The sequence below is a fragment of the Staphylococcus sp. aM genome, assembly GCF_052975125.1.
Map to the genome: position 1 here is coordinate 1 of NZ_CP121449.1, position 57,671 is coordinate 57,671.

General features: G+C 33.0%; 45 protein-coding genes and 9 pseudogenes (1 of these 54 running past the window's edge). 34 read left to right on the forward strand and 20 right to left on the reverse strand.

Features of this window, described 5'->3' with window-relative positions; genetic code table 11:
• Positions 1-224 precede the first annotated feature (224 nt).
• On the reverse strand, positions 225-560 hold the full coding sequence (locus tag P7F85_RS12505; protein WP_002467526.1) for a type II toxin-antitoxin system PemK/MazF family toxin: 336 nt from the start codon (positions 558-560) through the stop codon (positions 225-227).
• Complete coding sequence (locus tag P7F85_RS12510) at positions 557-805, reverse strand: AbrB/MazE/SpoVT family DNA-binding domain-containing protein (RefSeq protein ID WP_171001934.1); 249 nt, start codon at positions 803-805, stop codon at positions 557-559. The genes P7F85_RS12505 and P7F85_RS12510 overlap by 4 nt, the downstream gene beginning before the upstream one ends.
• Before the next feature lie 852 nt (positions 806-1,657).
• On the opposite strand from P7F85_RS12510, the gene P7F85_RS12515 reads away from it, so the two are divergent.
• The 4 genes and pseudogenes from P7F85_RS12515 (at position 1,658) to P7F85_RS12530 (ending at position 6,896) form a co-directional block, all read left to right on the forward strand.
• A complete protein-coding gene (locus tag P7F85_RS12515) occupies positions 1,658-1,834 on the forward strand; it encodes a cold-shock protein (protein ID WP_002467525.1) in 177 nt (58 codons plus the stop codon).
• Between the two features lie 273 nt (positions 1,835-2,107).
• Complete coding sequence (locus P7F85_RS12520) at positions 2,108-5,428, forward strand: fibrinogen-binding adhesin SdrG C-terminal domain-containing protein (protein WP_447158583.1); 3,321 nt, start codon at positions 2,108-2,110, stop codon at positions 5,426-5,428.
• Between the two features lie 406 nt (positions 5,429-5,834).
• Positions 5,835-6,473: pseudogene (locus tag P7F85_RS12525) on the forward strand (RepB family plasmid replication initiator protein); the annotation flags it as partial.
• A 327-nt stretch (positions 6,474-6,800) separates the two neighbouring features.
• The gene (locus P7F85_RS12530; RefSeq protein ID WP_107529390.1) at positions 6,801-6,896 is read left to right on the forward strand and encodes a type I toxin-antitoxin system Fst family toxin; all 96 of its coding nucleotides are present in this window, start codon (positions 6,801-6,803) and stop codon (positions 6,894-6,896) included.
• A gap of 225 nt (positions 6,897-7,121) precedes the next feature.
• Here the strand turns inward: P7F85_RS12530 and P7F85_RS12535 are convergent, their stop codons facing one another.
• The 6 genes from P7F85_RS12535 to P7F85_RS12560 all read right to left on the reverse strand — a co-directional run bounded on the left by P7F85_RS12535 (position 7,122) and on the right by P7F85_RS12560 (position 10,369).
• Positions 7,122-8,111 (reverse strand): NADP-dependent oxidoreductase, encoded by a 990-nt coding sequence (locus tag P7F85_RS12535; protein WP_398576854.1) that lies wholly within the window; start codon positions 8,109-8,111, stop codon positions 7,122-7,124.
• The gene (tnpA, locus tag P7F85_RS12540) at positions 8,062-8,478 is read right to left on the reverse strand and encodes an IS200/IS605 family transposase (protein WP_057525768.1); all 417 of its coding nucleotides are present in this window, start codon (positions 8,476-8,478) and stop codon (positions 8,062-8,064) included. Before tnpA ends, P7F85_RS12535 begins: the two co-directional genes overlap by 50 nt.
• A 216-nt stretch (positions 8,479-8,694) precedes the next feature.
• Positions 8,695-8,823 (reverse strand): hypothetical protein, encoded by a 129-nt coding sequence (locus P7F85_RS12545; protein WP_002449516.1) that lies wholly within the window; start codon positions 8,821-8,823, stop codon positions 8,695-8,697.
• A 13-nt stretch (positions 8,824-8,836) separates the two neighbouring features.
• Complete coding sequence (locus tag P7F85_RS12550) at positions 8,837-9,721, reverse strand: permease (protein WP_050969630.1); 885 nt, start codon at positions 9,719-9,721, stop codon at positions 8,837-8,839.
• Between the two features lie 87 nt (positions 9,722-9,808).
• On the reverse strand, positions 9,809-10,129 hold the full coding sequence (locus P7F85_RS12555) for an ArsR/SmtB family transcription factor (RefSeq protein WP_002449352.1): 321 nt from the start codon (positions 10,127-10,129) through the stop codon (positions 9,809-9,811).
• 45 nt (positions 10,130-10,174) lie between these two features.
• Positions 10,175-10,369: a hypothetical protein gene (locus P7F85_RS12560; protein ID WP_029056259.1), complete on the reverse strand. Its 195-nt coding sequence runs from the start codon at positions 10,367-10,369 to the stop codon at positions 10,175-10,177.
• A gap of 281 nt (positions 10,370-10,650) precedes the next feature.
• Between P7F85_RS12560 and arsD the strand changes: the two genes are divergently transcribed.
• From arsD to arsC, 6 genes are read left to right on the forward strand one after another with little or no spacing between them, the layout of a single operon-like run.
• The gene (arsD, locus tag P7F85_RS12565; protein ID WP_002489605.1) at positions 10,651-10,998 is read left to right on the forward strand and encodes an arsenite efflux transporter metallochaperone ArsD; all 348 of its coding nucleotides are present in this window, start codon (positions 10,651-10,653) and stop codon (positions 10,996-10,998) included.
• Entirely contained in the window at positions 10,985-12,706 is a 1,722-nt protein-coding gene (arsA, locus tag P7F85_RS12570) for an arsenical pump-driving ATPase (protein ID WP_029056260.1), read from the forward strand. Before arsD ends, arsA begins: the two co-directional genes overlap by 14 nt.
• Entirely contained in the window at positions 12,706-14,370 is a 1,665-nt protein-coding gene (locus P7F85_RS12575) for an FAD-dependent oxidoreductase (RefSeq protein ID WP_047211151.1), read from the forward strand. Before arsA ends, P7F85_RS12575 begins: the two co-directional genes overlap by 1 nt.
• Positions 14,367-14,681, forward strand: coding sequence for an ArsR/SmtB family transcription factor (locus tag P7F85_RS12580; protein ID WP_002441914.1), 315 nt, complete (start codon positions 14,367-14,369; stop codon positions 14,679-14,681). The genes P7F85_RS12575 and P7F85_RS12580 overlap by 4 nt, the downstream gene beginning before the upstream one ends.
• Positions 14,681-15,973: an arsenite efflux transporter membrane subunit ArsB gene (arsB, locus tag P7F85_RS12585; RefSeq protein ID WP_047211152.1), complete on the forward strand. Its 1,293-nt coding sequence runs from the start codon at positions 14,681-14,683 to the stop codon at positions 15,971-15,973. The genes P7F85_RS12580 and arsB overlap by 1 nt, the downstream gene beginning before the upstream one ends.
• A gap of 18 nt (positions 15,974-15,991) precedes the next feature.
• Positions 15,992-16,387 carry an arsenate reductase (thioredoxin) gene (gene arsC, locus P7F85_RS12590; protein ID WP_015387314.1) on the forward strand — a complete coding sequence of 132 codons (396 nt, stop codon included), beginning with the start codon at positions 15,992-15,994 and terminating at the stop codon, positions 16,385-16,387.
• Between the two features lie 61 nt (positions 16,388-16,448).
• Here arsC and P7F85_RS12595 read toward each other — a convergent pair whose 3' ends face one another.
• Together P7F85_RS12595 and cstR are read right to left on the reverse strand one after the other, a co-directional pair.
• The gene (locus P7F85_RS12595; protein ID WP_002473148.1) at positions 16,449-17,207 is read right to left on the reverse strand and encodes a sulfite exporter TauE/SafE family protein; all 759 of its coding nucleotides are present in this window, start codon (positions 17,205-17,207) and stop codon (positions 16,449-16,451) included.
• Positions 17,204-17,464: a persulfide-sensing transcriptional repressor CstR gene (gene cstR / locus P7F85_RS12600; protein WP_000456194.1), complete on the reverse strand. Its 261-nt coding sequence runs from the start codon at positions 17,462-17,464 to the stop codon at positions 17,204-17,206. Before cstR ends, P7F85_RS12595 begins: the two co-directional genes overlap by 4 nt.
• A gap of 138 nt (positions 17,465-17,602) precedes the next feature.
• Between cstR and P7F85_RS12605 the strand changes: the two genes are divergently transcribed.
• Both P7F85_RS12605 and cstB read left to right on the forward strand, forming a co-directional pair.
• The gene (locus P7F85_RS12605; RefSeq protein ID WP_447158584.1) at positions 17,603-18,670 is read left to right on the forward strand and encodes a DsrE/DsrF/DrsH-like family protein; all 1,068 of its coding nucleotides are present in this window, start codon (positions 17,603-17,605) and stop codon (positions 18,668-18,670) included.
• An 18-nt stretch (positions 18,671-18,688) separates the two neighbouring features.
• The gene (gene cstB, locus P7F85_RS12610; protein WP_015387316.1) at positions 18,689-20,017 is read left to right on the forward strand and encodes a persulfide dioxygenase-sulfurtransferase CstB; all 1,329 of its coding nucleotides are present in this window, start codon (positions 18,689-18,691) and stop codon (positions 20,015-20,017) included.
• Positions 20,018-20,270: 253 nt separating this feature from the next.
• Here the strand turns inward: cstB and P7F85_RS12615 are convergent.
• Positions 20,271-20,609, reverse strand: a pseudogene (locus tag P7F85_RS12615) (HAD hydrolase family protein); the annotation flags it as partial.
• A 217-nt stretch (positions 20,610-20,826) separates the two neighbouring features.
• Positions 20,827-21,843: a hemolysin family protein gene (locus P7F85_RS12620; protein WP_041786899.1), complete on the reverse strand. Its 1,017-nt coding sequence runs from the start codon at positions 21,841-21,843 to the stop codon at positions 20,827-20,829.
• A gap of 173 nt (positions 21,844-22,016) precedes the next feature.
• Between P7F85_RS12620 and P7F85_RS12625 the strand changes: the two are divergent.
• Positions 22,017-22,259 (forward strand): annotated as a pseudogene (locus P7F85_RS12625) (cassette chromosome recombinase CcrB); the annotation flags it as partial.
• A gap of 679 nt (positions 22,260-22,938) precedes the next feature.
• Positions 22,939-24,477, forward strand: coding sequence for a sodium/proline symporter PutP (gene putP, locus P7F85_RS12630; RefSeq protein ID WP_019236147.1), 1,539 nt, complete (start codon positions 22,939-22,941; stop codon positions 24,475-24,477).
• A gap of 270 nt (positions 24,478-24,747) precedes the next feature.
• Here the strand turns inward: putP and P7F85_RS12635 are convergent, their stop codons facing one another.
• Together P7F85_RS12635 and P7F85_RS12640 are read right to left on the reverse strand one after the other, a co-directional pair.
• Positions 24,748-24,906: an IS3 family transposase gene (locus P7F85_RS12635; protein WP_081047735.1), complete on the reverse strand. Its 159-nt coding sequence runs from the start codon at positions 24,904-24,906 to the stop codon at positions 24,748-24,750.
• Between the two features lie 57 nt (positions 24,907-24,963).
• Entirely contained in the window at positions 24,964-25,296 is a 333-nt protein-coding gene (locus tag P7F85_RS12640) for a DDE-type integrase/transposase/recombinase (RefSeq protein WP_057525830.1), read from the reverse strand.
• 15 nt (positions 25,297-25,311) lie between these two features.
• On the opposite strand from P7F85_RS12640, the pseudogene P7F85_RS12645 reads away from it, so the two are divergent.
• Together P7F85_RS12645 and P7F85_RS12650 are read left to right on the forward strand one after the other, a co-directional pair.
• A pseudogene (locus P7F85_RS12645) lies at positions 25,312-25,958 on the forward strand (IS6 family transposase).
• A gap of 474 nt (positions 25,959-26,432) precedes the next feature.
• A pseudogene (locus P7F85_RS12650) lies at positions 26,433-26,570 on the forward strand (KxYKxGKxW signal peptide domain-containing protein); the annotation flags it as partial.
• 191 nt (positions 26,571-26,761) lie between these two features.
• On the opposite strand, the gene P7F85_RS12655 reads toward P7F85_RS12650, so the two are convergent.
• Positions 26,762-27,337 carry a hypothetical protein gene (locus P7F85_RS12655; RefSeq protein ID WP_345889770.1) on the reverse strand — a complete coding sequence of 192 codons (576 nt, stop codon included), beginning with the start codon at positions 27,335-27,337 and terminating at the stop codon, positions 26,762-26,764.
• 307 nt (positions 27,338-27,644) lie between these two features.
• Between P7F85_RS12655 and P7F85_RS12660 the strand changes: the two are divergent.
• From P7F85_RS12660 to gtfB, 9 genes and pseudogenes are all read left to right on the forward strand, one after another.
• Positions 27,645-33,749 (forward strand): annotated as a pseudogene (locus tag P7F85_RS12660) (hypothetical protein); the annotation flags it as partial.
• Between the two features lie 36 nt (positions 33,750-33,785).
• Positions 33,786-33,917, forward strand: a pseudogene (locus P7F85_RS12665) (LPXTG cell wall anchor domain-containing protein); the annotation flags it as partial.
• 137 nt (positions 33,918-34,054) lie between these two features.
• The gene (secY2, locus tag P7F85_RS12670) at positions 34,055-35,248 is read left to right on the forward strand and encodes an accessory Sec system protein translocase subunit SecY2 (protein WP_270251701.1); all 1,194 of its coding nucleotides are present in this window, start codon (positions 34,055-34,057) and stop codon (positions 35,246-35,248) included.
• Between the two features lie 13 nt (positions 35,249-35,261).
• Positions 35,262-36,818, forward strand: coding sequence for an accessory Sec system protein Asp1 (asp1, locus tag P7F85_RS12675; RefSeq protein WP_046467513.1), 1,557 nt, complete (start codon positions 35,262-35,264; stop codon positions 36,816-36,818).
• A complete protein-coding gene (gene asp2 / locus P7F85_RS12680; RefSeq protein ID WP_046467512.1) occupies positions 36,811-38,355 on the forward strand; it encodes an accessory Sec system protein Asp2 in 1,545 nt (514 codons plus the stop codon). The genes asp1 and asp2 overlap by 8 nt, the downstream gene beginning before the upstream one ends.
• Position 38,356: 1 nt before the next feature.
• Positions 38,357-38,863: an accessory Sec system protein Asp3 gene (gene asp3 / locus P7F85_RS12685; protein WP_081047736.1), complete on the forward strand. Its 507-nt coding sequence runs from the start codon at positions 38,357-38,359 to the stop codon at positions 38,861-38,863.
• A 21-nt stretch (positions 38,864-38,884) separates the two neighbouring features.
• Positions 38,885-41,275: an accessory Sec system translocase SecA2 gene (gene secA2, locus P7F85_RS12690; protein ID WP_072291911.1), complete on the forward strand. Its 2,391-nt coding sequence runs from the start codon at positions 38,885-38,887 to the stop codon at positions 41,273-41,275.
• A gap of 17 nt (positions 41,276-41,292) precedes the next feature.
• Complete coding sequence (gene gtfA / locus P7F85_RS12695) at positions 41,293-42,804, forward strand: accessory Sec system glycosyltransferase GtfA (protein WP_058714177.1); 1,512 nt, start codon at positions 41,293-41,295, stop codon at positions 42,802-42,804.
• On the forward strand, positions 42,797-44,143 hold the full coding sequence (gene gtfB, locus P7F85_RS12700) for an accessory Sec system glycosylation chaperone GtfB (RefSeq protein ID WP_050969666.1): 1,347 nt from the start codon (positions 42,797-42,799) through the stop codon (positions 44,141-44,143). The genes gtfA and gtfB overlap by 8 nt, the downstream gene beginning before the upstream one ends.
• Before the next feature lie 166 nt (positions 44,144-44,309).
• On the opposite strand, the pseudogene P7F85_RS12705 reads toward gtfB, so the two are convergent.
• Positions 44,310-44,894, reverse strand: a pseudogene (locus P7F85_RS12705) (thiamine pyrophosphate-dependent enzyme); the annotation flags it as partial.
• Between the two features lie 48 nt (positions 44,895-44,942).
• Between P7F85_RS12705 and P7F85_RS12710 the strand changes: the two are divergent.
• Positions 44,943-45,326, forward strand: a complete 384-nt coding sequence (locus P7F85_RS12710) for an urea transporter (RefSeq protein WP_370657655.1) — start codon at positions 44,943-44,945, stop codon at positions 45,324-45,326.
• A gap of 50 nt (positions 45,327-45,376) precedes the next feature.
• Here P7F85_RS12710 and P7F85_RS12715 read toward each other — a convergent pair.
• Positions 45,377-45,553 (reverse strand): annotated as a pseudogene (locus P7F85_RS12715) (amino acid ABC transporter permease); the annotation flags it as partial.
• Positions 45,554-46,520: 967 nt separating this feature from the next.
• On the opposite strand from P7F85_RS12715, the gene alsS reads away from it, so the two are divergent.
• The 6 genes from alsS to P7F85_RS12745 all read left to right on the forward strand — a co-directional run bounded on the left by alsS (position 46,521) and on the right by P7F85_RS12745 (position 52,699).
• Positions 46,521-48,185: an acetolactate synthase AlsS gene (gene alsS, locus P7F85_RS12720; RefSeq protein ID WP_210225394.1), complete on the forward strand. Its 1,665-nt coding sequence runs from the start codon at positions 46,521-46,523 to the stop codon at positions 48,183-48,185.
• A gap of 32 nt (positions 48,186-48,217) precedes the next feature.
• Complete coding sequence (gene budA / locus P7F85_RS12725; protein WP_058660275.1) at positions 48,218-48,922, forward strand: acetolactate decarboxylase; 705 nt, start codon at positions 48,218-48,220, stop codon at positions 48,920-48,922.
• A gap of 34 nt (positions 48,923-48,956) precedes the next feature.
• Positions 48,957-50,561 (forward strand): L-lactate permease, encoded by a 1,605-nt coding sequence (locus tag P7F85_RS12730; RefSeq protein ID WP_002465841.1) that lies wholly within the window; start codon positions 48,957-48,959, stop codon positions 50,559-50,561.
• A gap of 132 nt (positions 50,562-50,693) precedes the next feature.
• Positions 50,694-52,193: an L-lactate dehydrogenase (quinone) gene (gene lqo / locus P7F85_RS12735; protein WP_002451369.1), complete on the forward strand. Its 1,500-nt coding sequence runs from the start codon at positions 50,694-50,696 to the stop codon at positions 52,191-52,193.
• Between the two features lie 24 nt (positions 52,194-52,217).
• Positions 52,218-52,328 carry an SE2200 family small protein gene (locus tag P7F85_RS12740; protein WP_100066977.1) on the forward strand — a complete coding sequence of 37 codons (111 nt, stop codon included), beginning with the start codon at positions 52,218-52,220 and terminating at the stop codon, positions 52,326-52,328.
• 278 nt (positions 52,329-52,606) lie between these two features.
• A complete protein-coding gene (locus P7F85_RS12745) occupies positions 52,607-52,699 on the forward strand; it encodes a type I toxin-antitoxin system Fst family toxin (protein ID WP_023016171.1) in 93 nt (30 codons plus the stop codon).
• A gap of 714 nt (positions 52,700-53,413) precedes the next feature.
• On the opposite strand, the gene P7F85_RS12750 is transcribed toward P7F85_RS12745, so the two are convergent.
• Complete coding sequence (locus P7F85_RS12750) at positions 53,414-54,757, reverse strand: dihydrolipoyl dehydrogenase family protein (RefSeq protein ID WP_270251691.1); 1,344 nt, start codon at positions 54,755-54,757, stop codon at positions 53,414-53,416.
• Positions 54,744-55,202: a MarR family winged helix-turn-helix transcriptional regulator gene (locus P7F85_RS12755; protein WP_046464520.1), complete on the reverse strand. Its 459-nt coding sequence runs from the start codon at positions 55,200-55,202 to the stop codon at positions 54,744-54,746. Before P7F85_RS12755 ends, P7F85_RS12750 begins: the two co-directional genes overlap by 14 nt.
• Before the next feature lie 521 nt (positions 55,203-55,723).
• Between P7F85_RS12755 and P7F85_RS12760 the strand changes: the two genes are divergently transcribed.
• Positions 55,724-56,002 (forward strand): alcohol dehydrogenase catalytic domain-containing protein, encoded by a 279-nt coding sequence (locus P7F85_RS12760; protein ID WP_227701689.1) that lies wholly within the window; start codon positions 55,724-55,726, stop codon positions 56,000-56,002.
• Between the two features lie 31 nt (positions 56,003-56,033).
• Here the strand turns inward: P7F85_RS12760 and P7F85_RS12765 are convergent, their stop codons facing one another.
• Complete coding sequence (locus P7F85_RS12765) at positions 56,034-56,912, reverse strand: aKG-HExxH-type peptide beta-hydroxylase (RefSeq protein WP_226956368.1); 879 nt, start codon at positions 56,910-56,912, stop codon at positions 56,034-56,036.
• Between the two features lie 268 nt (positions 56,913-57,180).
• Here P7F85_RS12765 and P7F85_RS12770 point away from each other — a divergent pair, with 268 nt between their 5' ends.
• On the forward strand, positions 57,181-57,671 hold the 5' end (the start) of the coding sequence (locus tag P7F85_RS12770) for an MFS transporter (RefSeq protein WP_002465840.1). The gene runs 706 nt beyond the window's last position; only the first 491 of its 1,197 coding nucleotides appear in the window; the start codon lies at positions 57,181-57,183; the stop codon falls past the right edge of the window.

A 57,671-nucleotide genomic window follows, 5' to 3' on the forward strand; every position in this document is an offset into this window, starting at 1 on the left:
CAAAATCAATCTTCCTATTTCTATCAAAGTTATCGAATAAAATTTAAAAAATGAAAAAGAATTTAAGATAAATAGCAAGTCCGTCAATTTTGACCACGATGATAATATAGCACAGGATCCCTTTAAAATACGCTAGAAATCCTTATTTAATTTAAATAGTTAAACAAAAATTACTTAAATAGAACCAATCCCTTTTACTATAAAATAAAACGGGTGTTTTGAATTTATAATGGCTTCAGATAGGTCTGTACAGCTTGTAAAACGTCATTTTTTAATCTATCTTGCAATTCATCTTTGTAGTTGTATTTACGCGCATTTAAGTCAAGAGAACGCATTTGAATAGTATCTATAACTCCAGTAATTAAACCTTTCTTAGTTTTAACTTCAATATCTGTTTCGAAGCGTTTTTCTCGATTTGTTATTGGCAATATCCAAACGAAATCAGTACCTTCAATACTCATTTGGTTGTTTATGACTAAACATGGTCGTATCTTTTGTTTTTCACGACCAAGTGTTGGGTCTAGGTCGATATAAAGTATATCAAATTGTTTTATATTCATATTTCACGACCAACGCTTTCACCAAAATCAATTTCTGATTCAGTGTATTTACCACCATTTTTGAAAAAGTTTGTAATTCTATCTTCAATCGATTCTTCTTTCTTTTTGATGAATAGTCCACCATTCATTTCTTGAACTTCGACTTTATCTCCCACTTCGAATTTAACGAGTTGAATCGTTTGTTTGCCCAGACTTATTGCTTTACTGTTTCCATTTTTAAAGACACGTTCAGATGTTTTATTGATGTCATTTAATGCTTTTGTCATTTGGTATCATCTCCTTATCTATAGCGTATCATTTGTACTTACTTATGTAAATACATTAGTAAATGCTTGGATATTGTGATTGTGAATCATTGAATAAAATTTAACAATATAATATTTATAAAAGTTAATGATGATTTTTGCGTTATTCCAATTGCTTTATTGACGTTGAGCTTCGGAACCCTTAACAATCCCTAAACTTGTCGAATTATCGGCTTAATAGCTCAAGATATGCCGACATTCGTCTTCAAGTTTAGTTAAGGGCCTTCTGAATCTCAATAAATATTCTCGGCATAAATGCTGTGCTATAATAAATATACGTCTTATCTTAGCGTTTCATAGTATTATCCTCGTTTATTATACTTATAATTATAGGGGAAGGCTTAGAGCTATCCTTTTGATAGCTCTTTATTTTTGACGTCAAAGATTATTCACAAAGCTTTTCAACCCCAAAAATTGTGATATAATACATATAGCATAATAACTCTTATCCAATTATTAGAAATTTGCTATTAAGACTTTAAAAACCACTCACTAATTTTAGTGAGTGGTTTTTTTGCTAAAATAGATTTCAAGCAAAGCTATCCTTATATAGTTTTATATTCAAAATTGTTTATTAGCTTTTAAAAAGCAAATGTGAGCCGTATATTAATTATCACTAAAATCAACAAAGGTTAAAAATAGTTCTGTACTTATGACATTATTAAGTGTATAGTTAATCTAACGTAATCAAAGATCGTGAATTAAATTGTAGTGTATTGATTTGAATATCCTCTTTTTTAGTTATGAATTTGTTACAAATATTATGTGCAAAAGCACGTGGAGGTATTCTATATGAATAACGGTACAGTAAAATGGTTTAACGCAGACAAAGGTTTTGGTTTCATCGAAAGAGGTAATGGGAATGACGTTTTCGTTCATTACTCTGGTATTGCCGGAGAAGGCTATAAATCTTTAGAAGAAGGCCAAAATGTTGATTTTGATATTATTGAAGGTCAACGTGGTGAATAAGCAACAAATGTTGCAGCAATATAGGTTAAAGTTCAAAGCATTTAATCCGTTGTGATTAAGTGCTTTTTTTTGATTAACAAACTATTTCTTATTGTAATAATATATTCATTTTTTAATTATACATATTAACAAATTAAATTTAATAAAAATAAATTTTAATAAAACCCCTGATGTTGTATTTTAAAAAGATATTAATTACAATAGAATAGATTGCTTACATATCAAAAGGGCTTGATATATTTGCGATTATATTAAAATAAGAGGAGTGATTTTTTGAAAAAATCAAAGAAAAGATTGGATTTTTTACCAAACAAATTGAACAAATACTCAATTAGAAGATTTTCGGTTGGTACGGCTTCTATTTTAGTTGGAGCAACTTTATTGTTTGGAATTAACAATGGGGCACATGCAGCAGAGCAAAATGAAACACAAAGTGTTTCTCAAGAAGCAACAAATGACGATTCAACAAGTGAAGCACCACAAGAAACACCAGCAAAAGAAGAAGCAACAAATGACGATTCAACAAGTGAAGCACCACAAGAAACACCAGCAAAAGAAGAAGCAACAAGTGACGATTCAACAAGTGAAGCACCACAAGAAACACCAGCAAAAGAAGAAGCAACAAATGACGATTCAGTAAGTGAAGCACCACAAGAAACACCAGCAAAAGAAGAAGCAACAAATGACGATTCAACAAGTGAAGCACCACAAGAAACACCAGCAAAAGAAGAAGCAACAAATGACGATTCAACAAGTGAAGCACCACAAGAAACACCAGCAAAAGAAGAAGCAACAAATGACGATTCAACAAGTGAAGCACCACAAGAAGCACCAGCAAAAGAAGAAGCAACAAATGACGATTCAACAAGTGAAGCACCACAAGAAACACCAGCAAAAGAAGAAACAACAAATGACGATTCAACAAGTGAAGCACCACAAGAAACACCAGCAAAAGAAGAAGCAACAAATGACGATTCAGCAAGTGAAGCACCTGATTATGTTGGAGTTAATTCTGATTCTTTAGAAAACTCAACTTTAGAAAATGGCGATGACGAATCATCTAATGACCAAGATAAAGATATTGCTTATGCAACACCTGCAGAAGCAACAGCACCACGTTCTATTGAACCTCGTTCTAGAGTTGCATTAAATGAAACTCAAGCACAAAAGCAGGGTAAAAATGTTAATGATTTAATTACAGTAACTAATCAGTCAATTACTGAAGGTGGGAGAGAAGATGGTATAATCAGTGCTCATGATGGTGAAAACATCACTTATACTACTGATTTTAAAATCGATAATGATGTAAAATCTGGAGATACCATGACTGTAAAATATGATCCTCGAACTGTTCCTTCTGATTTAACAGATGACCATACACCAGTTGATATTATGGATCCATCGGGAGAAGTTATTGCTACAGGATCATTTGATAATACTAATAAAACATCCACTTACACTTTTACAGATTACGTTGATAAGTATGAAAATGTAAATGCAAAATTAGTTATGAATTCTTTTATTGATAAAAAAGAAGTGCCAAATGAAGAAACAGTAGATTTAACATTTGCAACTGCTAATGAGCCAATAAATAAAACTTTTAATGTTAGTTACCAACGACCTATTGTTGAACGTGCGTCGAATATTCAATCTATTTTTTCACAGTTAGATTTAGACGACAACACTGTAGAACAAACAGTTTATGTGAATCCACTTAGTTTAAATGCTCAAAACGCTAAAGTTTTAATTAGAGGTGCGGGCGTGTATAATGATGGTGGATTTTTTAATGGTGAGGGTAGCACTATTATAGACAATAGCACTGATATTAAAGTATATAAGGCTAAACCAGACCAAAAATTACCGCAAAGTAATAGAATTTATGATTATAGTCAATATGAAGATGTAACAAATCAAGTGAATATTGATAAAAATTATTCTAATAATCAAGCTATGGTTGATTTTGGAAATATAAATTCACCTTATATCATCAAGGTGAAAAGTAAATATACACCTGGAGCAGAGGATAGTTTAGCAATACAACAAGGTGTTAGAATGACAACAACTAATGATGGTATTTTATCTTATGCTGGTTATACGAATAGTATTATTAGTACTAATGACCAAGGTGGAGGTAATGGAGAAGAGGCGCCTGAGCAAACATATAAAATAGGTGACTATGTATGGGAAGATGTTGACAAAGATGGTGTTCAAGGTACAGATGAAAAAGAAAAACCAATCAGTAACGTACTAGTAACATTAACTTATCCAGATGGCACTTCAAAATCAGTGAGAACAGACGAAAATGGACATTATGAATTTGATAATTTATATGATGGTGAAACATATCAAGTTTCATTTGAAACACCTGAAGGTTATACACCAACTAAAATTAATGTTGGAGATGGTTCGTTAGATTCAAATGGTGGATCAGTAACTGTAACTATTGACGGTCATGATGACATGACTTTAGATAGTGGTTTCTATAAAGATGATACAGATGCAGACGCCGACGCCGACGCTGATGCAGATGCTGATGCAGACGCCGACGCTGATGCTGATGCAGACGCCGACGCCGACGCAGATGCAGACGCCGACGCAGATGCAGATGCTGATGCAGACGCAGATGCCGACGCAGATGCCGACGCAGATGCTGATGCCGATGCCGACGCTGATGCCGATGCCGACGCCGATGCCGACGCTGACGCAGATGCCGACGCTGACGCTGACGCAGATGCCGACGCCGATGCCGACGCAGATGCAGACGCTGACGCAGATGCAGACGCCGATGCCGATGCCGATGCCGACGCCGATGCCGACGCAGATGCCGACGCCGACGCCGACGCTGACGCAGATGCCGACGCAGATGCAGACGCAGATGCAGACGCCGACGCAGATGCAGATGCAGATGCTGATGCTGATGCAGACGCAGATGCAGACGCCGACGCCGACGCAGATGCCGACGCCGACGCAGATGCCGACGCAGATGCCGACGCTGACGCTGACGCAGATGCCGACGCAGATGCCGACGCAGATGCCGACGCTGACGCAGATGCAGACGCCGATGCCGATGCCGATGCCGATGCCGACGCCGATGCCGACGCAGATGCCGACGCCGACGCAGATGCTGATGCTGATGCAGACGCAGATGCCGACGCAGATGCCGACGCAGATGCTGATGCCGATGCAGATGCCGACGCTGACGCCGATGCCGACGCCGACGCTGACGCCGATGCCGATGCCGACGCCGATGCAGACGCCGACGCTGACGCCGATGCCGATGCCGACGCCGATGCCGACGCCGATGCCGACGCCGACGCTGACGCAGATGCCGATGCCGACGCAGATGCAGATGCCGATGCCGACGCAGATGCTGATGCCGATGCCGACGCTGACGCAGATGCCGACGCAGATGCAGATGCCGATGCCGACGCTGACGCAGATGCCGACGCCGACGCAGATGCAGACGCTGATAATGAAAAGCTACCTGATACTGGTAATAATTCACACAACGGTACGTTATTTGGTTCATTATTTGCAGCACTTGGAGCGCTATTGTTAGGTAAACGTCGTAAAAATGATAATAAAGAGCAATAATTTATCTATTTTAAAATATTTGAAATAGTTAAGGCCAGGCCATTATGGTCCTGGCCTTTTTTGATAATATAGGGAAAATCATACTTTAAATGATATTTAATAAAAAAATTGAATTAGAATATAAATTTGAAGATGAAGTGACCATTTGTAGAGACATTTATAAGGTTAGCGATAGCAATAGTGAAAATGGAAAGAATTATATTTATAATCAATCACAAAAATATTGGGTTATTAATTTTAAAAAGGGAGAGTTTAATTTTTTAAAGAAGAAAACAAAATTTAGAAAAAGTAGTTAAGTTGATTGACTTATCGGTATGCTTTTAGACTTTATAAAAAAATAGTTATAATTAAAAAACACCCGTCCATACGGGTGTTTTTAATTGGTTCTGTTGCATATTTAATTTTAATGTTGGAATTGACAATTAAGTATGAAGATGATGAAATCATAGAGCGCTTTGTGTTGTTTAATCATTATAGAATTCATAAAAAGGAACAATATTTAGAGATTTCAACATCTCCTAATCTAAAGCATATACTTAATTCAATTACGAATAATTTTACAAAATTTGAACTAGAAGAAATGACGACGCTTAAATCAACGTATTCTAAAAACATGTTTAGAATACTTAAGCAGTTTAAACATACAGGTTATTTAAAAATAAAAATAAATGATTTTAGAGAGCGATTAGATATTCCAACATCGTATAGAATGACCGATATTAATAAGAATGTATTAAAACCTATTATTAACGAACTCAGTTATATTTTTAAAGCATTAAAGATACATAAAGTTAGAGCAAAAAAGGGACGAAAAATAGAGTATCTGGAATTTATATTCGAACCTGAAAATCGTATTTATAATAAAAAGTACGCTAAAAGTAAAAATACAGTCGATTCAAGACAATATATTAGTAGAGAAAAAACACCACAATGGTTAGAAGAACGTTCTTATGAAAAAACACCTATCTCAGAGGAACATGATCCTGAACTTGAGAAAGAGCGTGAAGCTTTCTTAAAGCAACTACAAATTGATTGGGATGAGTAACATTTATGATAGCTACTGTAGAGCTATACAATGTGTTAAAGGTGTGGCGCTTTTATGGGCTATCTATGATTAGTCAATGGTAAAAGTAAAAGAGGTAAATTGATTTTGCATCTTTTTGTCAAAGTTATCGAATAAATGTAAAAAAAATGAAAGAGAATTTAAGATAAATAGCAAGTCCGTCAATTTTGACCACGATGATAATATAGGTTTTATATAAATAAGATGGCTTATCGGAAGTTATCTGTAACTCATCCATTACAGATGGTATAATATAAAGGTCGCCTATCTCTCAGGCGTCAATTCAGACGCAGAGAGGAGGTGTATAAAGTGATACTTATTTTCGTTCACATCATAGCGCCAGTCATCAGTGGCTGTGCCATTGCGTTTTTTACTCATTGGCTAAGTAAATGCAATAAAAAATAGGTGACATATAGCCACACCAACAAAAATCCCCTCACTACTCGCAATAGTGAGGGGATTGGTGTATAAGTGAATACTTATTTTCGTTACCAAAATTATAACACTGGTAAGTAAAGAAATGCAAAATTTAAGAAATAATAGTGATTAAGAAGAGATGATATCTAAATACTCTTAATTAGTGATAATATATACAACTCATTTATAACAATTGGTGTTGCAATTTTTGCACTATTCTTCTTTGATTTTGACAACTTGTTTACCGAAATTATCACCTGTAAATAACTTTCTGAATGCAGAAGGTAAATTGTCAAAACCTTCATCTATCGTCACTTCAAATTTAATTTTACCTTCAGACACCCATTGTGCGAGTTGTTCGCTTGCTTCTTTAAAATGATCAGCGAATTGGGCTACTACAAAACCTTGCATTAATGCTTGATTTTTAATCAACGTTCCTTGGATACGTGGTCCAATATCGTCTTTTTCATTATTATATGCTGAAATTGCACCACATACCGGAACGCGCGCAAATCGATTTAAGTGTTTAAACACTTCATCAGAAATTGCGCCGCCTACATTTTCAAAATACACATCAATACCATCTGGTACAGCCGCTTCGAGTTGCTGCGTGAAATCATCTTGTTTATAGTCAATGGCCGCATCAAATCCTAATTCATCTGTTAAATATGCTGTTTTCTGCTTACCACCAGCAATACCGACAACTTTTGCGCCTTTAATCTTAGCAATTTGTCCTACGACAGAGCCTACTGCACCGGATGCAGCTGACACGACAACCGTCTCGCCAGATTTTGGTTGACCAATTTGAAGCAATCCTGTATAGGCCGTCATTCCCGGCATGCCTAAAACACTCAAATATAAATGTAATGGTACATCTTTTGATGGAACAGGGGTCACATCGTCTCCATTCACTGTATTTATCTTTTTCCATGGTAATATGCCTGTGACATAATCACCCACAGATAGACGTTCATCTTTCGATTGTGTGACTTTTCCAACAATATGACCTTGTAATGGCTCATTCACTTGGAAAGGTTGAACATAACTTTTTGTATCATTCATTCTGCCTCTCATGTAAGGATCTACAGATACATAAATGGATTCTACTTGAACCTCACCTGCATATGGTTCTCGAGTTTCTGTTGTTTCAAATCTAAATACATCGTCTTGAGGGATACCATTGATTACGAATGTAATTTTCAATGACTTTTTTATTTCTACCTATTGTATCTACATAAAAACCTTTACACCAAAACTTTCTATTTCCATATCTATATTTTAAATTAGCGTGTCTATCAAAAATCATTAAACTACTTTTACCTTTTAGATATCCAACAAATGAAGACACTCCTATTTTGGGTGGAATACTAACTAACATATGAATATGATCTTTACATGCTTCTGCTTCAATAATTTCTACACCTTTTCTTTCACATAATTGGCGTAGAATAATTCGAATATCTTTCTTTATCTTCCCATATATTACTTGTCTTCTATATTTTGGAGCGAAGACTATGTGATACTTACAATTCCATTTTGTATGTGCTAAACTGTTTGTGTCGGATGACATTAAAAAGCATCTCCTCGTGTTGATTATTTTGGTTGGCTGACCAATATTTATTCTAGCACGTAGAGTTGCTTTTTTTGTGACAACGGTAGAACCTTTTCTGAACCATACGCATAGCGTATGGTTTTCTTTTTACAATGAAAGAACGACAAATTCCATACTATTACATTGGAATTTGTCGTTCATTTATTAGAAGCATATATTTTACAGACTTCTAAATTAATTGTTACAACAACAATTATTATCCTGTTGCTCTTTTTCATTTTTCTCTTTTTTTTCTTCAATTTCTACTGAACAACAAGATTGTTCCTGAGGTTTTAATTTTTTTAATACGTCTTTGACTCCCATTATCTCACCTCCTTTAAATAACGATGTTCACCATCAAACCTGTAGAAATAGCTACAACTAAAATGGCGATAACGAATGAGATTACAAATTTTTTCTTGAATAGTTTCGATAATAATATAACTTCTGGAATACTTGCACCAGCACCACCAATGATCAAAGCAACAACTGTCCCAAGCGACATTCCTTTTGAAGCTAATGCTTCAGCTATAGGTAACATTGTTTCAGGTCTAATATACATAGGAATACCTATAATAGAAGCAATAAATACGGATATAATGCCACCTTCACTCGCATATTTAGTAATAAATGTTTCGGGTACAAATCCATATATGAACGCTCCAATAAATACACCAATAAATAGGTAAGGAAGCATTGGATATAAAAATGCCCACGCATCATTTAATGCTTGTTTAAAACGAGATCCATGTTTATTAGCAAAAAATCCATCTCCTTTAACGTTTACACCTTTGTAAGTTTTAACTAAATTCATTTTTGAAAATACTAGACCCGTTAAAATACTAAAAATCGCTAGTACAACAAAGTAAATAACAGCAACTTTCCAACCTAATAAGGCCCATAACATAAATATCATTAATGGATTCATTAATGGTGAAGATATTAAGAAACTCATTGCTGGACCAAAAGGTATTTTAGAATTTAATAGACCTGCAAGTATTGGAATTGTAGAACAAGAACAAAAGGGTGTCATCGCACCAAACACCATCCCCAATATATAACTAATTGCTTGATTAGGCTTGCTCAAAAATCTTTTGATTTTTTCTTCCGAAACTACTTGTTGAATTAAACTTACAATAAAGCTCACGATGATGAATAGTATTAATAATTCAAAAAACAACATCACAAATGTTTTTATAAATTCCATAATTGAATCTAACATGAGTATAATGCCTCCAAATTTAATTAATCAATATTTCTTGATGTATTAATCAAAAAAATTTGATTAATACTATATTAAAAAAGATACTTAAAGTATCTTACAACAAGTATCTTCATTTAAAACAACCTGTATTTGCTGCTCATTAATTTTATAATAATTCCATGTGCCATGCTTTTCAGCAATAAGAACATTTGCATCTACTAATTTTTTTAAATGATAAGAAAGTTTAGATTGTTTTATATCTAATAACTCTTCTAAATCACATACACATAATGATTTATTGAAGCTTTGGCTAATTTGATTTAGTATTTTTAATCTGATTTTATCAGCTAGCGCATTAAACATATTTTCATAAAAGTCAAATTGTTGATCTTCACTCATATCAGTCTTTGCTTTAATAACTTCCATAAAAGACCATCCTTTTTATAATATTTCATTGAGTTTATATTATCTTTATTTCAATTCTTGAATTGCTTGTTTATAGTTATTTTTTGTTGATTCGCCATACTGATTAATGTTCCCTTTAAAGAACTCCTTCTCCATATACATTGTAGCTTCTTTTAAATTGATTTCTCTTGATAGCATAACAAGATTTAAATAACTTACAAAATAACCAACAGTTAAAGTACTTGCATGGTTTACTCGCAATCAAGCACGCCTCCTTATTGTCAACGTAGTTTTATATCATTTAATACATCAATTTTTTTTGATATATTAAATATAAATCAATATCTATATTATCGCAAGAAGAAAACCTATAATTTTACATAAACTTAGGTATTGATCACAGAAATATTAAAATAATTTTTTTATAAATTGTATTATTAAGAATTAAATTTAGTAAAATTTTTAAAACTCAAGAAAAACATAGACATCCATCTATATAGATGTTAGTCTATAATCGTAAATTAATTAATGAGGTGAGTATAATGTTAAATATTGAAATATACGAAGAAGCTATGTGCTGTTCTACTGGCGTATGTGGTCCAGAACCGGATGAAACACTAATAAAAGCGAACCAAATCAATGAATATTTAAAGCAAAATCAAATAGAAGTTCAACGTTATAATATGAATAACAATCCGAATGAATTCATTAAAAATCAAGAAGTTATTCGTTTAATTCAAGAAAAAGGTGATGAAGTTTTACCCATCACTTTTATAGAAGGCAATATAACTAAAACGGGCGCTTATATTACCCAAGAAGAAGCCGATGAAATTATTACAGTTAATCAAATGAGAAATGGAGGATGCTGTGGTGGAAATGGATGCTGTTAAATACTTAAATAAATTGAATTTAGATAACATTGAGTTAACAAAATATTTGTTTTTTACTGGTAAAGGTGGCGTAGGCAAAACAACGATATCAAGTTTTATTGCTTTAAACTTAGCAGAGAATGGAAAGAAAGTAGCTTTAGTAAGTACTGATCCAGCTAGTAATTTACAAGATGTATTTCAAATGGAATTATCTAATAAATTAACTAAATATCAACCTATACCTAATCTCTCTATAGCCAATTTCGACCCGATTGTTGCTGCAGACGATTATAAAGCACAATCTATAGAACCTTATGAGGGTATTCTACCAGAAGATGTGCTTGCTGAAATGAAAGAACAGTTAAGTGGTTCATGTACAGTTGAAGTAGCAGCATTTAATGAATTTACAAATTTTTTATCCGATAAAACTTTAGAACAAGAATTTGATTTCATTATATTTGATACAGCTCCCACAGGTCACACTTTGAGAATGCTTGAATTACCTTCTGCATGGACAGATTATTTAAATACAACGAGTAATGACGCTTCTTGCTTAGGTCAATTATCAGGTTTAAATGAAAATAGAGTTAAATATAATTCAGCACTTGAAAAACTACGTAACCAAGATGATACGACCATGATGTTAGTTGCGAGACCTACTCACTCTTCTATATATGAAATTCAAAGAGCGCAACAAGAATTACAACAACTGTCAATTTCTAAATTCAAAGTAATCATTAACAACTATATAGAAGAAAGTCACGGTTTAATTTCGAGTCAGATGAAATCGGAACAAGATAAAAACATTAATCATTTTACTGAATGGTTAAATAACAATCATGCTTATTACGTTCCATATAAAAAGCAGAAAGAAGAAGGTATAGAAAATTTAACTAATCTATTAAATGATGATAACTTAATTGAAAATGATGACTTTATTGTTGAAGATCATCCGCAATTCAATAAATTAATCGATGAAATTGAAAATAGTAAAGTTCAATATTTATTTACAATGGGAAAAGGTGGCGTTGGTAAAACGACAGTAGCAACGCAATTAGCTACAGCATTATCTAATAAAGGATATCGTGTTCTTTTAGCAACTACTGACCCTACTAAAGAAATTAATGTTGAAACTACAAGTAATTTAAATACTGCTTATATTGATGAAGAACAAGCATTAGAAAAGTATAAAAAAGAAGTACTAGCCACAGTGAATGATGATACACCACAAGACGATATTGATTATATTATGGAAGATTTAAAATCACCTTGTACAGAAGAAATAGCATTTTTCAAAGCCTTTAGTGACATTATGGAGAATCAAGACGACATGGATTACGTCATTGTAGACACAGCTCCTACAGGCCATACCTTGCTGTTACTTGATTCTAGTGAAAATCATCATAGAGAATTAAAGAAAAAATCAACTCAAACTACCAGTAATGTTGAAACATTATTACCTAAAATTCAAAATAAAAATTTAACACAGATGATAATCGTAACACTAGCAGAAAAAACACCTTATTTAGAATCTAAACGTTTAGTAGAAGATTTAAATAGAGCTAATATAGGCCATAATTGGTGGGTTGTTAATCAATCGTTAGTTACGCTAAATCAACGTGATGACCTTTTTAGTAACAAAAAAGAAGATGAATCATTTTGGATAAACAAGATTAAAAATGAAAGTTTTGACAATTATTTTGTCATACCTTATGGGGGGTTATCATAATTAAAAAAATTGTAATCATCGGTTCAGTTGCTGCCGGTACAAGTGTCGCGGCTAAAGCAAGAAGAAATAGTGAAGATGTGGAAATTATCGTTTTTGATAAAGATAGTGATATTTCGTATTCAGTATGTGGTATCCCCTACTATATAGGCGGTAATGTATCTGATATTGATGAACTCACGCCAAGAAATGCTAAATGGTTTAAAGAGCGCTTTAATATAGATATTTATACAAAATATGAAGTGAATCAGATAAATGATACTGATCAAACAATAACTGTTACCAATTTAGTAAATGATGAAAAGATGATTCAAGAATATGACGAATTAGTATTAGCAACAGGCTCATCGCCTAAGGAACTTCCTCAATTAAATAGCGAAGAATATAACAATGTATTTAAAGTTAAGAATATTAATGATGCGAAAGCAATTTATAATTATATTGAGGACAATGATATTCAGAATATAACAATCATTGGTGGTGGATTTATTGGTCTAGAAATGTTAGAACAATTATCTAATTACAATACTTCAATTATTCAACGTAGTACTTTTATGCCTCATTTAGACTACGATATCAGTTTTATGATTCAAGAATATATTGAAGATAAAGCTAACGTATATACCAATAATGAAATAGATATTATTGATTATGATGAAAATCATACAATAAATAGAGTGAGCTTAAAAACTGGCGAATTAATTGATACAGATTTAATCATTATTGGAATTGGTGTCATACCAAATACTAAATTAGCTAAAGAAATTGGTATTAATATTGGAAAATCTGGAGCAATACAAACCAATAAGTATTTTGAAACAAATATTCCTCACATATATGCAATTGGTGATGTAGCAGAAAGTTATAATTTAATTACTGGTGACCCTATATATAGACCGTTAGGTTCTACAGCAAATAAAATGGGACGTATTTTAGGAGATCGATTAACTGGTGGAAATCTAGAACATAAAGGCATTTTAGGAACAGGCATTGTTCGTATATTTGATATGACAATTGCCCAAACAGGCTTAACTGAAAAAGAAGCTATTGATTTAGATATTGATATTGACGTATTACACAATGTGAAACCGAATCGTCCAGAATATATGCAAGGTCAAGAAATGGTAATTAAAGCTATATTTGATAAAAACAATTCTAAATTACTGGGTGCCCAAATTATTGGGTATGAAGGTGTAGATAAAAGAATAGATGTACTAGCTACTGCTATAACGTTTGGTGCCCATGCAGAAGATTTATTTCATTTAGATTTAGCATATGCGCCTCCTTTTTCTACAACTAAAGATCCTGTTATTTATACAGGGATGATTGGACACAATATTACTCGAGGACGCAAAATTATAACGCCTGAAGAAGTCATGAAACAAAATAATGACTTATTGATTTTAGATGTACGTTCTCCAAAGCAATTTGAAGTTAATCATGTTGATGGAGCGATTAACGTCCCATTGAAAATATTGAGAAGTTATGCAAAAACAGTAGATAAAAATCAAAAGATAGTGACTTACTGTAATAAAGGTACTACTGGGAATGCTGCACAAAACGTACTTATTAATTTAGGTTTTAAACAAGTGTTTAATTTGTCAGGTGGTAATAAAAATTATCAACGTTATAAAAGGTTTCAAGTAGAAAGGAAGAAGAAAAATTGAATTATAAAGAAATTTCACAATACTTAAAAGTGATTGCTGATAGTAGCCGTCTTGAAATATTAGACTTGTTATCTTGCGGTGAATTATGCGCTTGTGATTTATTAGAGCATTTTTCTTTTTCTCAACCCACATTAAGTCATCATATGAAAGTATTAAAAGACAATAATTTAATTACATCCAGAAAAGATGGTAATAAAATTTTATACAAATTGAATCATGACGTATTGGATAACGTTACATCACGACTCACTCTATTGAGTTCCAGTACTGTCCCATGTATATGTGAAACAGTAGAGAAAGGTGAGTGTTAATGATGACGATATTAGCAATCACAATATTTGTATTAACGTTAATTTTTGTTATATGGCAACCTAAAGGTCTAGATATTGGTATTACTGCATTAATTGGTGCTGTAGTTGCTATAATCACTGGCGTTGTAAGCTTTTCAGACGTACTAGAAGTTACTGGAATTGTTTGGAATGCGACTTTAACTTTTGTTGCAGTTATTCTTATTTCACTCATATTAGATGAAATTGGATTCTTTGAATGGTCTGCCATACATATGGTAAGAGCATCAAAGGGTAATGGCTTGAAAATGTTTATCTTTATCATGCTCTTAGGTTCAGTTGTAGCAGCCTTCTTCGCAAATGATGGTGCGGCTTTAATACTGACGCCTATTGTTTTAGCAATGGTACGTAGTTTAGGATTTGATAAAAAAACGATATTCCCATTTATTATTGCTAGTGGTTTTATTGCAGATACTACGTCTCTTCCATTAATTGTTAGTAATTTAGTTAATATTGTTTCTGCTGATTACTTTGATATTGGATTTGTTGAGTACTTCAGTAAAATGATTATACCTAATATATTCTCTTTAATCGCAAGTATTCTTGTCTTATGGCTTTATTTTAGAAAGTCTATCCCAAGAAAATTTGATGCAGTAAATATTAGAGAACCAAAAGAAGCGATTAAGGACAAAAAGCTTTTTAATATCTCGTGGATTGTACTCACTGTATTGCTAGTTGGTTATTTAATAAGTGAGTTTATAAATATTCCAGTATCAATTATTGCTGGTATCATTGCTTTAATATTTGTATTATTAGCACGTAAGTCTAAGGCTGTGCATACGAAACAAGTAATTAAAGGTGCGCCATGGAATATTGTTTTATTCTCTATTGGTATGTATCTTGTGGTATTTGGTCTAAAAAATGTGGGCATCACAACGCTTCTTGGTGATGTACTAACAAATATTTCAAATTACGGCTTATTTAGTAGTATCATGGGCATGGGCTTTATAGCTGCATTCCTTTCATCCATTATGAACAACATGCCAACTGTTTTAATAGATGCAATAGCGATTGGTCAATCTCAAACAACAAGCATACTCAAGGAAGGCATGATTTATGCGAATGTTATCGGATCTGATTTAGGACCTAAAATAACACCAATTGGTTCGTTAGCAACACTTCTCTGGTTACATGTGCTTACTCAAAAAGGTGTCAAAATTTCTTGGGGACAATACTTTAAAATCGGTATTATTATAACGATTCCGGTATTATTTATCACACTGTTAGGGTTATATCTAACACTTATTATTTTCTAAAAAAAGAGGAAACTATTTATGGATAAAAAAACAATTTATTTTATATGTACAGGTAATTCATGCCGTAGCCAAATGGCTGAAGGCTGGGGTAAAAAAATCTTAGGAGATGAATGGCAAGTATATTCTGGCGGTATTGAGGCACACGGTGTAAATCCAAAAGCAATAGAAGCTATGAAAGAAGTTGGAATTGATATATCAAATCATGCTTCTAATTTAATTGACAAAAATATACTAAACCAATCTGATTTAGTAGTAACTCTATGTAGCGATGCTGATCAAAACTGTCCTGTATTGCCGCCTAATGTAAAGAAGGAACATTGGGGATTTGACGATCCTGCTGGCAAACCTTGGTCAGAATTCCAACGTGTTAGAGATGAAATCAAAGCAGCCATTGACTCATTTAAGGCTAGATAAATTTTAAGCGTCTCAATATCATTGAGACGCTTTTTAATAGACTTTTTATTATAAAATAACTTCAAAATATCAACTTAATAATTGCAACGACGATTAAAATACATATTATTGTTTTTTGAATATAGTCAGGTATTTTCTGACCCATTTTCATACCTAGAGGCGTAAATAGTATACTACCTAAAATTAACGGTATTGCACTATTGATAGGAATATACCCCTGTAATAATTTAATCATAAATGCTCCAATAGAAGAAATGAATGCAATTACAATACTATTTGTAACCACCATGTTCATTGGTAATTTAAATATAACAAGTAGTACTGGAATAATAATAAATGCGCCACCAGCTCCTACAATACCAGATACCAAACCGATGATACCACCTATTGTAATTAAAAGTAGACGATTAAACTTAATATGACTAGTAGATGGTGTAACTTTTATAAACATTAGAATAAGAGCTAGTAATGCAATAATAATATAAACCGTATTAACAAACTGAACATTTATTAAATTCGCTAAGATTGCACCTAGCATACTACCTATTACCATTCCACTTCCCATATTAAGTATAAGCGTTCTAGAAAAATTTTTATTTTTATATGCGTTTAAAGATCCACTCAATGTACTAAAAAAAACCTGACTTGAAGTTAATCCTGAAGCAATATAAGCACTATAAGTAGGTAAACCAAATAATGGTGGTAATAATAAGAGAGCTGGGTAAATAACAATGGCTCCCCCTATACCGACTAATCCAGAAATAAATCCTCCTAAGATACCAATAACTAACATTACTATAATTGTTGTTATACTTATCATTTACTTTTTATCAATAATTCAACTGCTTCATTAATTAGTGCCTGAGAATCTTCACTATTTTCTTCAGACATTTTGACGCATTCTACTAAGTTTTCACTAATGATAATACCCATTAACCGTTGAATAGAACTTTTAGAGGCACTTAATTGACTAATGACGTCTTTACAATTTTTTTCTTCCTCCATCATTTTAATGACTCCATTAAGCTGTCCTTGTATGCGATGAATACGATTAATCATCTTTTTATTATATTCCAATATATTTCACTCCACATTCATTTTTAATAATTACATCATATTGATTAAATTTTAGTTTGTCAAATACCCCCATAGGTATTTGACAAACTATCTAATTCGTTATAATATACCCCCATAGGTATTTAAAAGGAGGTAATTATGTCACAATATAAAACGAAACACATTAATGATTTCACTAAAAAAGAATTACAAGAATTGGGTTCTAAGGGTCAATTAATTGACGTTCGACAGCCTGAAGAATTTGAATTAGGACACATTAAAAATGCTTTATTACATTCAGTTGAAAATATAGAGACTTTTAAACAAAGCAAAAATAAAACTTACTATATCTATTGTAAAAGTGGTAATAGAAGTAGAAAAGCCAGTCAATTTCTTGCACAACGTGGATACGATGTGGTGAATTTAGACGGAGGTTATACCGCATACGAACAACAACATCATAATGATAATTTATCTAAAGTAAAAGAAGATAGAGAAATTAAAGATAATCGTAAGATGTTCAATTATAGTAATCTACAATGTCCAGGACCTATTGTTAATATTAGTAAAGAAATCAAAAACATCGCTATTGGTGATCAAATAGAAGTTGTTGTGACTGATCACGGATTTTTAAATGATATTAAAAGTTGGGTCAAACAAACTGGACATACACTTGTTAGACTCAATGATTCTGGTAATGAAATTCGCGCTATTATTCAAAAAGAAGAAAATAAAAATATAGAAGTGACACACACGAAAAGTGGAACAACGATTGTTTTATTTAGCGGCGAGCTAGATAAAGCAGTTGCAGCAATGATTATTGCTAATGGTGCTAAAGCCGCAGGGAGAGATGTAACCATTTTTTGCACATTTTGGGGCTTAAATGCACTTAAAAAAATTCAAAGTCAACGTATTAAGAAAAAAGGTATTGCAAAACTTTTTGACTTCATGCTTCCAAATTCACCAATTAACATGCCTATTTCTAAAATGAATATGTTTGGTTTAGGCAATCTAATGATGCGTTATGTCATGAAAAAGAAAAATGTCGATACTTTACTTTCTCTTATTGATCAAGCAGTTGAGCAAGGTGTTAAACTTATCGCTTGTACAATGAGTATGGATGTGATGGGCATTACAAAAGAAGAATTACGCGATGATGTAGAATACGGTGGCGTAGGTGCATATATTGGATATACAGAACAAGCTAATCACAATTTATTTATATAATTAGAAAGGAATGATATTATGTTTTTTAAACAATTTTATGATAAACATTTATCTCAAGCATCTTATTTAATCGGTTGTCAAAAAACTGGAGAAGCCATGATTATTGATCCTATTCGTGACTTATCTTCATATATTCGAGTTGCTGATGAAGAAGGTTTAACCATTACTCATGCAGCTGAAACACATATACATGCAGATTTTGCTTCAGGAATTAGAGATGTTGCTATAAAGTTAAATGCTAATATCTATGTATCAGGTGAAAGTGATGACACATTAGGTTATAAAAATATGCCTAATCACACTCATTTTGTTCAACATAATGACGATATTTATGTAGGAAATATAAAATTAAAAGTGCTTCATACACCTGGTCACACGCCAGAAAGTATAAGTTTTTTACTTACTGACGAAGGTGCTGGAGCACAAGTTTCAATGGGACTATTCAGTGGTGATTTTATTTTTGTAGGAGATATCGGTAGACCTGATTTACTAGAAAAAGCGGTTAAAGTAGAAGGATCATCTGAAATAGGCGCTAAACAAATGTTTAAATCGATTAAAAGTATTAAAGACTTGCCAGACTACATTCAAATTTGGCCTGGCCATGGCGCTGGTAGTCCTTGTGGTAAATCTTTAGGTGCTATTCCAACATCTACGCTTGGCTATGAAAAACAAACGAACTGGGCTTTTTTTGAAAATAACGAAGCTACCTTTATCGATAAACTCATTTCTGATCAACCTGCACCACCACATCATTTTGCACAAATGAAAAAAATTAATCAATTCGGTATGAATTTATATCAACCTTATACGGTTTATCCAACTACAAATACAAACAGATTAACTTTTGATCTCCGCAGTAAGGAGGCTTATCATGGTGGACATATTGAAGGTACAATCAATATTCCATATGATAAAAATTTCATCAATCAAATTGGCTGGTATCTAAACTATGATCAAGAAATTAACTTGATTGGAGACTATCACCTTATTTCAAAAGCAACACACACCTTACAACTCATTGGATACGATGATGTTGCTGGATATCAATTACCTCAATCTAAGATTCAAACACGTTCCATTCATAGTGAAGACATTACAGGTAACGAATCACATATATTAGATGTACGTAATGATAATGAATGGAATAATGGCCACTTATCTCAAGCGGTTCATGTACCACACAGCAAACTTTTAGAAACAGATTTACCTTTCAATAAAAACGATGTTATTTATGTACACTGTCAGTCTGGCATTAGAAGTTCGATAGCTATTGGTATTTTAGAACATAAAGGTTATCACAACATTATTAATGTAAATGAAGGTTACAAAGATATACACCTTTCTTAATATTTATACTAATGAAGAAGGACTATAAGTAGTTAGATATAGCTTATAGTCCCTTTTTATATTATTGGATACATATCTATTTAAAAATCATTTATGTATCCTCGCTTTATATCATTTAATAAATATTTTACATAGTGCATACCTTTTTTGTTTATTGATGTGTTCAAAAAACATAACAGCAATTCTTATAAACCTCATATGTTCTGATACGTTCAAAATTCCTTTATGATGCGGTTTATCGTATAAAAGTTAATTACATATTGTTGCATTCACTATGATTATCGTCATTTATAAGTAATATATTCAATGTTTCTATTACGCCATCTCTATCATTATTAATTGAAATTAAATTTGCTTTACTTTTAAGTTCTGGATAAGCGTTGTCCATAGCAACTTTGTATCGTGCATGCTCAAATAAAGGAACATCATTTAAACCATCACTTAATACAATCGTTTGTTCACTACTTATATTTAATAAATTTTGTAAAAAACGAATCGTTTTTCCTTTATCAACGTCTTTAGCTACTGCTTCGATAGCAGCTTGAATATGTTTACGTAAATATTCAATACGATAGTCATAATGAATATGTCCATAACAATGAATCGTCTAGTCTTAAATGATTCGTTTAATCAATGATACTTGTTCGCCAACTACAGTAAAACGATTACTAATTTTCAATCTTCTCATTTCATGTAATCGTTATAGTTACAAATTGAGTCGGATGTCAAAGTTTAAAGTCGGTAAATAAAAAATGCCCTATCATTCAAACTTTCAAATCTCAATGATAGGGTCAGTATAAACAGTTGTATTAATTATATTCATCTTCAATATCGCCAACGATTTCTTCAAGAATATTTTCTAAAGTAATGATACCTTTGAAATCAGCATTATCATAAACTGCAGCAATATGAACTTTTTTCTTTTTCATTATTTCCAAAATGTGCTTCAATGGCGTATTCAGTTTAACGTTGATAATTGGATTAACAAATGTCGCTAACTTAGATGGCTGATCCACATTAAATAATGATTTGGAATGGATAAAACCAACAATTTGATCATCTTTAATAGCTGGATATCTTGTAAATGCATCTACTTTAATTTGTTGAATCGCATCATCAAAACGCGTATTTAAATTGAGTGTTTTGACATGTTCTGGATCGATCATAATATCTTTTGCGACTAAATTATCGAATTTAAATGCTTGATTAATATGGTGTAACTCACTGTCATTAATTTCGCCACCTTCATGGCTATCTTGAATTAATTGTTTCAATTCTTCTTCAGAGTGGAATACCTCACTCTCTTTAGCTGGTTTCATGTTGAACATTTTCAAGATTAATCGTGCTGCACCATTTAATAGCCAAATAAATGGATACATTATTTTATAGAAAAAGATGATTGGCTTCGCAAAGAGTAATGTAATATACTCAGCTTTTTGAATCGCAATGGTCTTAGGCGCCATCTCACCTACAACTACATGTAAAAATGTCGCGATAACAAACGCACCACCAATAGTAAATGGATGTATCCATGCTTCAGGAATACCTATACTACTGAATAGTGGGTTTAGAATAAATTCAAATGTGGATTCCCCGACCATACCAATACCTAAAGCGGTAATGGTAATACCTAATTGACAGGCAGCTAAGTATTCGTCAAGATGATCGACAACTTTTTTAGCAGAGATTGCTTTCTTCTCTCCTGCATTAAACAATTGTGCAATTCTTGTTTCTCTGACTTTCACGATAGCAAACTCTGTCGCTACGAAAAATGCCGTTAGGACTAATAATAATATAAAAGTAATCAGACTAAATAGGGTCCCCAAATATGTTCTTCCAAAATAAAAAATATAGACTTACTATTATATGAATTGTATCAACGTTTTTTATATAATCAAAATATTTAAATTTTAAATACTAATATAAATAGTACTATCTACTAGAACAAGACAAACAAGCTGAATTCCCACATTATAATACTGATATGACTGCTAATGTGTTACAGACAATGTTCAAAGATATTGAAGAATTAGAGAAATAGCAATTGAAATCACTGTATCTAACGATTATCAATCGTATTGATATAAGGATAGATGAATATCATAAAAATTAATTTTACATCATCCTCAAATTGGATAACGCTTTTAATAAACAACTATTTAATAACCATCCACTCGACGAAGTGCTCCTCAGCACTTCGTCTTTATTTTTGCCGCAAACTATATATATAACTATTGAATAAACAATGACTATTCTGTTATTCTTTCATTTATTTTATCTAACCAATTTTAGAATTCTCTTTATCAATTTCAATAACACTTATCTAATGAAACAGCCATTGTCGTAATTATTTTCATAACTACACGAAGCTTATATTGAAATTGCTAAAGAACATCCCACGATAATTTTTTACCGGGAAAGGAATGGGATTTGCAAATTCGAAGAAACAGAAGGATTGTACAAGCACAATCCCAAAATCCCGTTATTCTTTATAAACAAATAATATATATAAGGAAGCAGAGACCCAATCCTATCATCAATACTTATAAATAATGAGTTGATTGTTCGTCAAAATGGGTGGGATTCCGGGATTTCCTTGTTACACCAACGTTTATCACGAGTTTTTATATAGAATTTTCTCATATTGTCAACGGGATTCTTAATAAATGACAAATCAAATATATCGATTTATATGTTACTCAAATATAGTATATTTATTTTTATTATCGTTATATACAAAATCAATGAATATTATATACTAAAAATTAATATTAAAAATATAGTCACTGCTACATAAATATAGTATTTACAATTAATAAGATTCATTAAATACCAAAAATTTAAATTTACCCTTTAAATAACTCTTGTTTTTTGTATAATTATTGTATGTAACAAAAATAAATATAAGGGAGTTATTTAATATGTTTGTTTTAGCTACATCTTTATCAAGCCAAGTGAATCTTGACTGGCGGACATATATCATGCTTGCAGTATATTTTCTAATTTTACTTGTTATTGGATATTATGGTTATAAGCAGGCAACCGGAGATTTAAGAGAATATATGCTTGGTGGAAGAAATATAGGACCTTACGTTACTGCATTATCTGCTGGAGCTTCAGATATGAGTGGTTGGATGATTATGGGGTTACCTGGAGAGGTTTATACAACAGGTTTATCAGCAGCTTGGTTAGCTATTGGGTTAACTATCGGAGCTTATGTTAACTACATACTTGTAGCACCAAGACTTCGTGTGTACACTGAAAAAGCGAATGACTCAATCACATTACCTAACTATTTTACACATCGCCTTAATGATAATTCTAATATTATTAAAATTATCTCTGGTGGTATTATTGTTGTATTCTTTACACTATATACTCACTCGGGTATGGTTTCAGGTGGTAAATTATTTAATAGTGCGTTTGGTCTAGATTATCATACTGGTCTTATTGTAGTTTCGGTGATTGTTATTGCTTATACATTCTTTGGGGGGTATTTAGCAGTATCATTAACTGACTTCTTTCAAGGTGTAGTTATGTTAATTGCGATGGTTATGGTACCTATTGTAGCCATGATGCAGCTCGGAGGGATTGATGCTTTTTCTCAAGCAGCAAATTTAAAACCGACTAATTTAGATTTATTTAAAGGGACAACTATTGTGGGAATTATTTCTTTCTTTGCTTGGGGATTAGGTTACTTTGGTCAACCGCATATTATAGTACGATTCATGTCAATCAAATCTGTTAGTCAATTAAAAACTGCCAGAAGATTTGGTATTAGTTGGATGGCTATTAGTTTAATAGGTGCTGTATGTGTAGGGTTGATAGGTATTGCTTTTGTTCAAGATAGAGGAGTTAAATTAAATGATCCAGAAACACTTTTTATTTTAATGGGCCAAATTTTATTCCATCCATTGGTTGGTGGTTTCCTTCTTGCAGCAATTTTAGCAGCTATTATGAGCACAATCTCCTCACAACTACTTGTTACTTCTAGTTCACTTACAGAGGATTTCTATAAATTAATTAGAGGCGAAGAAGCTGCAAAAAAACATAAAAAAGAGTTTTTATTAGTAGGTCGATTATCTGTTCTTATTATAGCAATTATATCTATTATAATCGCATGGACTCCAAATGATACTATACTTAATCTTGTTGGTAATGCATGGGCTGGATTTGGTGCAGCATTTGGTCCACTGGTATTACTATCTCTCTATTGGAAGGGATTAAGTCGTACAGGAGCTATTTTTGGTATGATATCAGGATCAGTTGTAGTCATTATTTGGATTGTTTTTGTGAAACCATTAGGAGAATATATTGACTTCTTTAATTTATATGAAATTATTCCTGGATTTTTAACAAGTTTAATTGTGACTTATATCGTAAGTCTTATAACTAAAAAACCGAATAGAGATGTTGAAAAAGAATTAGAAGAAGTTAAAAAACTTGTAAAAGAAAAATAACATTTTATCATTTAAAGAGGTAGAACAAGAAATCGTGGTTCTATCTCTTATTTTTTATTTACAAATTTCATTTTATTGAAGTATATAGTTTTTATCAATTTCAATAACACTTATCTAATATGGTAGCAAATTGGCATTACCTATCTACTACTACACGATGCTTATATTGAAATTGCTAAAGAACATCCCACGATGATTTTTTATGTACTGAAACCCAAAAGTTGTACTTTGGTTAAGCATATAATTTCAAAGGTTTGTCTTCTATGATTTTTAGGAGACAAGCCTTTTAATTCTTTCATTATATTGATGAATGGATTGTTTCCATTGGTCAAAATGTTGAAATTGATTGCCATAAAACATTTCTTGTTTTAGTAATCCAAAGAAATTTTCCATTAATGCATTATCTAAACAATTACCTTTTCTGGACATACTTTGAAAAATATTGTTATCTTTTAGGCATTTTACATATTTATCGTGTTGATAATGTCATCCTTGGTCTGAATGTATTGTTGAACGATAGTTTATTTTAGGCTTTTGATTAATGAGCGCTTGAAGTGGTGTCATGACTATATCTAAGGTAGATCCATCAGACATAGTAAAACTAATGATTTCTGAACTATATACATCCATAAACGTTGATAAATATAATTTTTGATCATTTTTTAGTTTGAACTCTGTAATGTCGGTCACTATTTTTTGATAAAGTCGGTCAGTTTTAAATCGACGTTTGATTAAATTATTCGCAACTTTTCCAATTTTACCTTTATAGGCTTTATATGGTTCTGTTTCAAAGTTGATTTTATAGTATAATTTTAACAAAAAGGAGCCTTCTGTATGAATTATTTAAGATATAAACAATTCGATAAGGATGTTATTACTGTAGCCGTTGGCTACTACCTAAGATATGTATTAAGTTATCGTGATATATCTGAAATACTAAGAGAACGTGGTGTGAACGTTCATCACTCAACAGCCTACCGTTGGGTTCAAGAATATGCCCCGATTTTGTATCAAATCTGGAAGAAAAAGCATAAAAAAAGTGTATTATAGGTGGCGTATTGATGAGAAATACATCAAAATAAAAGGAAAATGGTGTTATTTATATCGTGCGATTGAGGCAGATGGTCATAAACTAGATATTTGGTTACGCAAAAAGCGAGATAATCACTCAGCATATGCGTTTATAAAACGCCTCGTTAAACAGTTTGGCAAACCTCAAATAGTGATTTTACAAATCAAGCACTTTCAACGAAGATGGCCATGGCTAAAGTAATTCAAGCGTTTAAATTGAACTCTAACTGTCATTGTACATCTAAATATCTCAATAACCTCATTGAACAAGATATCAAAGTATCAATACAGCAAAAAATACAATCAAAGGGATTGAATGTATTTACGCTCTATACAAAAAGAACCGTAGGTCTCTTCAGATCTACGGATTTTCACCGTTCCACGAAATTAGACATATGTTAGCCAGTTAAGGGAACAACGACATGATAAAGTGGTAATTAGCTATATTTTTCTAACTTTGCAACAGAACCTATAAAAGCTATTATTGATGAAGTTTTAGAGAGATTTTTAGAAAATAATAAATATTAATATTTTGCTATAAAGTGAGAGTGTGTCATTACAATTTAAGTTAATGATACACTCTTACTTTATATAAGCATCATGAAAATGGGAGTTATTCTTATCAAAGGAATGATATTTTAATATAGAATAATAAAATTAATTAAAATAAAAATTTAATTATTTTACGATAAGAAGTGTGAGTAAAATAAAAACGTAGTTAAAATAAATTTACATTAAAAAACAAAATATTTTTAATGTAAATATTGAATTAAATTTAATTGTTTTTAGAAAGTGACAGTGATAGTATTAGGGTACTAAAAAACAAAAATTTTCAGTCAAATGGGTAATATTACAGTTAAAACTTTCAATTAATGGAGGAAATTATGACCAAAAAAATCAAACGGTTTAAAGAAAATTTTAAAGAAGAAAAAGCAAGAGTGAGATTGTATAAATCAGGAAAAAATTGGGTTAAAGCAGGAATTAGAGAAATTCAACTTATGAAAGTTATGGGTCTACCTTTTGCAGGACAAAAAGTAGCTGTAGGAAAAGATTTGAATTCACAAAATTCAAGCTTCAAGAAGAATGCTCTAAAAACGTCAGCTGTAGTAGGCGGAGCGTTCACTTTCAACATGTTAAATAATCATGAAGCATTTGCTGCATCAGAAACGCCTGTAACATCTGAAATAAGTTCCAATAGCACTACTGTAGGTGATCAAACATCTACTAAAGAAAGCAAAGATAGTGCTGCAAGTACAGAAAGCAAGGACAGTGCTGCAAGTACAGAAAGCAAGGACAGTGCTGCAAGTACAGAAAGCAAGGACAGTGCTGCAAGTACAGAAAGCAAAGATAGTGCTGCAAGTACAGAAAGCAAAGATAGTGCTGCAAGTACAGAAAGCAAAGATAGTGCTGCAAGTACAGAAAGCAAGGACAGTGCTGCAAGTACAGAAAGCAAGGACAGTGCTGCAAGTACAGAAAGCAAGGACAGTGCTGCAAGTACAGAAAGCAAGGACAGTGCTGCAAGTACAGAAAGCAAAGATAGTGCTGCAAGTACAGAAAGCAAGGACAGTGCTGCAAGTACAGAAAGCAAAGATAGTGCTGCAAGTACAGAAAGCAAGGACAGTGCTGCAAGTACAGAAAGCAAGGACAGTGCTGCAAGTACAGAAAGCAAAGACAGTGCTGCAAGTACAGAAAGCAAGGACAGTGCTGCAAGTACAGAAAGCAAGGACAGTGCTGCAAGTACAGAAAGTAAAGACAGTGCAACAAGTGAAGATTTAGGTTCAGCAATCACAATTAATAATAGTGATTCGTCGTCTAACAGTACCTCAGCAACTAAATTAAGAACTTTTAGTAGATTGGCAACAACAACATTCGCAGCAGCAGCAGCAACATCTACTACAAATACTTATACAGGTGCGGGTACCGATACAAATAATAATATTCCTATCTATTATAAATTGACTACTGTTAATAATGGAACATCTATGACTTTTACTTATACAGTTACATATGATAATCCAGCAACAACAACAGTTGAAAAACCAACGACATTACCAAATGGTTATTCAATATACAATACAGGTTCATCTAATCAAACAATGTTTACATTAGGTAACGGATATGGAACTCCTTCATCTGCCACGAGCTATATTACAGACTCAACAGGTGCAAAGGTTAGTAATCCAGCAGCAAATACAACACCTATGGTTAAACAAGGTAATGGATATACTTGGTCAAATGGTTATCAAATGAATGGATATCAAGCTAAACAAGGCTATGGTTTAACAACGACATGGACAGTTCCTATTATTTCTGGGGGCGATACATCGTTTACATTTGATCCGTACTCTACATCTGTGACAGGTGGTACTAACTTTTTTAATGGTCAAAAAGTTAATGTAACTGATCCAACAAGTACAGCTAATTCACAAAGTGCGTCAACAAGTACAGCTAATTCACAAAGTGCGTCAACAAGTACAGCTAACTCACAAAGTGCGTCAACAAGTACAGCTAACTCACAAAGTGCGTCAACAAGTACAGCTAACTCACAAAGTGCGTCAACAAGTACAGCTAACTCACAAAGTGCATCAACAAGTACAGCTAATTCACAAAGTGCATCAACAAGTACAGCTAATTCACAAAGTGCGTCAACAAGTACAGCTAACTCACAAAGTGCGTCAACAAGTACAGCTAACTCACAAAGTGCGTCAACAAGTACAGCTAATTCACAAAGTGCGTCAACAAGTACAGCTAACTCACAAAGTGCGTCAACAAGTACAGCTAATTCACAAAGTGCGTCAACAAGTACAGCTAATTCACAAAGTGCGTCAACAAGTACAGCTAACTCACAAAGTGCGTCAACAAGTGCAGCTAACTCACAAAGTGCGTCAACAAGTACAGCTAACTCACAAAGTTCATCAACAAGCGCATCAGATTCAGCATCAGAAAGTGCAAGTGACTCAGCGTCAGTAAGCGCAAGCGACTCAGCGTCAGCAAGTGCAAGTGACTCTACATCAGTAAGCGCGTCTGACTCAGCATCAGCAAGTGCATCTGATTCAACATCAGTAAGTGCATCTGACTCAGCGTCAACAAGTGCATCTGATTCAACATCAGTAAGCGCGTCTGACTCAGCATCAGCAAGTGCATCTGACTCAGCGTCAGTAAGCGCATCTGACTCTACATCAGTAAGCGCGTCTGACTCAGCGTCAACAAGTGCATCTGATTCAACATCAGTAAGTGCATCTGACTCAGCGTCAGTAAGCGCGTCTGACTCAGCATCAGCAAGCGCATCTGATTCAACATCAGTAAGTGCATCTGACTCAGCGTCAGTAAGCGCATCTGACTCTACATCAGTAAGCGCGTCTGACTCAGCATCAGTAAGCGCGTCTGATTCAACATCAGTAAGCGCGTCTGACTCAGCATCAGCAAGTGCATCTGACTCAGCGTCAGTAAGTGCAAGCGACTCAGCGTCAGCAAGCGCATCTGATTCAACATCAGTAAGTGCATCTGACTCAGCATCAGCAAGTGCAAGCGACTCAGCATCAGCAAGTGCATCTGACTCAGCGTCAGTAAGTGCATCTGATTCAACATCAGTAAGTGCATCTGACTCAGCATCAGCAAGTGCGTCTGACTCAGCGTCAACAAGTGCAAGTGACTCTACATCAGTAAGTGCGTCTGATTCAACATCAGTAAGCGCGTCTGACTCAGCATCAGCAAGCGCGTCTGACTCAGCATCAGCAAGTGCATCTGACTCTACATCAGTAAGCGCGTCTGACTCAGCATCAGTAAGCGCATCTGATTCAACATCAGTAAGTGCATCTGACTCAGCATCAGCAAGTGCGTCTGACTCAGCGTCAACAAGTGCAAGTGACTCTACATCAGTAAGTGCGTCTGACTCAGCATCAGTAAGCGCGTCTGACTCAGCGTCAACAAGTGCAAGTGACTCTACATCAGTAAGTGCGTCTGATTCAACATCAGTAAGTGCATCTGACTCAGCGTCAACAAGTGCATCTGATTCAACATCAGCAAGTGCGTCTGATTCAACATCAGTAAGTGCATCTGACTCTACATCAGTAAGCGCGTCTGACTCAGCGTCAACAAGCGCATCTGACTCAAACTCAGTAAGTACATCAGATAGTGCATCATTAAGCACAAGCGTATCTGACTCAAACTCAGTAAGCACATCAGATAGTGCATCATTAAGCACAAGCGTATCTGACTCAAACTCAGTAAGCACATCAGATAGTGCATCAACAAGCACAAGCGTATCTGACTCAGCGTCAACAAGTGCATCTGACTCTACATCAGTAAGCGCGTCTGACTCAGCGTCAACAAGCGCATCTGATTCAACATCAGTAAGCGCGTCTGACTCAGCATCAGCAAGTGCATCTGACTCAGCGTCAGTAAGTGCATCTGACTCAGCGTCAGTAAGCGCGTCTGACTCAGCATCAGCAAGCGCATCTGATTCAACATCAGCAAGTGCAAGTGACTCAGCGTCAGTAAGCGCGTCTGACTCAGCATCAGCAAGTGCATCTGACTCAGCGTCAGTAAGCGCATCTGACTCTACATCAGTAAGCGCGTCTGACTCAGCGTCAACAAGTGCATCTGATTCAACATCAGTAAGTGCATCTGACTCAGCGTCAGTAAGCGCGTCTGACTCAGCGTCAGCAAGCGCATCTGATTCAACATCAGTAAGTGCATCTGACTCAGCATCAGCAAGTGCGTCTGACTCAGCGTCAACAAGTGCAAGTGACTCTACATCAGTAAGTGCGTCTGACTCAGCATCAGTAAGCGCGTCTGACTCAGCGTCAACAAGTGCAAGTGACTCTACATCAGTAAGTGCGTCTGATTCAACATCAGTAAGCGCGTCTGACTCAGCATCAGCAAGTGCGTCTGATTCAACATCAGTAAGTGCATCTGACTCTACATCAGTAAGCGCGTCTGACTCAGCATCAGTAAGCGCATCTGATTCAACATCAGTAAGTGCATCTGACTCAGCATCAGCAAGTGCGTCTGACTCAGCGTCAACAAGTGCAAGTGACTCTACATCAGTAAGTGCGTCTGACTCAGCATCAGTAAGCGCGTCTGACTCAGCGTCAACAAGTGCATCTGATTCAACATCAGCAAGTGCGTCTGATTCAACATCAGTAAGTGCATCTGACTCAGCGTCAACAAGTGCATCTGATTCAACATCAGCAAGTGCGTCTGATTCAACATCAGTAAGTGCATCTGACTCTACATCAGTAAGCGCGTCTGACTCAGCGTCAACAAGCGCATCTGACTCAAACTCAGTAAGTACATCAGATAGTGCATCATTAAGCACAAGCGTATCTGACTCAAACTCAGTAAGCACATCAGATAGTGCATCATTAAGCACAAGCGTATCTGACTCAAACTCAGTAAGCACATCAGATAGTGCATCAACAAGCACAAGCGTATCTGACTCAGCGTCAACAAGTGCATCTGACTCTACATCAGTAAGCGCGTCTGACTCAGCGTCAACAAGCGCATCTGATTCAACATCAGTAAGCGCGTCTGACTCAGCATCAGCAAGTGCATCTGACTCAGCGTCAGTAAGTGCATCTGACTCAGCGTCAGTAAGCGCGTCTGACTCAGCATCAGCAAGCGCATCTGATTCAACATCAGCAAGTGCAAGTGACTCAGCGTCAGTAAGCGCGTCTGACTCAGCATCAGCAAGCGCATCTGATTCAACATCAGTAAGTGCATCTGACTCAGCGTCAGTAAGCGCATCTGACTCAGCGTCAGTAAGCGCGTCTGACTCAGCATCAGCAAGCGCATCTGATTCAACATCAGTAAGTGCATCTGACTCAGCGTCAGTAAGCGCATCTGACTCTACATCAGTAAGCGCGTCTGACTCAGCATCAGTAAGCGCATCTGATTCAACATCAGTAAGTGCATCTGACTCAGCATCAGCAAGTGCGTCTGACTCAGCGTCAACAAGTGCAAGTGACTCTACATCAGTAAGTGCGTCTGACTCAGCATCAGTAAGCGCATCTGATTCAACATCAGTAAGTGCATCTGACTCAGCGTCAGTAAGCGCATCTGACTCAGCGTCAGTAAGCGCGTCTGACTCAGCATCAGCAAGCGCATCTGATTCAACATCAGTAAGTGCATCTGACTCAGCGTCAGTAAGCGCATCTGACTCTACATCAGTAAGCGCGTCTGACTCAGCATCAGTAAGCGCATCTGATTCAACATCAGTAAGTGCATCTGACTCAGCATCAGCAAGTGCGTCTGACTCAGCGTCAACAAGTGCAAGTGACTCTACATCAGTAAGTGCGTCTGACTCAGCATCAGTAAGCGCGTCTGACTCAGCGTCAACAAGTGCAAGTGACTCTACATCAGTAAGTGCGTCTGATTCAACATCAGTAAGCGCGTCTGACTCAGCATCAGCAAGTGCGTCTGATTCAACATCAGTAAGTGCATCTGACTCTACATCAGTAAGCGCGTCTGACTCAGCATCAGTAAGCGCATCTGATTCAACATCAGTAAGTGCATCTGACTCAGCATCAGCAAGTGCGTCTGACTCAGCGTCAACAAGTGCAAGTGACTCTACATCAGTAAGTGCGTCTGACTCAGCATCAGTAAGCGCGTCTGACTCAGCGTCAACAAGTGCATCTGATTCAACATCAGCAAGTGCGTCTGATTCAACATCAGTAAGTGCATCTGACTCAGCGTCAACAAGTGCATCTGATTCAACATCAGCAAGTGCGTCTGATTCAACATCAGTAAGTGCATCTGACTCTACATCAGTAAGCGCGTCTGACTCAGCGTCAACAAGCGCATCTGACTCAAACTCAGTAAGTACATCAGATAGTGCATCATTAAGCACAAGCGTATCTGACTCAAACTCAGTAAGCACATCAGATAGTGCATCATTAAGCACAAGCGTATCTGACTCAAACTCAGTAAGCACATCAGATAGTGCATCAACAAGCACAAGCGTATCTGACTCAGCGTCAACAAGTGCATCTGACTCTACATCAGTAAGCGCGTCTGACTCAGCGTCAACAAGCGCATCTGATTCAACATCAGTAAGCGCGTCTGACTCAGCATCAGCAAGTGCATCTGACTCAGCGTCAGTAAGTGCATCTGACTCAGCGTCAGTAAGCGCAAGCGACTCAGCGTCAGCAAGCGCATCTGATTCAACATCAGTAAGTGCATCTGACTCAGCGTCAGCAAGCGCATCTGATTCAACATCAGTAAGTGCATCTGACTCAGCATCAGCAAGTGCGTCTGACTCAGCGTCAACAAGTGCAAGTGACTCTACATCAGTAAGTGCGTCTGATTCAACATCAGTAAGCGCGTCTGACTCAGCATCAGCAAGCGCGTCTGACTCAGCATCAGCAAGTGCATCTGACTCAGCGTCAGTAAGTGCATCTGACTCAGCGTCAGTAAGCGCGTCTGACTCAGCATCAGCAAGCGCATCTGATTCAACATCAGTAAGTGCATCTGACTCAGCGTCAGTAAGCGCATCTGACTCAGCGTCAGTAAGCGCGTCTGACTCAGCATCAGCAAGCGCATCTGATTCAACATCAGTAAGTGCATCTGACTCAGCGTCAGTAAGCGCATCTGACTCTACATCAGTAAGCGCGTCTGACTCAGCATCAGTAAGCGCATCTGATTCAACATCAGTAAGTGCATCTGACTCAGCATCAGCAAGTGCGTCTGACTCAGCGTCAACAAGTGCAAGTGACTCTACATCAGTAAGTGCGTCTGACTCAGCATCAGTAAGCGCGTCTGACTCAGCGTCAACAAGTGCATCTGATTCAACATCAGCAAGTGCGTCTGATTCAACATCAGTAAGTGCATCTGACTCTACATCAGTAAGCGCGTCTGACTCAGCGTCAACAAGCGTATCTGACTCAAACTCAGTAAGCACATCAGATAGTGCATCATTAAGCACAAGCGTATCTGACTCAAACTCAGTAAGCACATCAGATAGTGCATCAACAAGCACAAGCGTATCTGACTCAAACTCAATGAGCACATCAGATAGTGCGTCATTAAGCACAAGCGTATCTGACTCAAACTCAGTAAGCACATCAGATAGTGCATCAACAAGCACAAGCGTATCTGACTCAAACTCAGTAAGCACATCAGATAGTGCGTCAAATGTCACTTCACATGCAACTTCTAACAGTGCATCAACTGGAGAAAGTACAAACTCATCTAATGTAGCTCAACAATCAAATCACAAAGATAATAGTGATGAGAACAAAGAACTTCCTGAAACTGGTAATAGCAATGATGCTAATAATACAAACGTATTAATGGGGGCTGTTCTCTCATTGCTTGCTGGATTAGGTTTAATGAAAAGATCACGTAAAAACAAAGAAGATAAAAAATAATTATAGATTTTAATCTATGATAATATGAAGTAAAACAAAGAGGCTAAGACATAATATTAAGTTTACGTGATAGTAAATCAATTATGTTTTTAGCCTCTTTGCACTCATATTAAAATATAAGAATTTTAGGTGGAAAAATGTTAAGAAATAAAGAGTTTAAGATTTTACACAAAAGAATTATTTTTACAATGTTCATTCTTTTTATATACATATTTGGAAGTAATATTTCTATCATTGGTAATGAATCAATTAAATCCAGCCATGATAGCTTTTTTAAATTAGCTGTTTCAAATGTCGGTGGGGATTTAAGCTCATTGAATGTATTTTCATTGGGGTTAGGCCCGTGGTTAACAGCAATGATTATTATCATGCTATTCAACTATAGAGATGTAGATAATATTGTTAAGCAGACTCGTTCTGAAAAACAAATAAAGGAAAGGCTATTAACAATACTTATAGCAACGATACAAGCATACTATGTTATCCATACCTATGTTCAGAATAATATAATACAGAGCACAAATATTCTGTTACTTGTATTAGTTTTATTAACAGGGACATTACTATTAGTCTGGTTAGCTGATCAAAATACGACTTATGGAATTGGTGGGCCAATGCCAATTGTATTAATGAGTTTAATAAAATCTTTATTTCATCAACAACTGTCTAGTATAAATGTAACAGAAACATTATTTATTGTGATTGGATTACTAGTTATAGCGATTCTAATACTTCTCTATATAGAATTATCAGAGTATCGACTTCATTATAAAGATATAATGAATATGTCTACACAAACTTCACATTCATATCTTGCCTGGAAATTAAATCCAGCAGGAAGTATATCTATAATGATAAGTTTATCTTTATTTCTATTGTTAAATAGTGTCATTAACTTAATTGGAAGCTTACTTTTGAATAAGGAAATGAATGTAGCCATTTTTGGATTTGATAATCCCATAGGTATTACAGTATATATTGTAATACAAATCATTTTTGGATATTTACTATCTAGATTTTTGATCAATACTAAAAGGAAATCTAAAGAATTTTTAAAAAATGGAAATTACTTTGCTGGTATTAGTCCTGGTGAAGAAACTGAGCGATATTTAAATAAAAAAGCAAGAAGAATTTGCTGGTTTGGTTCAGTTACAGTGACATTGATTTTAGCAGTGCCCTTATATTGTTCATTATTGGTTCCAGAGCTTTCAAAAGAAATATACTTTTCAATACAACTGATTATATTGATTTATATTGGTATAAGTATAACTGAAACATTAAGAGCATATTCTTATTTTGATAGATATAAAAGCATATTAGACAAATATTAGGGAGGAATTTTTTATGAGATATTTTATACCAGCGTGGTATAGTGGACAAAAATTGTGGAAAGACAATACTCTTCCCTTCTATTATAAGCCGGATAAAACAGATTTTGATGACATGATTAGCTTAATGTCTATGCATAAGAAAAATGGTTATGAATATAAATTACTAGTATTAAATTATTCACCTAATTTAAGGTTGTTTTTACATAGACATGATTTATTTGAAAGTGATTATTGGTCTGTATTTGATGTGTTACAAAGTGCTCCAAACACATTACCTAGAGCTATTGATTACTTAGATTTGAATTGGCCTAAATATACAGAGTTTGTATATTCGCCGTTTATGGTAGAAGCAGTTATAGGTAAAAATACGTATTCTCAAATTACGTTTAATCAAGAGGGATATGTACTCCATATACATGAATATGAAAATGGATTGCAACAACAAAAGATGATATTTGACGATAGAGGGTTTATATCTTCAATTATTAAATATGAAAATGATACTGAAGTTGAACAAACTTATTTAAATGTATTGGGTGAAAAGATTCTAACTGAGAACTTAATAACAGGAGAAGTATTAGTTAACAATCCAGTTAAAGATTTATTAGACCATAGTAAATATTTAAATATGTTGGAAATAATAGAAGAGATTGTTGAAAAATTTTATACAGATCAAATAACACAATCAGACGATTTTATTGCTGCTTCCGATGGAAGACATAATCAGTTAATTACACGGTATTTTGAAGCAAATCAATTATGTTTTTCTCTATTTTCAAATAGAAATAGAGAAATAACGTCACATTTAATTCAATCCATGCAACCTGCAAAAAGTTGTTTAGTTGACACAAAAGAAAATGAAAGAGAATGTAGGCTTATTGCTAATAACAATTCAATTAACATGAAAATGTCTAGAATTACACCCTTTGATACTGAAAAAATCCCAAATATAAGTTCTCAGTTATATGATGTGCATATTGGTTTTTGGATAGATAATTTATCAAGAGATGTAGTAGAACCTGTAATAGATCAGTTATATAGTTATATTAAAAATAAAGAAAACTATAGAGTTACTATTTTAATGAAAGATATAACAAGCAAAACACCGAAATGGTTATCAGACATAGTAAAAGAAAAAAATGAATTATATAATGAAGAACAAAGAACTTTAAGTGAAGAAATGGCTGATGTGTTAGAAGAAGAAATGGAATTTATAGAAATAATTAAAATTGAATCGGTCATATTTGAAGAAGATTTAATTAGAGCAATGTCACAATTAAGAGTAGTTATAGATTTGGGTGATGAACCAGATTTATATCTGCAAATTAGCGCAATCAGTGCAGGAGTACCTCAAATTAATATGATAGAAACGGATTATGTGACACCTAATGTAAACGGGTTAATAATACCAAGTTCATCTAATATGATACAGGCGTTAGATTACTTCTTACTAAGTTTGAAAAATTGGAATTATTCTTATGCATCTTCCCTAAAATTAGTAGATGAATTTAGTTCGACTAAGATAATAAGAGAAGTGAACCGTTTGATAAAAGGAGAGTTATATGGCTAGAAAATTTAATATATTGCAAATCGGTGGAGAAGATTTAGAACCTATTTTCCATGATAAAAAAAACGTGTACATCGATTATCTTGATCCAATACTATTTACATTTGAAAGTGGTTATGAAGAAGCAATTGAAAATTTAATAGATGAAGTTGGTTCCTTTAATTTAGTATTTATTCAAACAACATATTCTCAAGAATTGATGAAAGTTATTGAAATAGTGGGAGAACCATATACGATTTATGTAGATGAAAAATATTGGGATTTTCAATTCGAAAATGATTCTCGAGTAAAATATAAATTTATTAAACCATTAATTTATAAATCAACAGATGAGTTGCATCATAAATTAAAATCAGGTGCTTTTACTAAGCAATACGGAGATAAAGTCTCGCCAATTAAAGGAGAGGTAAATCCTAATTTTGAAGGAGAATTTGAATACTTAGGTAACAAGGAACTCGTTTTGTCTGGAGATTTTGGAGAGTCGTATACGCCAATTGTTAGCTGGAACCAAAACTTAGTTTACGATAAGAATATGATGGTACAGTTATGGCCAGAATTTTTTGTAGAGGGAAATGTTGATGTCCAATATGTAATTAGATTAATCCCATTTGGCTCATTAGAACATACGAAAGATGTTATAACCTTGACAAAGGATGATTTAAACCAGCCTTTGGAATTGATGCCAAGACCTTATGATGCAAATATTTCTATAGTAGTAAAAGCAAAGGGAACAGGTGTTGTACATCTTAGGGCGATCCATAAAAGGTGGTCTCGTGCAGAGATGGGCCAATTTATAATGGGTGGTCAACGTTATAACGATGAAAATGGCGAAGAGTTTATACATTATTTCAATCCTGGTGATTTAAAGCCGCCATTAAATGTATATTTTAGTGGTTATCGTTCAGCAGAAGGGTTTGAAGGATATTTTATGATGAACAGTCTAGATGCCCCATTTTTACTTATTGGGGACCCTAGAATCGAAGGTGGATCCTTCTATCTTGGCTCTGAAACCTATGAAAATAGCATAAAAAAAGTTATTAAAGAAACATTGGAATATTTAAATTTTAAAGAAGATGATTTGATATTATCTGGATTGTCGATGGGGTCATTTGGCGCATTATACTATGGTGCACAATTAAACCCAAGAGCTGTGATTGTTGGTAAACCATTAGTGAATATTGGTAGAATTGCTGAAAATATGAAACTAAAGCGACCTAATGATTTTGGAACAGCACTAGATATTTTGATGTCTCAAGAAGGCACATTTAGTAAGGAAAATATCAATCATTTGAATAAGCGTTTTTGGGGAAAATTTAAGCAAAATGAAGTTGAAAATACTACTTTTGCTATCGCATATATGCAAAATGATGATTATGATGATATAGCTTTTGATGATTTAATGTCTGTGCTAGGAGAATCTAAAACGCATGTCATGACACGTGGCGTGCCTGGTAGACATAATGATGACTCAGCAACGATAACCAGTTGGTTTGTAAACTTCTATCATATTATTTTAAATAATCAATTCGGGAGAGAGTAGTATGAATCAAAATAATCGATTTGATATCACCTGGAAAAAGGTACATAAAAGTACTTTTATGTATGGAGCTAAGCTAAAATTTAATAATAATTTTGTCAGCATGGACAATTCATTGATGCCCTCAGGAATGGTGATACATGAATGGAACATGTTATCAAGTTATACAACAAATAAACAAGTGCCTTCATTACCATTATTGAAAAAAGGAAACAATTATAAAATTAGGTTTGATTATGATGTCACACCTGAAAGATCAGTGTATTTTAAGATTGTTTTATATAAAAAGAATGGTGAAAAAATTAAAACTATGATTATCGAAGATGATGATATTGAGTTTGAATATCCAAAAGATGCCTATTCTTATAAAATTGAATTAATGAATGCTGGATTTCAGCATTTACAATTTCGCCGAATTATTATTGAAGACCAACATATAGAGAGCAGTCATTCAACTATATCAACTGATATTAGTAAAACAATAGATAAAATCAGACACAATAAAGTATAAAATTCAGAAAGAGGTGTTAAAATGACAGGTAAATTTGATAATACTATTAATAAAATGCGGTTAAAAAAACTAAATAAAACATTAAATAGTATCAATAAAATGAGTCATGTTTTTTCTGAATATACTGATGAAGCATTAAAAGCAAAAACTCAAGAATTTAAAAAGAGAATAATGGAATCTAAAGAGACATTAGATCAAATTTTACCAGAAGTATATGCTGTGGTAAGAGAATCTGCCTACCGTGTATTAGGCATGTACCCTAAAGATGTGCAGGTACTAGGAGCTATAGTAATGCATCAGGGAAATATAGCAGAAATGCAAACCGGAGAAGGCAAAACGCTAACTGCAACGATGCCCTTATATTTAAATGCATTAACAGGTAAAAGAGCATTTTTAATTACGACTAATGATTACCTAGCTAAAAGAGATTGCATGGAAATGAAACCATTGTATGAATGGTTAGGCTTAACTGCATCATTGGGATTTATAGACATTCCAGACTATGAATATGAAGCTGGTGAAAAGCAAAAGCTATATGCACATGACATCATTTATACTACAAATGGGCGTTTGGGCTTTGATTATCTTACAGACAATTTAGCAGATCACAAGCGAACTAAATTTTTACCTGAATTACAGTTTGCAATTTTAGATGAAGTTGATTCAATCATTTTAGATGCAGCCCAAACACCACTTGTTATATCCGGTGCACCACGATTGCAATCTAATTTATTTGATATTGTAAAAGAATTTGTACATACACTTAAAGATGGGCAACATTTTAAACTAGATAAAAATAAAAAAGAAATTTGGCTAACAAAACAAGGTATTGATAAAGCAAATGACTACTTTAAAGTGCACCATTTATATGATGAACTTAATTTTGATTTGGTTCGTATTATCAATTTATCATTGAGAGCTAAGTATCTATTTGATTATAATTTAGATTATTTTGTATCAAATGGAGAGATTGTGTTAATAGATAGAATTACAGGGCGAATGCTTCCAGGTACGAAATTACAATCAGGTTTGCACCAAGCAATTGAAGCTAAAGAAGATGTTGAATTATCTATTGATAAGAGTGTGATGGCTACAATTACATTCCAAAACTTATTTAAACTCTTTGACAAATTTGCAGGAATGACTGGAACAGGTAAACAAGGAGAAAAGGAATTTTTTGAATTATATTCGAAAATTGTAGTTGAGATTCCCACTGATAAACCTATTCAGAGACAAGATTTGGAAGATAGAGTATTCGCAAATATGGAAGAAAAAAATCAAGCCATCATTGATGTTGTAGTTGAAAAACATAAAAAATCTCAGCCAGTTCTTTTAATAACTAGAACTGCAGAAGCAGCTGAATATTTTTCGGCTAATCTATTCCAATTAGATATACCTAATAACCTATTAATTGCTCAAAATGTTTCTAAAGAAGCTCAAATGATTGCAGAAGCAGGTACTAGAGCAGCAGTTACTGTGGCTACAAGTATGGCAGGACGTGGTACAGATATTAAATTAGCACAAGGTGTTCATGAAATTGGTGGATTAGCGGTGATTATTAATGAACATATGGAAAATAGTCGTGTAGATAGACAGCTAAGAGGCCGTGCTGGTCGACAAGGTGATCCCGGTGTATCTCAAATATTTGTGTCATTAAATGATTACATTGTTAAAAAGTGGAGCCAATCTAAATTGCTAGAGAACGACAAGTTGAAGCAAACTAGTAGTGAATATTTGGAAAATAGTAAAGTTTTTCAATTGAGAGTAAAAAATATTGTAAATAAAGCACAAACTGTTTCAGAAGAGACTTCTATTGTTCAACGTGAAATGGCTAATGAATTTGAAAAAAGTATTAGTGTACAAAGAGATTTAATATATAAAGAAAGAAATCGTATTTTAGATATGGTTGATAAAAACCAATTTGATTATAATCAATTGGCGAAAGATGTTTTTAGAAGCGATTTAAAAAGCTTTAATATAAATGATGAAAAAGATGTAATTAGCTATGTTTATAAAAATTTATCTTTCAATTTTGAAGCGAATAATGAAAGAATAGATGTATATAACCAAGAATCAATTGTTGATTTTTTAATACAACATTTTATGCATCAATTTGAGGATAATCAAAAGAAAGCAGCAGATCCATATTTCATATTACGTTTCATTCAAAAATCATTTATCAAAGCAATCGATATGGCATGGATTGAACAAGTCGATTATCTTCAGCAACTAAAAGCTAGCGTCAATAATCGCCAAAATGGTCAAAGAAATGCCGTATATGAATATCATAAAGTTGCATTAGAGTCATATGAAGCTATGACAATTAAATTAAAAAGAAATATTATAAGAAATTTATGTTTAAGTATTATAACGTTTGATAAACATGGAGATCTTGTGATTTATTTCCCATAAAATAAAGGGGGTTTATGATGACTGTATATAATATAAACTTTGGAATAGGTTGGGCTAGTAGTGGAATTGAATATGCTCAAGCATATAGAGCTAAATTGTTGAGACAGATGTATAGAAATGTAAAATTTATTTTTTTAGATTTCATGTCTTCTGAAAATATCCAAACATTAACTGATAACTTAGGATTTAAAGATGATGAAGTAATTTGGTTATATCAATATTTTAGTGATATAAAAATTGCACCAACAACATATACTTTAGATGATTTAATGGGTGAAATCGATAACGAAATTACTCAAATAGAGGATAACGGTAAAATCAAAAGATTGTATTTCGATGATGATAAAAGTTCATTTGCAACGTGCTATATGAAAAATGCAGATAAAAATTATGTAGATAGAGTGGAGTTTGTTCTTGAAGGCTATTTAGTAAGAAAAGATTTCTTTAGTTATACAAGAGTTTTTTCTGAATATTATGCTCCATATCAAAATTATGCCAAGATATATATGAGACAGTTTTACAATGAAGATGGAACAATTGCATATAAAGAGTATATAGATGATAAAGAAAGTGTCTTTGTCTTTGATGATGCACAGCTCTATAGTAAAGCAGAATTTGTTGCATATTTCATGAATAAATTAAATTTATCAAATAGAGATATCGTAATCCTAGATAGAGCTACAGAAATTGGTCAAGCAGTATTACAAAATAAAGGTGCTAGCAAATTAGGTGTGGTAGTTCATGCAGAACATTTTAGTGATAATGCCACTGATGGCGATAATATATTGTGGAATAACTACTATGAATATCAATTTAGAAATGCAAAATTTGTTGACTTCTTTATTACTGCGACCGATTTACAAAATCGTATTTTAAGTCAACATTTTTCTAAATATACTCATGATAATCCATTAATCAGAACAGTTCCTGTAGGTAGTTTAAATCAACTTATTCATCCAGAGAAAAAAAGACAACCGTATTCAATGATAACAGCATCTCGACTGGCTAAAGAGAAACATGTAGACTGGATTGCTAAAGCAGTTGTAAAGGCAAAAAAAGAGATTCCTAAATTAACGTTTGATATATACGGTCAAGGTGGAGAAAAAGATAAAATAGAACAAATTATTTATAAAAATAATGCGCAAGACTACATTATATTAAAGGGTCATGTTAATTTGCAGGACGTTTATTCAAAGTATGAATTATTTGTATCTGCTTCACAAAGTGAAGGTTTCGGTTTGACATTGATGGAGGCTGTAGGGTCTGGTTTAGGAATGATAGGATTTAATGTAAATTATGGTAATCCAACATTTATTCGTAATGGTGAAAATGGATATCTGATATCTGAAAATGTAGAATCTGCAGATGAAGAAGAAAAGATTGATGAACTAGCTTCATATATAGTGAAATATTTTAAAAATGGACCAAAAAATCCAGAACGCACATCATATGAAATTGCTAGCGAATTTTTAACTCAGAAAATAGTAGAAAAATGGAATATGCTAATTAACGAGGTGCTATATGATTAATATATTTGATAATTATCATTTTAATTCGCAATTATTACATCGTTCATTGAAACTTGCAGGGTATCAACATTTGACAATTTGTTTAGAGGATGATGGCTTTTTACCAGATGATGTTACCTCTCCTTACCAATTTTTTGCTCAAAATCCAATTAAACAAAGTGATAAACCTTTATTCTTTAATGAAGTAGAGGTGCCAACATACTGGGAAATTACAAGTACAAATGATATGGGTGAAATAAAAAATTTAGGGGAAATAAGAGGTAAAATTTTCTATCAATCCAATTTCAAGTCTCGTATTGTAAACCGAGTTGAGTGGTTGGATAATAAGCAACGATTACGTAAAACTGATTTCTACAATAAGAAGGGGTTTAAATTTGCTGAAGTTATTTATGATTTAACTGGTAAATCTATAATGAAAAAGTACTTTGATCACCTAGGCAAAGAAATTATCTATGAAAATTATGTGACTGGGGACTATGTATTAAACTGGAAAAACAAGACACATTTTTTTAAGTCGCAAGAATCATTTGTCATATATTACTTAAAACAACTAAATGTAGATTTGGATGTAGTTATCTTTAATTCACTAGCGATGCCTTTTATCGCGTTATATAGAATGAATACAATTGGAAAGGGAATTCTCGTTTGGCAAGAAAATAGTCACGGTACTATTCCAGGAAATATGAAACTTATGTTTGATAAATCGTTAAATAGAAATTATTCAATAATGATACCAAATAGAAATGAATATCTAACAATTCGTCAAGGGCTTGGTGATAAAGAACGTGATAAAGTAATTAGAGGTGGCTATCTTTATAGTTACCGAAAACAAAACCAATTTACTAGAAATATATTAACTTTAACAAATTCCGATCAATTGCTCTGTATTGAAGAATTAGTAAAAAGTAATAGCGAATATCTATTTCATATTGCAGCTATTACAGAAATGTCTAATAGACTATTAAATTTAATGAAATATGATAATGTTCGATTGTATCCAGTGGCGAATGAAGAGACAATTGAATCATTATATCAACAATGTGACATTTATTTAGATAATAATAAAGGTAATGAACTATTGGATGCAGTTGGTCGAGCATTTGAAAATGATATGGTGATATTTGCAACGCATGATGAAGCACATAATCGTATGTTCACAGCGACTGAAAATATTGTTATGAGGAAAGATATTAATAATTTGACATTAATGCTTCGAAAAATGTCTAATAATCATAAAACATACCGCACTAGATTACAATTACAGAAGAATTATGCAAATGAAATTGAACATGAAAAACTCATTAATAAGATTAATATGTCATTAAAATTAAAAACTTAAAATTCATTAAACTTGGACTTTTAAAGTAAAAAAAGATTCTCTTTAATTTTATAGTTAAAGAGAATCTTTTTAGTCTGGCATAATTAATTACACCTATAGAAAAATATTTTATAGGTGATTTAATAAACATAATTTAAAGAATGTAGTTTGGGTTATCATATAGTGTCTATTTATTTTGTGAAGCAAATACTTTAGCAATATCACTTAATTTAGCTGGTGCGTCTTCAACTGCCATTTTCACTTCAACAAAGTGCATGCAATCGCCATTTGCATTGATTTTTTCAAATATTTCTTGTAATTCGTGTGATGTATTAACATCATGGACAACTACATTATCTCCGTCAAATACTGCAGGAAGTGCTTTGTAATCCCACATGTGAATATCATTATATGGTTCTTTCATACCATGAATTAAACGTTCCACTGTATAACCATCATTGTTAACTACAAATATAATTGGTTTCAATTGTTGTCTGATCATTGTTGATAATGATTGAACTGTCAGTTGTAAAGAACCATCTCCGATAAGTAAGACGTTACATCTATGTGGTGCAACGATTTCTGTACCTAATGTTGCAGGTAATCTGTAACCGATAGACCCCCATAAAGGCTGTCCAATAAAGGTATTGTCTTTATATAAAGCTAAATCATAGGCGCCAAAGAATGAAGAACCTTGTTCAACAATTAAAATATCATCCAGTTGTAGGAAGTCTTGCATCATTTTGAAATAAGCTGCTTGAGTTAATGGTTCATGATCGATTTGATAGTTTTCTCCTTAAAACTACTTTAGAAGGGTTTAGTGAAGTGTTTATCATACCTATTATATGGGCAAGTTGTGATCTTAATCGATTCTAGAAAAGCAACGGTATATGCCATTTTAGGTAATGTACTCAGTTTTGTTATTGTAGCTATGTTAGGTGGTAACGTGAATGACATTAATCAAGATTTGTTTGGTTATAATTTAATATTAACAGCAATAGCATTAGGTACCACATTTAAGACGAATATCAATACATATTTTTCAACATTCCTAGGTTTATTATTAACTGTTCTATTGAATTTAGGTTTGAATACAATGCTTGAACTCATCGGTTTACAATCATTGACGATGCCTTTTATTCTAACAACTTGGATTATGTTATTTGCTGGTCGTCCTCATAGAAATATTGAGAATAAGAATTAATTAAAAACTCTGGTGCACGCTTATTCAAAAGCGTGTTCCAGAGGTTTAATTTATGACACTAAATAATGAAATGTATGGTGTTCTAGCTTATGGAAGATGAGCTCAATAATAATCGCTAATGACCAATAAAATATTACAGCAACCGTATAAACTGGTACAAATTGATAGCCTTCATTATCCATTTCAGTACTGATTGCCATTATTTCTGTTACTTGAGCAGCAAAAGCAAATAAAAGAGTTATTGATTTCCCAAGTCAAAAGGAATTAAATATAATTAGAGAAATGATATTACTATTATTAATATAAATAATTTTTATTGAAATACAGTTTTTTATTTAATCAATAAAAATTTCATAAATTAAAATTGAAGATATTAAAAAGGTAGTACTAGCTACAATATCGAAAACTTTGCTTTTCCTTCTACTCATAATGTTTTTTAAAAAAGCGCCAATGGCAACCAACATTAGAATTACACAAATTATATAAATAATAAAAAAACTTCTTTTTGTGTAAATTTTTATATCCTATATTATGTTTAAATATACTTATTAATTTTATAATTAAATGGTATAGATAAATATAATGTGACCTAATAATTTTTTATCATTCTTTGCTTTTTAATAATATTTCCTTTATCTAATACCTTTCAAACATAATGAAGTTATAAAAGTTGTCTTTGTATTTAGGCAGCTTTTTTACGATTTATACATTAAGAAGTTTTTCTTATTTTAAAAGTTAGATTGATGATTCACTTACATGACTTTATTTTTGAATATTTTTAAGTGTTGCATTGATAACTTTAATTTCAAATATTTTCATAGCTTTCTGATATCAAAAAGATTATCGTATCAGTATAACGAGCCCTTTCAAATTTTATCATTCAACTTCTTTCATTAAATTATAAAGTGCACTGACTATATACTATTTTTACTTTTATATATTTAAAAGAATCAATATGGATTCACTAAAACAACGAAGTATATGTTATATCTATTGTTCCACCTCCATATAATTTATTAATAGTAATGAAAGTATGAAATAAAAGAATAATTAATATCGTAAATTAGTATTTTTATTCATGTTTAAAATGGAGTTATAATGTAGATACAAACAAATTACATGTATTTCATTGAATATGTATACAACTAGTAGATATAGACATGTAATGTAAAACTTGAAAGGAAATGAATATAAATGGCAGACAAAAAATATACTGCAGCCGATATGGTCATAGACACGTTAAAAAATAATGGTGTAGAGTACGTATTTGGTATTCCAGGTGCAAAAATTGACTATTTATTTAACGCACTTGAAGACGATGGACCTGAACTTATTGTTACGCGTCACGAGCAAAACGCAGCAATGATGGCCCAAGGTATAGGACGACTAACTGGTAAACCTGGTGTCGCACTTGTAACGAGTGGTCCAGGTGTAAGTAACTTAACGACTGGACTATTAACAGCAACATCTGAAGGAGATCCCGTATTAGCTTTAGGAGGACAAGTTAAGCGTAATGATTTATTACGTTTAACACATCAAAGTATAGACAACGCGGCTTTATTAAAATACTCAACAAAATACAGTGAAGAAGTACAAGATCCTGAATCTTTATCAGAAGTCATGACTAATGCTATGAGAATAGCAACATCAGGTAAAAATGGTGCAAGCTTTATAAGTATTCCACAAGATGTGATTTCAGCACCAGTAGAATCAAAAGCAATAGCACTATGTCAAAAGCCTAATTTAGGTGTTCCTAGTGAGCAAGATATTAATGATGTGATTGATGCAATTAAAAATGCAGCATTCCCTGTTTTACTTGCTGGTATGAGAAGTTCAAGTGCAAATGAAACAAATGCTATCCGTAAATTAGTTGAAAGAACAAACTTACCAGTAGTAGAAACATTCCAAGGTGCTGGTGTCATTAGTCGCGAATTAGAAAATCACTTCTTTGGCCGTGTAGGATTGTTCCGTAACCAAGTAGGTGACGAATTACTTCGTAAAAGTGATTTAGTTGTTACAATTGGTTATGATCCAATTGAGTATGAAGCAAGCAATTGGAATAAGGAATTAGACACGAAAGTGATCAATATTGACGAAGTTCCAGCAGAAATTACAAATTATATGCAACCTACTAAAGAATTAATTGGTAATATTGCAGGAACTATTGAAATGATATCTGACAAAGTAGATGAACCATTTATTAACCAACAACATTTAGATGAATTAGAGCAGTTAAGAGCACATATCATTGAAGAAACAGGTATTAAAGCAACTCATGAAGAGGGTGTATTACATCCAATAGAGATTATCGAATCTATGCAGAAGATGTTAACTGATGACACAACAGTTACTGTTGATGTTGGAAGTCATTATATTTGGATGGCGCGTAAATTCAGAAGTTATAATCCAAGACATTTATTATTTAGTAATGGTATGCAAACATTAGGTGTTGCATTACCATGGGCGATTTCTGCAGCACTTGTACGTCCAAATACACAAGTTGTTTCAGTGGCTGGTGATGGTGGATTCCTATTTTCAGCGCAGGATTTAGAAACAGCTGTTCGAAAAAATCTAAATATCATACAATTAATTTGGAATGATGGTAAGTATAATATGGTTGAGTTCCAAGAAGAAATGAAATATGAACGTTCATCAGGTGTAGATTTTGGTTCAGTTGATTATGTGAAATATGCAGAAGCTTTTGGAGCAAAAGGTATGCGTGTCACAAATCAAGAAGAATTAGAAAATGCGATTAAAAAAGGTTATGAAATTCAAGGACCTGTAGTCATTGATATACCTGTAAATTATAAAGATAATGTAAAACTTTCAACCAATATGTTGCCTGATGCATTTAATTAATAATCAAATAGTAATTGAGGAGTGAAGCTTTTATGACTAATATCTTATATCAACACGGTACATTAGGAACATTGATGGCAGGACTATTAAAGGGTACTACCTCAATTAATGAAATATTAAAACATGGAGATTTAGGTATTGCGACTTTAACGGGATCGAATGGAGAAGTGATATTTGTGGATGGTAAGGCTTATCATGCCAACGAACATAAAGAATTCGTTGAACTCAAAGGTGATGAATTAACACCTTATGCGACAGTGACGAAATTCAAGGCAGATACAACATACCAAACTAAAGATAAATCATCTGAAGACGTTTTTGACGAAGTTAAAGAAAACATGTTGAGTGAAAACTTATTTTCAGCTGTTAAAATTTCTGGAGTATTCAAAAAAATGCACGTTCGCATGATGCCTGGACAAGAGCCGCCATATACACGATTAATTGATTCGGCACGCAGACAACCTGAACAAACTGAAACGTATATTAAAGGAACTGTTGTTGGTTTCTTCACGCCCGAACTATTCCATGGTGTAGGTTCAGCAGGATTCCATGTGCACTTTGCGAATAATGATCGTAACTTCGGCGGCCATGTGCTAGACTTTGAAATAGAAGATGCTAAGGTTGAAATTCAGAACTTCGAAACATTCGAACAACATTTCCCAATTAATGATGAAATCTTTAATAAGACGGATATTGATTATAAAGATATTGCAGAGGAAATTAGAGAAGCAGAATAGTATCTTAAAAATTAAAAGAGGAGTATAAATTGTTATGTTAGTGCATTCATTTGATCCATTTCATAATTTGTTGTTATCTTCAATTGTTGCTGCTATACCAATCATTCTTTTCTTACTGTGTTTAACAGTATTTAAAATGAAAGGTGTTTATGCTGCATTAACAACTTTGATTATAACAATATTAGTAGCATTATTAGTTTTTAAATTACCTTTGAACATTGCTGGAGGAGCCACATTTGAAGGTTTCTATCAAGGTATTATTCCCATTGGTTTTATAGTTATTATGGCCGTATGGTTGTATAAAATTTCTACCAAAAGTGGTCAATTTGATATTGTTAAAGATAGTATAGCTAGTATTTCACAAGATCAACGTATTCAATTATTACTAATCGGTTTTGTATTTAATGCATTTTTAGAAGGCGCAGCCGGATTTGGTGTACCAATTGCTATATGCGCTGTATTACTTACGCAGATGGGATTCAAACCCTTAGAGGCAGCTATGTATTGTTTAGTAGGCAATGCTGCTGCTGGGGCTTATGGTGCAGTAGGAATTCCAGTAGCTATTATCGATACGTTAAATTTATCAGGTGATGTTTCTGCTACCGAGGTAGCACTAATTGGTAATTTAACTTTAGGCTTTATTAGCTTTTTTGTGCCTTTCTTATTAATATTTATGATTGATGGATTCAGAGGTATTAAAGAGATATTACCATCTATTTTAGTTGTTTCTGTAACTTATACGTTTTTACAAGTGATTATAACATCATTTGCAGGTCCTGAACTTGCAGATATTATACCTGGATTGGTAGCTATGGTTGCACTAGCATTATTCTCTAGTAAGTTTCAACCTAAAAACATATTTAGATTACAACAAAATGAAGAGCCTAAACGTGTAGCTAAACATTCATTCAAAGATATTGTTTATGCATGGAGTCCTTTCATCATTTTAACTGTTATTGTACTTATATGGAGTTCATCATTCTTTAAAGGATTATTTGAAAAGAAAGGACTATTACACTCTCTTGTAATTAATTTTAATGTACCTGGTACGATGAATGATGTAACGCACGCACCAAATGTACTCACTTTTAATTTTATTGCACAAACCGGTACAGCTATATTAATTACAGCCATTTTGACTATTATTATTGCAAATAACATGAATTTTAAAATTGCTGGGAAACTATTAGGATTAACAGTGAAAGAGCTATGGATTTCTGTATTAACAATATGTTTTATCCTAGCTGTATCTAAAGTAACGACTTATGGCGGATTAAGTAGTGCTATGGGCCAAGGTATTGCTAAAGCTGGATCTATATTTCCATTATTATCACCAGTTTTAGGTTGGATAGGTGTATTTATGACTGGATCAGTTGTAAATAACAATGCATTGTTTGCTCCAATACAAGCCTCTGTTGCTGGACAAATTGGTGCTAAAGGGTCCTTACTTGTGGCAGCTAACGTAGCTGGTGGCGTTACGGCTAAAATTGTATCACCTCAATCTATAGCTATTGCTACTGCTGCAGTTAATGAAGTAGGAAATGAATCACAATTAATGAAAATGACAATGCGCTTTAGTATAGGATTATTAGTATTTGTATGCATCTGGACCTTTCTACTTAGCTTATTAATAAGCTAAGTAGAAATAACAATAATATTACAGAATATGTATCTATTCCATAAAAGAATAGTTCTTATTAAAAATAAGTATTTTAATTTCTGTATGTTTTGTATTACACTAATATTTGTACTTAAAAGAAGGGAGTCAATTATGAATACAAAAGAGTCAAAAACAGTTGTTGTTATTGGCGCTGGTGTTTTAAGCACAACTTTTAGTTCTATGCTTAAAGAGTTAGAACCAAGTTGGAATATAAAACTATATGAACGTTTAGATCGTCCTGGTATCGAAAGTTCAAATGAGCGTCATAATGCTGGAACTGGTCATGCTGCTTTATGTGAATTGAACTATACAGTGAAACAACCTGATGGATCAATTGATATAGAAAAAGCAAAAGAAATTAATGAACAGTTTGAGATTTCAAAACAATTTTGGGGTCATTTAGTTAAAAATAATAGTATTTCTAACCCTAAAGAATTTATTCAACCATTACCTCACATTAGTTTTGTTAGAGGTAAAAATAACGTTCAATTCTTAAAGGATCGTTATCATGCTATGAAGGATTTTCCAATGTTCGACAATATTGAATATACAGAAGATATTGAAGAGATGAGAAAATGGGTTCCATTAATGATGGAGGGTCATAGCTCAAGTGATATTATGGCTGCTAGTAAGATTAACGAAGGTACAGACGTTAACTTTGGAGAGCTTACTCGTAAAATGGCTAAAAACATTGAACAACATCCTAATGCCAATGTCCAATATAATCATGAAGTAATAGACTTTAACCATCGAAAAGATGGTAAATGGGAAGTTAAAGTGCGTCAACGTAACAGCGGTGATGTTCAAACTGAACTTGCTGATTATGTATTTATTGGTGCTGGTGGTGGCGCTATTCCACTATTACAAAAAACTGGAATTCCAGAAAGTAAACATTTGGGTGGATTCCCTATTACAGGACAATTTTTAATTTGTACTAACCCAGACATTATAGCCCAACACGATGCCAAAGTTTACGGTAAAGAACCACCTGGCACACCGCCTATGACAGTACCTCACTTGGATACTCGATATATTGATGGTGAACGTACATTATTATTCGGTCCATTCGCTAGTGTGGGTCCTAAGTTCTTAAAAAATGGTTCTAATCTTGATTTATTTAAATCAGTCAAACCATATAATATTACAACATTATTATCTGCTGCTGCTAAAAACCTACCTTTAATCAAATATTCATTTGATCAAATATTAATGACTAAAGAAGGTTGTATGAATCATTTACGTACATTTTATCCAGAAGCACGTGATGAAGATTGGCAGTTATACACTGCAGGCAAACGTGTACAAGTGATTAAAGATACTCCTGAATATGGTAAAGGATTTATTCAGTTTGGTACAGAAGTTGTTAATTCTGAAGATCATTCGGTAATAGCTTTATTAGGAGAGTCTCCAGGAGCATCAACTTCAGTATCTGTAGCTTTAGAAGTACTTGAGAAAAACTTCCCTGAATATGAATCTGAATGGACGCCTAAAATACAAAAAATGATTCCATCTTATGGTAAATCACTCATTAATGATACTGCGTTAATGAAAAAAATCCGTCAACAGACATCAAAAGATTTAGAATTAAATTACTATCAAAACAATAAGTAGACTACAATACAATGCTAAAAAGGAATGTTAAGCGTGAAAAAATTATTAATAGTAACACTTATTAGTACTATTGGTTTTTGTGCACTCAAACGTTACCAAAAACATGTAAACCAAGCACCAAACATAGAATATTAGAGTCAAAATATTTATAAAAATTATTACGTATATTAGTTTTATAAAGCCAAATTCAATTTTTAGTGATATTAAAAAGAGATCTCATATATGAGATCTCTTTTTTCATTGATAGAGGTTTATAATTCTGTAAGTATAGTACTATAAGAAATCAAGCTGTTTTAAAATACTACGTAAGATGACTTATTGGAAGTATATAAGCTTGTAGATTCACAGATGGTATAATACTAGAGTCGTCTTAACTTCCATAGGCGAAATTACTATGGAAGGAGGTGGGACCTGTGGCAATTCTCTTTGTTAGTATAATTGCACCTGTGATTTCAGGATGCATTGTTGCGATTTTCACGTTTTGGCTAAACAATCGTAACAAATAATAAGGCGACATAGCTACGCCAAAAACCCCCTCACTATTTCCGGTAGTGAGGGGGTTGGTGTGCCTATGGAATTCTCTTTGTTAAACACAGTATATCATCATATAGGTTAGGAATGCAAAGTAGTTTTATCTGTTTAGGTTATGTGTATCCAATATAAATAAAAATAGGAATGATTCTGATCAATAAAGTTAAATTTACATCACAGGATGAAAATCTTTTAAAACAAATTAATGGAGTAAATCATAATAATATGAAATTACTTACTTTTAAGTATATGCTTCCTTTTAGAATTCCAGTTAGCCATGGAGAAATTTTTATAGATGATAAAAACAAGACTTTATTTAAAATTTAAAATACAACTGGAAAAATTGAATAATGGTAATCATCGTCTTCTAATCCCTTTTGAAGAAAAAAGATGTATTGTAAAATGTAATACAATTATAGATAAACATAGCTTCAGTACATTCTTATCAACTTTAGCTTTGTATTGTGCTTTTTTTCATTCTATTCAGTAGGATTGTGGATATGTTTACTAGTAACATAATTAGATATTAAACGCTATATTATTGTGCCATTTCAATTTTATAATAAATTCTGAAATAAAGTTTTTACTTTTTTAGGACTGTCTTTGGGAGCAAGTCTTTTTACTACAATACCATCTTTGCTAACAACTTGTATATCATAAATATTATTAGTTATTTTATAGCACTCCTTTTATAACATTGCTAATTTTAATTGATCTATAACGCCACTTGATGATCCAGGAAAAGCAAAAATCATTTTATTTAAATCTTGAGCCGTTAATTTTTGGTTTACAATGAAAGTTAATAAATTAACTAAATCTGGTGCATCATCAGCATATATAGCAGCTCCCACTAATTGTTTATCATTATTTAATACAATTGTCATTTCAGCTTCAGTTTCATTTTTGTATTCAAACACCATTTGTTTACCAAAAGGAATATCTATCACTTTATAGTCCTCACTAGTATTAGCTTCATCTACAGAAACTCCAATATTAGACAATCTTGGTAGTGTATATAAAACTGAAGGTATTGCAGGATAGTTAATAGGGTTTTTATTCATACCCAAAATATGCGCAGCAATATAGTTAGATTCAAATGTTGCAGTAGGTGTTAATTTAGGAATAATTTTATCTAAAACGTCCCCACTAGCATAAATATTAGGGATATTTGTACGTAAATATTCATCTACCTGTATACCTCGAGTATTGAAATTAACGCCAGCTTCTTCAAGTCCAATACCGTTGACATTTGGTCTACGTCCAGTAGCATCTAACACATAGTTAGTAGTAATCTCTAATCCTGATTCTGTTGATACAGTATAATTGTCACCTTGCTTTTTAATTACAGTAGTATTTTCATTCATATGGAATTGAACTCCTTCTGTTGCCAATTTGTCCATTAATTTAGCAATATGTGCTGAATAAAAACCTTTGAGCGGTTCATCGTCAACATGAATCATATGAGTTTCTACACCAGATTTAATGGTTATGCTAGCAAATTCAATACTAATAATACCTACACCTATAAATGTGATACTATTTGGCATTTGCTTTAAGGATAAGAAGTCTCTACTATCGTGCGTATATTCAGACCCTTCAATATCTAACTTATTGCTGTGTTGACCTGTTGCAATAACTATGTTTTCACCATAATATTGTTCGTCATCTACTAAGAGGTGATGCTCATCTAATAGTTTTCCTGCCCCTTCAATAATATCTATACCTTGTTGTTCAAATAAACCTTTCAAAGTATTTGCCATAGGGTCAATGATTTTATGTTTATAAGACATAAGGTTTTCCCAATTCACTGATAATGCTTCAGTATTTATTATGTTGGGATAGTGTGAAGCTTGCTCTAGTACTTCATAAGGGTTTTCCAATAAAATTTTGGCATTGCACCCATAGTTTGTACAAGTACCTGCTATACGATCTTTTTCGACAATAGCAACCGATTTCCCCGCTTTGTTTAAAGTCAGCGCACTATGCCAAGCTGCGTGTCCACTACCTAAAAATACGACATCATATTGTTTCATTTGAATCATCCTTTGTAATAGTTTTCAACGTTTCTTCTAAATTATCCATAATACTTTTGGCTTTCATATATTCATCTACATCAAATTGTGAAGAAACACATTTAGCAATAGCTTCATGTACTGCTTCTTGCTCATTTAGACCTTTTATCGTTAAAGTTATGATAAGGTTACGTTTATCGCTTTCATCTCTATTTCTTTGAACCCATCCAGCTTGCTCAAGTCTTTTTAGTAATGGGCTTAGGGTATTACTTGCTAGATTCAACTTTTTACCAATGGCTAATAAAGTTTGAGGGTTTTCTTCCCATAAGGTTAATAGCACTAGATATTGAGAAAAAGTTAAACCGAATTGACTTAATTGCTTTTCATAAAATTTGCTGAATAATTTGTTAACATTATAAGCAGAAAAGCATAGCTGATGTGCCAATTTCATTTCATCATCAATCAATTTAATCACTCCTATTCTCATTAAAGAATAATCAATCGCAAACGATTAATCAATTAAACAAACTTATAATGAACCACATACGTTTGTTTAATTGATTACTAACTTTTAAAATTTTTCATCAATTGTGCAAATTGATTTCGATTTTAAAAATAGTACGTAAAGCTTATGGTTTCAGGGTATTATTTAAAAGAGGAATGAGCAAGTCATTAAAAATATACGTAAAGTAGTTGAAAAAAGAACTATAATTTAGTTATTTTTTCATACTTATATATCGTCGTTTAATAATATGACGATTTGATTGTTTTGCAAATTTTTCCATAATACTAATAAAAGGGAGTTTTAATAGTGAAAGCATGGCAATTAGAAAAATTTGGTTTAGATAACCTTAAACAAGTTGAACTAGAGAAACCCGAATTACAGAAGATCAAATTTTAATTAAAGTTAACTCTGTATCACTTAATTATTGAGATACTGCAATTGTCGAAGGTATATATACGCCTGAATTATTAAAATTTTCGTTTATTCCTGTTTCAGATGCTTCAGGAATAGTTGTAGAAATCGGCTCAAAAGTTACCAAATTTAAAAAAGATGATCGTGTTACTTCACATATGTTTACCAAGTGGCTAGATGGAAAACCTAAAAGCGATGAACAATCACATGCCTTAGGTGCTACAGTAGATGGTGGACTTTCAGAATACATGGTATTGAATGCAAATGCACCTGTATTCTCTCCTGAAACACTTACAGATAATCAATCGTCAACTTTGCCAGTAGCAGCATTTGTGAATTGGTTTTCATAATTAAGCATTATAGGTAGTTCGACTGTATAAATTATGCAACATCATCTTTAGATTTTAGTAATTTTGTTATAACTTCATAATCTGGTTTTACTATATACTTGTTAAATTCTTGTAGTGTATATATGCCATGGTCATCTAAAAATTGAGTTTTATCATTAAGTTCTTCAATTGTTTGTTTAAAATCATCATAATGTTGATAAGATTTTTCTTTATCATGAAGCAAATAATATAAATGCATAACACCTAATGATACTCCAGCAGCATGAAAAGATCTATCCAATGGTCTCTTTCTTTTTAGTATAGTAGAAGTAACTAATGCTTCTTCTTGATCACAAGCGTTGGCATCTGGAAAAATGGAATTTACCATATCATCTAAAAAAATACTTTGATGTATAAATTCATGATAGATTGCTTCTGCACAATCAATGATATTCCAATCATTTTGTGGATTTAACCAAATCATTCCAAGAATATTAGAAACTGATCCCCCTCCAAAATTTTCTTTTCTTAAAATTAAAAAAGAACCTACAATGATTTCAATTAGTTCATATAAATCTCTATGTAGTGATTTTATTAATTGTAATGCTTTTTTAATTCTATTACGCGTTTCTTCTTGTTCTTCACTATTAAAGATGTGTTTATTATTTATTAAATCTTCTTGATCAATCATTTTTAAATCTAATAATGAATTTTGTAAGTATTTATCTTCAAAAGAGATAATAATTTCCTCTTTACTATATGGGACTTGAACAGATTGCAAATTATTTATAGCTTCAAAATATTTTTCTTTTAAGCTCGCATCTTCTTCTAAATTTGTTCCGTATTCTTCCTTTGTAAAGTCATAAAGTTCGTTTATATTTTGTTTAATATGAGAATTATTAAGATATGGTAGATTGAAGTTTTCTGTCATACTAATTGCCCCCTCATTAGTTAAAAATAATGGGAGGTATATCCTCCCATTAAACATAAACTATTTTTCTTTTGTATGAATTTGCATTCTTAAAGGTTTTCTAGTGTCTCGTGAATCTTCATTAAGGTAGTCTTTTTTATAACGTAAAATATTCTTCTTCGTATCTTTACTCATAATATCTCCACCTTTGTTTATAATATAATATATTCTTCTAAAGAATATAATGTTATAATATTCTAATAATTCAGATAAATCAAGGGGTATATACATGAAAAAAAAACATAGTAATAATTTTTATTATCTTTTTTTGAGCCAATTATCGGCGAATATTGGTGATGTTATATATGTTGTCGGAATTTTAATGTATATATATCAACAAACTAAAAATGCTACTGGGCCAGCTCTTGTTCCAATAATAATAACTACAGGGATATTTTTTAGTGGAATAATATCTCCCTATATATACCAATATTTATCAAAAAGAAGTATTTTGTTACTGTTTCAATGTCTGAAAATCATAATGATGCTATTTATATTATTTATAATATATATGAATAATATACCTTTGCCTTATCTCTATTTTTTTATATTTATGAATTCATTGTTTGATGGTTTTACAAATCCAATAAAGAACTCTATGATTCCCTTGTTAGAAGATGATACAAATATAACAATTGCAAATGCAAAAATGAATACTATGAGTAACATTGTACAAGTCGGTTCTTGGTCATTAGGTGGTATATTGCTATCATTAATTGG

Bases quoted from the DNA above. Each gene is read 5' to 3' on its own strand.
- P7F85_RS12505 (WP_002467526.1), bottom strand. From the start codon at position 560: ATGAATATAAAACAATTTGATATACTTTATATCGACCTAGACCCAACA.
- P7F85_RS12515 (WP_002467525.1), top strand. From the start codon at position 1,658: ATGAATAACGGTACAGTAAAATGGTTTAACGCAGACAAAGGTTTTGGT.
- tnpA (WP_057525768.1), bottom strand. From the start codon at position 8,478: ATGTCATCCGACACAAACAGTTTAGCACATACAAAATGGAATTGTAAG.
- P7F85_RS12545 (WP_002449516.1), bottom strand. From the start codon at position 8,823: ATGGGAGTCAAAGACGTATTAAAAAAATTAAAACCTCAGGAACAATCT.
- P7F85_RS12550 (WP_050969630.1), bottom strand. From the start codon at position 9,721: ATGTTAGATTCAATTATGGAATTTATAAAAACATTTGTGATGTTGTTT.
- P7F85_RS12555 (WP_002449352.1), bottom strand. From the start codon at position 10,129: ATGGAAGTTATTAAAGCAAAGACTGATATGAGTGAAGATCAACAATTT.
- arsD (WP_002489605.1), top strand. From the start codon at position 10,651: ATGTTAAATATTGAAATATACGAAGAAGCTATGTGCTGTTCTACTGGC.
- arsA (WP_029056260.1), top strand. From the start codon at position 10,985: ATGGATGCTGTTAAATACTTAAATAAATTGAATTTAGATAACATTGAG.
- arsB (WP_047211152.1), top strand. From the start codon at position 14,681: ATGATGACGATATTAGCAATCACAATATTTGTATTAACGTTAATTTTT.
- arsC (WP_015387314.1), top strand. From the start codon at position 15,992: ATGGATAAAAAAACAATTTATTTTATATGTACAGGTAATTCATGCCGT.
- P7F85_RS12595 (WP_002473148.1), bottom strand. From the start codon at position 17,207: ATGATAAGTATAACAACAATTATAGTAATGTTAGTTATTGGTATCTTA.
- P7F85_RS12605 (WP_447158584.1), top strand. From the start codon at position 17,603: ATGTCACAATATAAAACGAAACACATTAATGATTTCACTAAAAAAGAA.
- cstB (WP_015387316.1), top strand. From the start codon at position 18,689: ATGTTTTTTAAACAATTTTATGATAAACATTTATCTCAAGCATCTTAT.
- putP (WP_019236147.1), top strand. From the start codon at position 22,939: ATGTTTGTTTTAGCTACATCTTTATCAAGCCAAGTGAATCTTGACTGG.
- P7F85_RS12635 (WP_081047735.1), bottom strand. From the start codon at position 24,906: ATGTCCAGAAAAGGTAATTGTTTAGATAATGCATTAATGGAAAATTTC.
- secY2 (WP_270251701.1), top strand. From the start codon at position 34,055: ATGTTAAGAAATAAAGAGTTTAAGATTTTACACAAAAGAATTATTTTT.
- asp1 (WP_046467513.1), top strand. From the start codon at position 35,262: ATGAGATATTTTATACCAGCGTGGTATAGTGGACAAAAATTGTGGAAA.
- asp2 (WP_046467512.1), top strand. From the start codon at position 36,811: ATGGCTAGAAAATTTAATATATTGCAAATCGGTGGAGAAGATTTAGAA.
- asp3 (WP_081047736.1), top strand. From the start codon at position 38,357: ATGAATCAAAATAATCGATTTGATATCACCTGGAAAAAGGTACATAAA.
- secA2 (WP_072291911.1), top strand. From the start codon at position 38,885: ATGACAGGTAAATTTGATAATACTATTAATAAAATGCGGTTAAAAAAA.
- gtfA (WP_058714177.1), top strand. From the start codon at position 41,293: ATGACTGTATATAATATAAACTTTGGAATAGGTTGGGCTAGTAGTGGA.
- gtfB (WP_050969666.1), top strand. From the start codon at position 42,797: ATGATTAATATATTTGATAATTATCATTTTAATTCGCAATTATTACAT.
- alsS (WP_210225394.1), top strand. From the start codon at position 46,521: ATGGCAGACAAAAAATATACTGCAGCCGATATGGTCATAGACACGTTA.
- budA (WP_058660275.1), top strand. From the start codon at position 48,218: ATGACTAATATCTTATATCAACACGGTACATTAGGAACATTGATGGCA.
- P7F85_RS12730 (WP_002465841.1), top strand. From the start codon at position 48,957: ATGTTAGTGCATTCATTTGATCCATTTCATAATTTGTTGTTATCTTCA.
- lqo (WP_002451369.1), top strand. From the start codon at position 50,694: ATGAATACAAAAGAGTCAAAAACAGTTGTTGTTATTGGCGCTGGTGTT.
- P7F85_RS12740 (WP_100066977.1), top strand. From the start codon at position 52,218: ATGTTAAGCGTGAAAAAATTATTAATAGTAACACTTATTAGTACTATT.
- P7F85_RS12750 (WP_270251691.1), bottom strand. From the start codon at position 54,757: ATGAAACAATATGATGTCGTATTTTTAGGTAGTGGACACGCAGCTTGG.
- P7F85_RS12765 (WP_226956368.1), bottom strand. From the start codon at position 56,912: ATGACAGAAAACTTCAATCTACCATATCTTAATAATTCTCATATTAAA.